A 57,671-nucleotide genomic window follows, 5' to 3' on the forward strand; every position below is an offset into this window, starting at 1 on the left:
GGCGTCTGGCATCTGGGCCCGGTGCCGCTCCGCGCATACGCGCTCTGCATCATCGTGGGCATCATCGCCGCACTGGTGATCGGCGACCGGCGTTGGCAGGCGCGCGGCGGCCAAGCCGGCGTCATCTATGACATTGCTTTGTGGGCAGTGCCTTTCGGCCTGGTAGGTGGCCGGCTGTACCACGTCATGACGGACTGGCCCACATATTTCGGGCCCGGTGGCAAAGGGCTCGGCGCCGCCTTCCAGGTCTGGCAGGGCGGCCTTGGCATCTGGGGCGCGGTGGCACTGGGTGGCGTCGGAGCCTGGATCGGTTGCCGCACGCGTGGCATTCCGCTGCCGGCCTTCGGAGATGCCATCGCACCCGGAATCATCTTGGCGCAGGCCATCGGCCGGCTCGGAAACTACTTCAATCAGGAGCTGTACGGCGGCGACACCACGGTGCCGTGGGGCCTGGAGATCTACAGACGGCTCAACGCTGCCGGCACTCCCGACGACCTCAACGGAGTGTCGACCGGCGAGGTCTTACGCGTGGTCCATCCGACCTTCTTGTACGAATTGCTATGGAACCTCCTGGTATTCGCACTGCTGATCTGGGCCGACCGCAAGTTCAAGCTCGGCCACGGCCGGCTGTTCGCGCTCTACGTGGCCGGTTACTGCGCGGGCCGCTTCATGGTCGAGTTGATGCGCAGCGACCCGGCGACGGAATTCGCCGGTATCCGCGTCAACACCTTCACCTCGACTTTCGTGTTCATCGGTGCCGTCGTTTACATCATGCTGGCGACCAAGGGCCGGGATGATCCGGCGACGTTGGTCGGCAAGAGTGATGAGGACGAGTCGACCGTCGATGAGCTCGGCAAGGAGCTTGTCGGAGCGGCCGCGACCACCGGCGTCGTCGCGGCGGCAGCGGTGGCAGGCCAAGACGATGACGAAGATGCCGACCACATGCATCCGGACGAGGTCGGCGCCAGCGAAGACGACGGAGCCGAGGCCGCCGCGGCGATCGAGCTGAAGGCGATCACCAAGGAGCCTGAGGACGAGGACGCCGAGGTTGTCGAGCCGACTGGCGTCGAAGCCGACGTCACGGAAGAACCGGCCGAAGAGGTTGAGGGCGAGTCCGAGGCCGAGGACGAGTCCACCGTCGCCGAAGGTGAGGTGGAAGCCGAGTCCGAGGGTGCTGCTGACGAATCTGCCGACGAAGCGGGGGCTGAGGAAGCCGAGGCGGACGTCCCTGAAGAAGCGTCAGACGAGGTTGAGGCCGTAGTCGCGGCGGAGCCGGTTGCCGCCGCGGAGGATGACGTCGAAGAGGCGGATGAGCAGGCCGAGTCGGAGGCTGTCGACGAGTCGACCGTCGCCGAAGACGGCGCGGAAGTCGACTCCGAGGGTGCTGCTGACGAATCTGCCGACGAGGCGGAGGCTGAGGAAGCCGAGGCCGACGTCCCTGAAGAAGCGACAGACGGCGTTGACGAGTCCACCGCCGCCGCAGAAGCGTCAGACGAGGTGGAGGCCGTAGTCGAGGCGGAGCCGGTTGACGCCGCTGAGGATGACGTCGAAGAGGCGGATGAGCAGGCCGAGTCGGTGACCGACGACGGGTCCACCGCTGCCGAAGACGGCGCGGAAGTCGACTCCGAGGGTGCTGCTGACGAATCTGTCGACGAGGCGGAGGACGCCGAGGTCGACGTCACGGAAGAGTCGGGCGGCGAGCCTGAGTCTGACGCCGAAGCCGAGGCCGGCGTCACGGAAGAAGCGACAGACGGCGTTGAGGCTGAGGCTGTCGATGAGCCCACCGTCGCCGAAGGTGAGGTGGACGCCGACTCCGAGGATGCTGCCAACGAGGCTGAGGACGCCGAGGCGGACGTCCCTGAAGGTACGTCAGACGGCGTTGAGGCTGTAGCCGAGGCGGAGCCGGTTGACGCCGCTGAGGATGACGTCGAAGAGGCGGATGAGCAGGCCGAGTCCGCGACCGACGACGAGCCCACCGTCGCCGAAGGTGAGGTGGACGCCGACTCCGAGGCGGAGGCTGACGAATCTGCCGACGAGGCGGAGGCTGACGAAGCCGAGGCGGACGCCACCGAGGAAGCGACAGACGAGGCCCAAGCCGAGGCCGACGACGAGTCGATCGAGGTGGAAGACGGGGCGGAAGCCGGCTCCGAGGATGCTGCCGACGAGATCGCCGCTGACCAACCCACCGACGAGGCTGAGGCGGACGAAGACGGCGACACCGTCACCGATACTGCCGACGCCGACGCCGACGCCGACGAGGAGTCTGAGGCTGCTGAGCCGGGCGACACCGATGCCGACAGCGATGACGTGCCAGGTGAATCCGAGGCGGACGAGGCTGAAGCCGACGCCGTTTCAGAGTCGGAGACCGAAACAGCGGAAGACGCCGACGAGGGCGATGCGGTAGACGAGGCAGGAGCCACGCCCCCGGCACCCGCAGAGCAGCCCGAGCAGGCCAAGCGCGGTGGCCGAGTGCGGCGCTGGTTCCGGCGGAACCGTTAATGGCCGGCGCTCTGGCATCCTGGCTGTATGACTGATCCTTCTCAGTCCCCAGATCCGTCCAGCGGCCCGCAGCCGGCCGGCTACCCATCGCCGGGCTACCCGCCGCCTGCGGGGTATCCGCCGCCACCTCCCGGTTACGCGCCGTACCCGTCGCCGTATGGGGATCCGAGTGCGCCGTACGGCCGCCATCCGATCACTGGCGAACCGTTCTCCGACAAGTCCAAGGTGGTCGCAGGTCTGCTGCAGCTGCTCGGGCTTTTCGGTTTGGTCGGAATCGGCCGCATCTACATCGGCCAGACCGGTCTGGGTGTCGCCCAGTTGGTCGTGGGCTTGGTCACCTGCGGTCTGGGCGCCGTCATCTGGGGGATCGTCGACGCCGTCCTGATCCTCACCGACAAAGTCCGCGACCCCTACGGGCGTCCGCTCCGTGATGGAACGTAACGGCTTCATCGACACGACGGCGGGACGGCTCTCGCTGGTGACCACCGGCGGGCTCGGTGCCGGTGTCCTGGCGTACATCGGGTTGGCCGACCCGCACCGCCCGGGCTTTCTGTTCCCGGCATGCCCGTTCAAGACCCTGACCGGATGGAATTGCCCGGCCTGTGGTGGGTTGCGGATGACCCATGACCTGTTGCACGGTGACGTGGGTGCAGCGATCGTCGACAACGTATTCGCCCTGGTCGGCCTGCCGGCACTGGCTGTGTGGATGCTGGTGCGGTGGCGGCTGGGGAAGACACTTTTCCCGTTGCCGGCCGTAGCGACGATCTTGGTGGCGCTGGTGGTCTGGACAGTGGTGCGGAACCTGCCGGGGTTCCCGCTGGTCCCGACGTTAACCGCCCAGTAGTGGCCCATCTCCGCTGATACACTGAAAATTCGGGCCGGTGCAGTCCCGGGACCAGGATGTTCCGGACTTGCGGAGGTGCGATCAAGTGCTGTTTTCGGCATTGCCAGATGCGCAGGGACTCTACGACCCTGCCAATGAGGCCGACTCCTGTGGCGTGGCCATGATCACCGACATCCAGGGCCGCCGCTCCCACGGCATCGTCACTGATGGCCTGACCGCTCTTGAACATCTCGAACACCGCGGTGCTGCCGGGGCCGAACCCAACAGCGGTGACGGCGCCGGCATCCTGCTGCAGCTGCCGGTCGAACTGCTGCGCGACCTGGTCAACTTCGCCCTCCCCGGTCCGGCACCCGACGGCAGCAACACCTTTGCCGCCGGCATCTGTTTTCTGCCGCAGGACGAGGATGCGCGTAGTGTCGCCCGCGCCCGCATCGAGGCTTTGGCCACCGAGGAAGGCCTGGAGGTGCTGGGCTGGCGGGAGGTTCCGGTCGATCCGGACGGCGCGGAGATCGGTAAGACGGCGCTGGGCTGTATGCCGTACATGGCGCAGCTGTTCGTCGCGGCACCGGAGAACGGTGGGGTCCGGGCCGGCGGGATCGAGCTCGACCGCAAGGTATATCCGCTACGCAAGCGGGCCGAACAAGGCACGGGCGTCGATGCGGTCTACTTTGCGTCGCTGTCGAGCCGGACCATCGTGTACAAGGGCATGCTGACGACAATGCAGCTGCCGCAATACTTTCCGGACTTGCGCGACGAGCGCTGCATGAGCGCGATCGCGATTGTGCACAGTCGTTTCTCGACCAACACCTTCCCGTCCTGGCCGCTGGCGCACCCGTTCCGGTTCGTCGCCCACAATGGCGAGATCAATACCGTGCGCGGCAACCGCAACCGCATGCACGCCCGTGAGGCCCTGCTGGCCAGCGCACGGATTCCCGGTGATCTGAGCCGGCTGTCGCCGATCTGCACCCCCGACGCCTCCGACTCGGCGTCCTTCGACGAGGTGCTCGAACTGTTGCATCTGGGCGGGCGCAGCTTGCCGCATGCGGTGCTGATGATGATCCCGGAGGCGTGGGAGAACGCCACCACCATGGATGCCGCAGAGCGTGCGTTCTGGAAGTTCCACGCCTCATTGATGGAGCCGTGGGACGGCCCGGCCTGTGTTACGTTCACCGACGGCACGGTGGTTGGTGCGGTGTTGGACCGCAACGGTTTACGCCCTGGCCGGTGGTGGCGCACGGTCGACGACCGGATCATTCTGGCCAGCGAGAGCGGTGTGCTCGACGTGCCGTCGGGCGAGATCGTCGCCAAGGGCCGGCTGCAGCCCGGGAAGATGTTCCTGGTCGACACGGCAGCTGGGCGAATCATTCCCGATGACGAGATCAAGGAGCAGCTGGCCGCCGCCGAACCCTACGGTGAGTGGCTGCATGCCGGACTTCTCGATCTGGCCACCTTGCCCGAGCGGTCTCGTAGCCAGCCGAATCATGAGTCGGTGGTGCGTCGGCAGATCGCGTTCGGCTACACCGAAGAGGAGCTGCGGATCCTTTTGACACCGATGGCGGCCTCGGGTGGGGAGCCGCTCGGTTCGATGGGCACCGATACCCCGGTTGCGGTGCTCTCCAAGCGCTCACGGCTGCTGTATGACTACTTCGTCGAACTGTTCGCCCAGGTCACCAACCCGCCTTTGGATGCGATTCGCGAAGAGGTGGTCACCTCGATGGCTCGCGTGATGGGCCCCGAGGAGAACCTGCTGGAACCTTCTGCGGCGTCATGTCGCCAGATCGTCCTGCGCTGGCCGGTTCTCGACAACGACGAGCTCAGCAAGATCGTCCACATCAACGATGACGGCGAGCATCCGGGCCTGCGTACCACCGTGTTGCGGGCGCTCTACGATGTCGAGCGGGGTGGGGAAGGGCTGGCCGAAGCGCTCGACGACCTGCAGATGCGGGCGACCGAGGCAATTGCCAAAGGCGCACACACCCTGGTGATCTCGGATCGGGATTCCGACCACACCCGAGCTCCGGTGCCGTCACTGCTTGCCGTTTCGGCGGTGCACCATCACTTGGTCCGCACCAAGGAACGCACCAAGGTGGCGTTGGTGGTGGAAAGCGGCGATGCCCGGGAAGTCCATCACATCGCGATGCTCATCGGATATGGCGCCGCGGCTGTCAATCCCTATCTGGCCTTCGAGTCGATCGAGGATCTGATCCGCGGGGGTGAGCTGACCGGTATCGAAACCGGCGCCGCTGTGCGCAATTACGTCAAGGCGTTGGGCAAGGGCGTGGTCAAGGTGATGAGCAAAATGGGCATCTCGACGGTCGCGTCCTACACCGCCGCCCAGGTTTTCGAGGCGATCGGGCTGAGCCGCGACGTCGTCGACGAGTACTTCACCGGCACCAGCAGCCAGCTCGGTGGAATCGGCCTCGATGTGCTGGCCGAGGAGGTCAAGCTCCGGCATCGGCGGGCCTACCCGGAGAACCCCACCGAGCGGGTACACCGTCGCCTCGAGGTCGGTGGTGAGTATGCGTTCCGCCGCGAGGGTGAGCTGCACCTGTTCACTCCGGAAGTGGTTTTCCTGCTCCAGCATTCGACCCGCACCGGACGTCGGGACATCTTCGCCGAATACTCTGCCGAGGTCGACCGGCTGTCCCGGCAAGGTGGGACGCTGCGCGGCCTGTTCGAGTTCAAGAAGGGGCTGCGGCCTCCGGTTCCGCTGGAGGAGGTCGAGCCCGTCGAGTCGATCGTGACGCGGTTCAACACCGGTGCGATGAGCTACGGGTCCATCTCGGCGGAGGCCCACGAGACCATGGCGATCGCCATGAACAACCTCGGTGGGCGGTCCAACAGCGGTGAGGGCGGGGAGGATGTAGACCGCCTCTACGATCCGCGCCGGCGCAGCGCAGTGAAGCAGGTTGCCTCGGGCCGCTTCGGTGTCACCAGCGACTACCTGGTCAATGCCACCGACATCCAGATCAAGATGGCGCAGGGGGCCAAACCCGGTGAGGGAGGCCAGCTTCCGGGTTACAAGGTGTACCCCAGTATCGCCAAGACCCGGCACTCCACGCCCGGTGTCGGGTTGATATCGCCGCCTCCGCACCACGACATCTATTCGATCGAGGACCTGGCTCAGCTCATCCACGATCTGAAGAACGCCAATGCCGACGCACGGATCCACGTGAAGCTGGTCAGCAGCGTAGGGGTCGGCACGGTTGCGGCGGGGGTGTCCAAGGCGCACGCCGATGTGGTGTTGATCTCCGGGTATGACGGGGGTACCGGCGCGGCGCCGCTGACGTCGCTCAAGCATGCCGGGGCGCCGTGGGAGATCGGGCTGGCCGACACCCAGCAGACCCTGGTGCTCAACGGTTTGCGTGATCGGATCACGGTGCAGTGCGACGGTGGCATGCGCAGTGCGCGTGACGTGATTGTGGCCGCCCTGCTCGGTGCCGAAGAATTCGGGTTCGCCACTGCGCCGCTGGTGGTCTCGGGCTGCATCATGATGCGCGTGTGCCACCTCGATACCTGTCCGGTCGGTGTGGCCACTCAGAACCCGGAATTGCGGGCACGGTTCAACGGCAAGCCAGAATTTGTGGAGAACTTCTTCACGTTCGTCGCCGAGGACATCCGCCGCTACTTGGCCGAGCTGGGTTTCCGCAGCATCGACGAGGCGGTCGGTCACGCTGAGGTGCTCGATACCGATCCCGGTGTGGCGCACTGGAAGAGCCGTGGACTCGATCTCAGCCCCATCTTCACGTTGCCCGCGGGTTCCGAGGGCAGCGAGCTCACCCAGCGGCGTCGCACGCGCGGCCAAGATCACGGGCTCGATCAGGCGCTCGACCAAACCCTGATCCAGCTTGCCGAGGGCGCGCTGGAAGACGCACACCCGGTGCGGCTTGAGCTTCCGGTACGCAATGTCAACCGCACGGTGGGCACCCTGCTGGGGGCAGAGGTCACCCGACGCTACGGTGCGGCGGGGTTGCCCGACAACACGATTCACGTCACTTTGACGGGGTCGGCGGGCCAGTCCATCGGGGCGTTCCTACCTCCTGGTGTGACATTGGAGCTGGTCGGTGACGCCAACGACTATGTGGGTAAGGGGCTTTCGGGCGGCCGGGTGATCGTGCGGCCACCTGAGGATGTGCTGTTCCTACCCGAGGACAACGTCATCGCAGGCAACACCCTGCTCTACGGTGCCACCTCGGGTGAGGTGTTCCTGCGCGGCCGGGTGGGGGAGCGGTTCTGCGCCCGCAATTCCGGGGCTCTGGCCGTCGTCGAGGGCGTGGGCGATCACGCGTGTGAGTACATGACGGGCGGCCGGGTGGTGATCCTGGGTAAGACCGGACGCAACCTCGCCGCCGGCATGTCCGGCGGTGTCGCCTTCGTGCTCGGTCTGGACCCGGCTCGGGTCAACACCGAAATGGTGCAACTGCAGCGACCGGAAGGCGAGGATCTGGCCTGGTTGCACGCGGTGGTGGCCGATCACGCGCGCCACACCGGTAGCACGCTGGCCGGCTCGATCCTGGCTGATTGGCCAAGGCGCAGCGCGCAATTCACCAAAGTAATGCCCACCGACTACGAGCGTGTGCTGCAGGCGACCCGGATGGCCAAGGCCGAGGGCCGTGATGTGGACAGCGCGATCATGGAGGCCAGCCGTGGCTGATCCGACCGGATTTCTTCGGGTTCCGAAGATCGAGGCCGCCAAGCGACCCGTCGATGAGCGGGTGGGGGACTGGCGCGAGGTGTACGAGCGTGAGGATCCCAACGAGCGAGCCGGCGAGGTGTCGCAGCAGGCCCGTCGCTGCATGGATTGCGGGATCCCGTTCTGCCACTCGGGCAAGGCGGGTTGCCCGTTGGGGAACCTGATCCCGGAATGGAATGACCTGGTGCGGCGTGGGCGCTGGGATGCGGCCAGTGATCGCCTGCACGCCACCAACAACTTTCCGGAGTTCACCGGGCGGCTTTGCCCGGCGCCGTGTGAGGCGGCCTGCGTGCTGTCGATCGCCGAGGAGCAGACCGGCGGCAGTGTGACGATCAAACGGATCGAGCAGACCATCGCCGATCATGCCTGGATGAACGGCACCGTCGAACCTGCACCGGCCGCCATCTCGACAGGCAAGAGCGTCGCGGTTGTCGGCTCGGGCCCGGCGGGTTTGGCTGCCGCACAACAACTCACCCGTGCCGGCCACGACGTCACCGTGTACGAGCGGGACGACCGGGTGGGTGGGCTGTTGCGCTACGGCATCCCCGAGTACAAGCTCGAGAAGTCGGTGCTCAATCAGCGTCTGGCCCAGATGCGCGCCGAGGGCACCCGGTTCGTCACCGAATGTGAGGTCGGTGTCGACCTGACGGTCGAGCAGTTACGTGAGCGTCACCAGGCGGTCGTGCTGGCGGTAGGGGCGCTGCGGGGCCGCGACAACGATGTGCCCGGCCGCGAACTCGACGGCGTGCATCTGGCGATGGAGCATCTGGTGCCGGCCAACCGGGAATGCGAGGGTGACGCATCCGCGTCGATCTCGGCGGCGGGCAAGCACGTGGTGATCATCGGTGGGGGTGACACCGGTGCCGACTGCCTGGGTACCGCGCACCGTCAGGGTGCGGCGTCGGTGACTCAGCTCGACTACAACGCCGAGCCGCCGGAGACCCGCGACGACGAACTCTCCCCGTGGCCCACGTGGCCGTTGGTGTTGCGTACCTCCCCCGCGCACGCCGAAGGCGGTGCCCGCCGCTTCGAGGTGGCCGTGCAGAGATTCATCGGCGATGACAACGGCCATGTGCGCGCCATCGAGATCGCCGAGGTCCGGGTGGCCCGGGATGCCGACGGGCGCCGCGAGATCATCCCGGTGGGTGAGTCGTTGCAGATCCCGTGCGACCTCGCGCTACTGGCGATCGGCTTCGAGGGCGTCGAGCACATGGCCCTGCTCGACGGGTTGAACCTCAAGTTGTCCCGGCGCGGCACGGTGTCGTGTGGTTCGGACTGGCAGACCGATGCTCCCGGCGTGTTCGTCTGCGGTGACGCGCATCGGGGCGCCTCGCTGGTCGTGTGGGCCATCGCGGAAGGGCGCAGCGCGGCGCACGCCGTGGACGCCTACCTGATGGGCGAGTCGGATCTGCCCTCGCCGGTGCGGCCCGGCGCACTGCCTCTGAGCGTCGTCTGAATCGATTAACGACTATGCTGACATGACGTGAGCAGACGCGGAAAAATCGTTTGTACGCTTGGTCCCGCTACCAGCACTGATGAGACGGTGCGGGCCCTGGTGGAGGCCGGGATGGATGTCGCCCGGCTGAACTTCAGCCACGGTGATTACACCGACCACGAAGCTTCCTACAAGCACGTGCGGGCGGCATCGGATGCCACGGGTCACGCCGTGGGCGTGCTTGCTGACCTGCAGGGTCCCAAGATCCGGTTGGGCCGGTTCGCCGACGGGCCGACCTACTGGGCCACCGGTGAGTCGGTGCGGATCACAGTCGACGACTGTGAGGGCAATCACGACCGGGTGTCGACCACCTACAAGCGGTTGGCCGAGGACGCCCGGCCGGGGGATCGAGTGCTTGTCGACGACGGCAATGTCGGTCTGAAGGTCGATGTGATCGACGGCAACGACGTGGTCTGCACGGTCACCGAGGGCGGCCCTGTCAGCAACAACAAGGGCATGTCCCTGCCGGGCATGAACGTGACGGCGCCGGCACTGTCCGAAAAGGACATCGAGGATCTCGAGTTCGCGCTGCGACTCGGTGTGGATCTGGTCGCGCTGTCGTTCGTCCGGTCACCCGCCGACGTCGAGTTGGTCCATGAGGTGATGGACCGGGTGGGCCGGCGCGTCCCCGTGATCGCCAAGCTGGAGAAGCCCGAGGCGGTCGAGAACCTCGAGGCCATCGTGCTGGCGTTCGACGCGATCATGGTGGCGCGCGGCGACCTCGGCGTTGAACTGCCGCTCGAAGAGGTGCCGCTCGTGCAGAAGCGCGCCATCCAGATGGCAAGGGAGAACGCCAAACCCGTCATCGTCGCCACCCAGATGCTGGAGTCGATGATCGAAAGCTCCCGGCCTACCCGGGCCGAGGCCTCCGACGTCGCCAATGCGGTGCTCGACGGTGCCGACGCGGTGATGCTGTCCGGCGAGACCTCCGTCGGCAAGTACCCGCTGGAGGCCGTCAAGACGATGGCACGCATCATCAAGGCGGTCGAGGACAACTCGGTGACAGTGCCGCCGCTGACCCACACTCCGCGGACCAAGCGCGGCGTGATCTCGTACGCGGCCCGCGACATCGGCGAGCGGCTGGACGCCAAGGCGCTGGTCGCTTTCACCCAGTCCGGGGACACGGTGCGCCGCCTGGCCCGGTTGCACACACCGCTTCCGGTGCTCGCGTTCACCGCGCTACCCGAGGTGCGCAGCCAGCTGGCGCTCACCTGGGGCACCGAGACGTTCATCGTGCCGCAGATGTCGAACACCGACGACATGATCCGTCAGGTCGACAAATCGCTGCTCGACCTCGGCCGCTACAAGCGTGGCGAGCTGGTGGTCATCGTGGCGGGCGCTCCGCCGGGCACAGTAGGCTCCACGAATCTGATCCATGTGCACCGCATCGGGGAGGACGACGTCTAACGGGAAAGGGTTTCCTTGACACACCCGGATTTCGAGGAGCTGCTGGCTGTTCTCGATCTGAATCGCATTGATGACGATCTGTTCATCGGCTCGCATCCGAGTAAGAACCCGGTGCGCACTTTCGGTGGCCAGATGATCGCGCAGGCGTTCGTCGCCGGCGGCCGCACACTGGCGCACAAACTCTCGCCGAGTGCGTTGAATGCGCACTTCATCGCCGGTGGCGATCCGGAGAAGGATCTGGAGTTCCACGTCGTGCGCCTGCGTGACGAGCGCCGGTTCGCCAACCGCCGCATCGACGTCATGCAGGACGGCAACCTGCTGACAACGGTGATGCTGTCGTACATGAACGCCGGCCGCGGCCTGGAGCACAACGTGCCGGCACCGGAGGTTCCTCACCCGGACACGCTGCCCAAGATCGATGAACTTCTTCGCGGCTACGAGAAGACGGTCCCGTTGTTCGTCGAGGCGCTGCGCCCGATCGAATGGCGATACACCAACGATCCGTCCTGGGTGATGCGGGACAAGGGCGGCAAGCTCGACCACAACCGGGTGTGGCTCAAGACCGAAGGCGTGATGCCCGACGACCCGGTTCTGCACGGTGCGGCGCTGGTGTACTCGTCAGATACCACGGTGCTCGATTCGATCATCACCACGCACGGGTTGTCATGGGGTTTCGATCGCATCTTCGCGGTGACGATGAATCATTCGGTGTGGTTTCACCGGCCCGTCAAGTTCGACGAGTGGGTGCTCTACTCCACCACGTCGCCGGTGGCGGCCGAGTCCCGCGGGCTGGGCACGGGCCACTTCTTCGACGCCTCGGGTCACTTGGTGGCCACAGTGGTGCAAGAGGGCATCGTCAAGTACTTCCCCGGTGCCGCCAAGGCGTGAGCCCGCTCAGCGGTCAGGGGTCGGTGTCACGCCGAAGGAATCCTCGACCCGCCGCTCGAACTCTTTCTCGCAACGCTGCTGGGCCGCGGTGTCGTCGCCGGCCTGCTGTAGGCAATGCATGTAGTCGCGCCCGCCGACCTCATCGAACCAGCGTTGCCCGAAGTGCACCCAGATGCCGATGAACACCAGGGACAACACGCAAGCCACGGCACCGAGTGCGATACCGGTGACAGCGACTCCGCCATTTGTGGCTTCGCCGCGTCGGTAGCGCCCGTGGGCGAGGAATCCGAGGATCACGGCAGTGACGCCGAATATCACCCCGCCGATCACCGACCACGTCAACAGCAGGGCGAAGATCGCGACGACGAGTGCCGCGATGCCCAGACCGTTGGCGGGGGCACGCGGCGGGGTTTGCATCGGGTACCCGCCGTACGGCGCCGTCGGTGGGTAGGGGCCGGGATATGCGCCGGGAGGCGGGCCGTAGGGATATGTCGGCGGCGGGGGAGGTCCGGCCGGCTGGGGCTCGTCAGACCCGGGCGGGGTGGATCGCTCGTCGGTCATGTCTGTGAGGCTACTCGCCGATGGCGGTGCCTGGTTGTGGGCAACGGACGACGGGGCAGTTGAGCGCGTCCGGAAGGTGATGGGTGGCTACGACGACTGCTCGATCTGCGCCGAACCAGTCACCGGGAGTGAGGATTTCGGCGAGTATCCGTCTTCCGTCGCCGGCGTCGAGATTTTCGGTGGGCTCGTCGAGCAGGACGACCGAGAAATCCGACAGCAGTACCCTGGCCAGGAGCAGTCGACGGCGCTGCCCGGCCGACATCGCGGTGTGGCCACCTTCGAGTACCGTTGCCAAACCCGCGGGCAGGCCGGACACCCAATCGGCCAGGCCGACACGGTCAAGCGCGGAGTGCAGTTCGGCATCGGTGGCGCCCCCGCGGACCACGAGGAGATTGTCTCGCAGCGTGGTTTCGAAGATGTGCGCGTCCTCGGCGAAAAATGCTGCACGCCTGGAGTTTCCGTTGAACTTGTCAGCCATGGCCATCAGCAGCGTGGTCTTGCCTGAGCCGCTCGGGCCGATGACGGCGAGGCGTCCGCCGGCGGGAAGGTCGACCGGGGGGACCTGTGGCCGCCGGCGGGCCGCGGGGTCAGGTTGGGTGAGTTCGAGGAGACGACGGGCGGCGATGCGGGACTTGGTGAGTCCGACAGCGGCCTCGGGGAGGGCGGTAGTGGCCTCGAAGGCCGACAACGGCAACAACATCAGGATCGCCAGCGTGGTCGGCGCCGTCGTGGTGGCTGATGCGATGCCGGCGACTACGGCGCCCAGGACACTGGCGCCAATGGCGAGACTGGGCATGGCGGCGGCCAGTGCTGCGGGCGAGGCGGCGTGGTCGGCGGCCTGGCCCCAGTCACGGTGGCGGCGCTGCACGCCGGCGATCACCTCGTCGAGACGTCCGCTCACGCGCAACTCGGGGGCGTACTCCAGTGCCAGCATGGCGGCAGCATCGCGGTCACTACGGTGCTGAACCGCAACCGATTCCGCAGCAGCAACCGCGCGGGCGGTGATCGCCGGGGCCAAGGCCCCGGCGATCACCAGGCAAAGGGCCAGTACCGCCGCGGCGCCCGGTGAGATCAGCGCGATGACGCCGACCGACACAGTGCTGAGCACTACGGCAACGACGATCGGCAACACCGAACGCACCACCACGTCGGCCAGTTCGTCGACCGAGCTGCCGGCCCGGGCCACCAATTCACCGCTGGGCAGCCGCATCGCGTCATCGTCGGGCCCGGCGGCGAGCTTGCGGTACAGGCCGGTGCGGGCATTGGCCGCTGCCCGCAGCGCCGTGTCATGGGCCGCCAGTCGTTGGCAGTACCCGAGGACGCCGCGCGAGATCCCCAGCGCCCGCACCGCGACCACGGCCACCGACAAGTCCAGGATCGGGGGCATCTGCCAGGCCCTGGTGATCAACCACGCCGAGACACCGGCAAGGGCCAACGCGCTGCCGAGCGAAAGGACACCGAGGACGCTGGCCAGGATCAATCGACCCAACCGCGGTCGCAGCAGGTCCACTGTCAGGCGCAGCAGAGGATCACGTCGAAACATGTGCAGCGCCAATCGTGATCACCCGATCGCCAATGGACAGGACCGGATCCCGGTGCCCGACCACCACCACCGTGGCACCGGCGCGGGCGCGGGCGACCACAGCTCGCAGCACTCGCTGCTCCAGCGCGGCGTCGAGGTGGGCGGTGGGTTCGTCGAGCAGAAGCAGCCGTGCGGACGACCCGAGGGCCCGGGTGAGACCGAGCCGTTGTCGTTGCCCCAGGGACAAGCCGACGCCGGTACGGCTGATCCGGGTGTTGAGACCGTCGGGCAGATCGCCGACAACCTCGTCGAATCCGGTGTCGCGGCAGGCCTGCTCCAAATCATCCAGTGGTCCTAGCAGTTCCAGGTTCTCCAGGACGGTCCCGGGAATGAGGACTGGACGGTGGGGAAGCCAGGCGATGTGCCGCCACCACGCGGGCAGATCCAGGTCACCGACATCGACACCGTCGACGCGCACCGGGCCGGACGGCAGCGTCGTCAATCCGAGTACAGCTTGCAACGCAGTGGATTTCCCGGTCCCGTTGGCACCGGTGAGAACGGTGACGCGTCCGGGTTCGATTGCCGGTTCCAGACCGCTCAACTCGATCGTCGGTGCGCAATTGGGCACCTGCGCGCCGCCTTCGGTCGGTGTGTGCGTATCGCACAGCCGGAACGCCTGCTCGGCGGCGGTCTTGCCATCCTGTGCGGCATGGAAGGCCGCACCCACCCGGCGCAGCGGCCAGAAGACCTCGGGCGCCAACAGAAGGACGGTCAACCCGGCCGCCAGCGTCACCTCGCCGTATACCAAGCGCACACCCACGCTCACCGCCACCAAGGCCACACCCAGGGTGGCCAGCAGCTCCAGAACCAGCGAGGACAGGAACGCGATCCGTAACGTTGCCATCGCTGAACGGCGTTGGGCGGCAGCCAGTTCGGAGATCCGCTGGGTTGATCCGGCGGCGCGGCCGACAGCCCGCAGTGTCGGGATCCCCGCCACGAGATCGAGCAAACGGGCCTGCAGTGTGGTCATCGAGGCCAGCGCGGCCGCCGAACGCTCGGCGGTGACCATCCCGATGAGCACCATGAAGATCGGGATCAACGGCAGAGCGATCACGACGATCGCCGCGGCCTGCAGGTCATAGCAGGCCATCACGATCACCGCCACCGGCGTGAGGACCGCGGCCTGCACCACCGCTGGCACATAGCCGGTGAAGTACGGACGCAGGCCGTCCAGGCCGCGCGTCACCACTGCCGCGGCAGCATCACGGTCGGCGGCCAATCTCCTTGGCGGCAACGAGGTCACCGAGCACAGAACCTGGGTGGTGAGCTCACCGATCACCGCAGTCGCGCCCCGCTGCGACAATCGACCCTGGAGCCACTGTGCGGCCGCACGCAACACCCACAGCACGCTCAGGGCGACGATGGCTGCACCGTGGCTGCTCGCCGAACCCGGGTCGGTGATGATGGCGGCAACGATGTGGGCCAGCACCACGGCCGCGGCAATGGTGCTGGCGCTGATGGTTACGCCGCAGGCCACCGTCGCCAGGAGATGGCGTCGCAGCGCCGACGTCGACCCGGTGGCGCCGCGGACGCCGAGTGCGCGCCAGAGGTTCAGACCGACCGCCGTGACAATCCGATGGGCGCCGGGATGCGATCCGCGGAAATGCGCTTTCGGAACACCCAGTAGGTCCAGCCCTGATAGACCAGAACCAGCGGCAGCAGCGTCAACGACGCCCACGTCATGATCTTCAACGTGTACGGGGTCGACGAGCCGTTGTAGATCGTGACGCCCCACTCCGGATTGAGTGTGGACGGCAGCAGGTGGGGGTACATCGACCCGAACAGCAGCGCGACGACGGCTGCCACGACGATCACGGTGGCGACGAACGCCCAGCCCTCTCGGGACCGCGACCACATGAGTGCCACCGAGATCAGAAGTGCGACGACCGCGACTGCCAGCGGCGCCCACGTCCACGGCTTGCCGTATGCCAGCTGCGTCCACAGGCCGAAGCCGCCGGCCAGCAGGATCACCGGCAGAGTCAGCATCCTGGCGAACCGGAATGCGTCGTCGCGTATCGGCCCGGCGGTTTTCAGGGCGATGAACACCGAACCGTAGAACGCGAACAGCGAGGCGGTCGCGAGCCCGCCGAGCAGAGTGTAGGCGTTGAGCACGTCGCCGATCCCGGCATGAACCCGATGGTCGGCATCAATAGGCAAGCCGCGCACCAGGATTGCGAAGGCGACACCCCACAGTATGGCTGGCAACCACGACCCCACGGCGATACCGAGATCGGCATACTTGCGCCACTTGGTGTCATCGATCTTGCCGCGCCACTCGATGCCCACGATGCGCAGGATCATTCCGAACAGAATCGCCAGCAGCGGAAGGTACAACGCCGAGAACAGAGTGGCGTACCAGTTCGGGAAGGCCGCGAACATGGCCGCACCCGCGGTGATCAGCCACACCTCGTTGGCGTCCCACACCGGGCCGATGGTGTTCAGGACAGCTCGCCTGCGGCTTTCCGGATCGCCCTCACCTGCTCGGCCCAGCGGCGCCATCAGCATGCCGACGCCGAAGTCAAAGCCTTCCAGTACCACGAATCCGAGGAACAGGACGGCGATCAGGATGAACCAAAGTTCTTGGAGTCCCATCTGAGATCAGTCCTCTCAGTACGCGAAAGACAAGGGGGCGGATTCGTCCTCGTCGGGAGGTGTGGGCGGCGCCGGCTCGGAATCGTGTTCCAGAGGCCCTTCGGTCACATAGCGCCGCATCAGCCAGAACCAGACGACTGCGAGGACCCCGTAGAGCAGGGTGAACACCGCGAGGGAGAAGAACACTGTGCCGGCCGAATGATCCGACACGCCTTGTTGCACGGTCAGCCGGACCATCTGGTCACCGGTCGGATTCGGTACCACCACCCAGGGTTGACGACCCATTTCGGTGAACACCCACCCGGCGGAGTTGGCCAGGAACGGTGTGGGCAGGGTGATCAGTGCGAAGGTACCGAACCACCGCTGATCGGGCAGCCGTCGTCCGCGCGTCATCCACAGCGTCAGCAACGCAAACGCCAGTGGTATCAGCATCAGACCGATCATGGCTCGAAACGACCAGTAGGTGACGAACAGGTTCGGCCGGTAGTCGCCGGGGCCGAACCGCGACTCGTATTCCTGCTGCAGGTCGTTGACGCCCTCCAGGGTGACGTCGCTGAACTTGCCTTCGGCCAGGAAGGGCAGCACGTAGGGAACCTCGATCACGTGGGTCACGCTGGCGCAGTTGTTGTGCGTGCCGACGGTCAGGACCGAGAAGTCCGGATCGGTCTCTGTATCGCAAAGTGATTCAGCCGAGGCCATTTTCATGGGTTGCTGGACGAACATCAGCTTGCCCTGAACATCACCGGTGAAGAACAACACCGCCACAGCGGCCAAGGCCACGACGCTGCCCAGAATCGTTGCCGGCCGATACATCCCGGCGGATTCGCCTCCGGCGTCGGCGGGCGACGTGTCCAGTGACTCGCCGCGAGCCTCCCGGCGCCGGTCTCGCACCATCAGCCAGGCGCTGACCGCCGCGACGAACGTACCGGCGGTGAGCAATGATCCGGCAACTACATGCAGGAATGCCCAGATCGCGGTGTTGTTGGTCAGGAGCGCACCAAAATCGATCAGTTCCGCGCGTCCGCTCTCCGGGTTGTACTTCGCTCCGACCGGATGCTGCATGAACGAGTTGGCCGCGATGATGAAGAAGGCGGACGCGTTGACGGCGAAGGCCACCATCCAGATGCAGAACAGATGGATGGCCCGGGGCAGCCGTGTCCAGCCGAAGATCCACAATCCGATGAACGTGGACTCGACGAAGAACGCGACCAGGCCTTCGAACGCGAGCGGGGCGCCGAATATGTCGCCGACGAATCGCGAATATTCGCTCCAGTTCATCCCGAACTGGAATTCCTGCACGATGCCGGTCGCCACGCCGATCGCGAAGTTGATGAGGAACAACTTGCCGAAGAATCGGGTCAGGCGATACCAGCTGTCGTTGCCGGTGACCACCCACATCGTCTGCATGACGGCGATCAGCGGCGCCAAACCGATGGTGAGCGGAACGAATATGAAGTGGTAGACGGTGGTGATGCCGAACTGCCACCGCGATACGTCCAAAGCGTCCATCTGGCCCTACTTCCGAGGTCTCAGACCAATCTACGACGAAGTGTAGTAGATGCTGGGGAGCCAGCCACTGGTCTTCACCGGTGTGTTACGTCACGCCGGCCCCTGCGATGAGACGGCGGCGAGTTTCTTGGCGTCGCTGCGGATTCCGAAGGCCGAGATCACCTCGAACACCCCGACCACGATCAGGATGATGCCGGTGACCTGAGTAAGGGCCACCAAACCCTCCAACGGGGCGACGAACATGATGATGCCGGCGATGACGCTGACGATGCCGAGGATGATCTCCCAGATACGCCCCGGCAGTGAGGGATCTCCGATTGCAGACATCGCCGTCGCGACACCGCGGAAGATGAACCCGACGCCGATCCAGATTGCCAGCAGGTCGATCGAATTCTGGAGATTGATGAAGCACAGCACCGCAAGTACGAGAGCTGCCGCGCCGCCGATGAACAGCAACACCCGTCCGCCGACCGACGAACGGATGCTGAACGCCAGAACGAGCTGCGAGATACCGGTGATCAACAGATAGGCGCCGAAAAAGATGGCGGTGACGAAGATTGCTGCTCCGGGACGGATGAAAACGAGGATGCCCAGGAGGATCGCGAGGATGCCGCCGACCAATGCAGACTTCCACAGGTGCGGCAACAGGCTTGGGGCAGCGGTGCTTTCCATGGTCGCAGTGTGGCATACACAGCGGCCCTGAACACGGATTTTACGGTACGGCTGTGGCGTCGAAGCATGCTCGTTAAGGTTCCGTTACCGGCGCTGCACCCCTGGCCGGGGGCCGTTAACGTCTCCGATCTGGGATAGCCCGACCACAGCCGCAGACGAAAGAGAAGAGGCAACCGTGACTGTTGGATGTCGTCCCCGACGAAGCAAGTTGTGGCGTTTCGCGGTGGTCGTCGCCGCAAGCGGTGCGCTCGCCATGTCGGGCTGTGCGAACAATACCGAATCCGGCGGTTCCGAAACCAAGGCGACCAACCCGGCAAAGGTTGAGAAGGTCGATGCGATCGCCAACACCGTGCCCGAACCGATCAAGTCGAGCGGCAAGCTCATCGTCGGCACCGACCCGTCGTACCCGCCCAACGAATTCAAGGACCCCGCCGGCCAGATCATCGGCTTCGACGTCGATCTGATGAATGCGATCGCTGCCACCCTCGGCCTCACACCGGAGTACCGGGCGTCGTTGTTCGACAAAATCATCCCGTCGGTCCAAGGCGGTAACTACAACCTCGGCATGTCCTCGTTCACCGATTCGAAGAAGCGTGAAGAACAGGTTGACTTCGTGACCTACTTCAATGCGGGCTCGGCCTGGGCGCAGAAGGTCGGTGCGGGGATCAACCCCGAGGACGCGTGCGGCAAGAAGATCGCCGTCCAGACGGCCACAGTGCAGGACACCGAAGAACTCCCCGCGCGCAACGAGAAGTGCATCAAGGACGGCAAACCCGCGATCCAGGTGGTCAAGTTCGACGACCAGACGGCCGCCACCAGTGCCGTCATGCTCGGGCAGGCCGACGCCATGTCGGCGGATTCCCCGGTGACGGCGTACGCGATCAAGCAGAGCAACGGAAAGCTGGAGGCGGCAGGGGACATCTTCGATTCCGCCCCGTACGGCTGGGCCGTGCAGAAGGGATCGCCGCTTACCGCGTCACTGCAGCAAGCACTTCAGCACCTGATCGACAACGGTGTGTACAAACAGGTCGCCGCCAATTGGGGTGCAGAGAACGGGATGATCGACAAGCCGGTCGTCAATGGTGCGATCAACTGAGCCGCCGATGAGTGATGCATCGCCGCCACCCGCCATCGACGCTGTTCCACTGCGACATCCGTGGCGGTGGGTGGCGGCGATCGTCATACTCGTCCTGCTCGGGTTGTTCGTTTATGGCGCAGCGACCAACGAGGCGTACGGATGGGACACGTACGCCAAGTACCTCTTCGACCAACGCATTTCGGAAGCAGCCTGGAACACGCTGCAGCTGACCATCTACTCGATGATCCTGGCGCTGGTCCTCGGCGTGCTGCTCGCGGTGATGCGGCTGTCGCCGAACCCGGTCCTCAAGGCCGTTTCGTGGACCTATCTGTGGATATTCCGCGGTACGCCGATCTATGTGCAATTGGTGCTCTGGGGGCTCGTCCCGGTCATCTACAACAACATTCAGATCGGCGTACCCTTCGGTCCGCGGTTGTTCGAGTTCAGCCTGTCCGATCCGAATGTGTTCTGGCTGGCGGTCCTCGGCCTCGGCCTCAACGAGGCCGCCTACATGGCCGAGATCATCCGCGGCGGTCTGATCTCGGTGCCCGAAGGTCAGACCGAGGCCTCCACCGCGCTAGGCATGTCCTGGGGAATGACCATGCGCCGCACGGTTCTGCCCCAGGCGATGCGCGTCATCATCCCGCCCACCGGCAACGAATTCATCAGCATGCTGAAGACCACGTCGCTGGTCACCGCGGTCCCGTACAGCTTCGAATTATATGGGCGCTCAAAAGATATCGGCGTGGCGCTGTTCGAACCGGTGCCCCTGCTATTGGTGGCCTCCACCTGGTATCTCGCGATCACCAGCGTGCTCATGGTCGGGCAGTACTACCTCGAGCGGCACTTCTCGCGGGGTGCCTCACGCAAACTCACCACCAAACAACTCGAGGCATTGGCCAAAGCGCAGATGGGAGAACCACATCCATGACCGCCGCCGCCGAACCGATGGTGCGGGCCGAAAGTGTGTGCAAGAACTTCGGCGCCCTGCACGTGCTCAAGGGTGTCACCCTGGACGTCAGCCGGGGTGAGGTGCTGTGCATGGTCGGGCCGTCGGGTTCGGGAAAGTCGACGTTCTTGCGGTGCATCAACCATCTCGAGCAGGTCAATGCCGGCCGGCTCTACGTCGACGGCGAGCTGATCGGCTATCGCGAGCGCGGCGGCAAGCTGCATGAGATGCCCCCGCGAGAGGCCGCCCGGCAACGCCGCGACATCGGCATGGTGTTCCAGCATTTCAACCTGTTCCCGCACCGTACGGCGCTGGAGAACATCATCGAGGCACCCATCCGGGTCAAGAAGGTGAAGAAGGACGCCGCGGTGGCCCGGGCCAGAGATCTCCTCGATCAGGTGGGGTTGGCCGCCAAGGCGGACGCCTATCCGGCCCAGCTGTCGGGCGGGCAGCAGCAGCGGGTGGCCATCGCCCGGGCCCTGGCGATGAACCCCAAGCTGATGCTGTTCGACGAGCCGACCTCGGCACTGGACCCCGAGTTGGTCGGAGAGGTGCTGGCGGTGATCAAGAAGCTCGCCGGCGAGGGCATGACCATGGTGGTGGTCACCCACGAAATGGGCTTCGCCCGTGAGGTCGCCGACAAGATGGTGTTCATGGACGGCGGGGTAATCGTGGAGAGCGGCCCTCCGCGCGAGGTGATGGCCAACCCGAAACATGAACGTACAAAGGAGTTTCTGTCGAAGGTGATGTAGCGTCGGATACGTGGTTTCGGCACGAGATGACGTATTTGTCACGGTCGCTGAGCTCCGTGACCGCATCGCCTCGGGCGCCCCGGTCACCGTGCTGGACGTGCGATGGTCATTGGCCGAGCCCGACGGTCAACAGGCTTATCTCAACGGTCACCTGCCCGGTGCCGTCTACGTGTCCCTCGACGATGAACTGGCCGATCACCGCATCACCGGCCGAGGCCGTCATCCGCTGCCCTCGGGAGCCGATCTGCAGTCCTCGGCGCGTCGTTGGGGGGTGCGCGCGGGTGTACCGGTCGTGGTTTACGACGACTGGAACCGAGCCGGGTCGGCCCGGGCCTGGTGGGTGCTCACCGCGGCCGGGATCGACGGTGTACGCATTCTCGACGGCGGTTTGGCCGCCTGGTCGGCGGCGGGTGAACCGCTGCAATCCGGCCCGGTCACGCCCGAATCCGGCGACGTCGACGTCGTTCACCACGACCTGTACCACGGCGCGCTGCGCACCCTGACCGCCGAACAGGCGCAGTCCGGGGTTGGAGTGCTGTTGGATGCGCGGGCCCCGGAACGCTTCCGTGGTGACGTGGAACCGCTGGATCCGGTGGCCGGCCACATCCCTGGCGCGGTCAATCTGCCCAGCACCCAGCTGCTCGCCGCGGACGGCACGTTGGCTGCGGACGCCGGGCTCCACGCGTTGCTCGCCGATCGAGGCGTGGCCGGGGGTGCAGAGGTGGGTGCCTATTGCGGGTCGGGCGTGACTGCAGCGCTCGCCGTGGCCGGCCTGGCTGCTGCCGGGGTGGATGCGGCGCTCTATCCGGGGTCGTGGTCGGAATGGGCGTCGGATCCGGACCGTCCCGTGGCCCGGGGTGACCGGTAGGCCCGACGCGCGAAATCGCTGCACCCGGTCGCCGGCCGGCCACTTTATGCTGGGCAAATGCAGCGCCGCCCGGACCCGGTCACCCCGTTGTGGCGTGCCGCGCAGATATTTCGGCTGCTGAGCTGTCTGTACGCGCTGGGCTTTCAGATCGCGATCAACGACGACCTGTCGCGTCCGGTACCGGCAGCCGCGCTGTGCGCCGTGCTGATCGCCTGGAGCATCGCGTGTGCCGTCGCATACCTTCAGGGTTTCGGCCGCCGTCCCTCATGGGTGATCGCCGAGATCGTGGTGGTCCTGGCCCTCATGCTCTCCACCGAATGGGTGGCGTCCGATCAGTGGATCGCCGACAACCAGTCCTGGCCCACCACCTTGTGGGCGACCAATGCCACCATTTCGGCAGCACTGCAGTTCGGCCCCGTCGGCGGAATGACGGCCGGGCTGGCAGTGATGGCTGCCGCGGCTGCGCTCAAGGGCTATGTCAGCGTCAACCTGGGCCGTAACGCCACCCTCGTCATCGAATTGGCCGTCGGTTTGGCGGTGGGCATGGCCGCACAGACCGCACGTCGTGCCCATGCGGAGTTGGAGCGTGCGGTACGGCTGGCGGCCTCGTTGGAGGAGCGGGAGCGCTTGTCGCGCCGGGTACACGACGGAGCCATCCAAGTGCTGGCGCTGGTGTCGCGGCGGGGACGCGAGATCGGCGGTGAGGCAGCCCAATTGGCTGAACTGGCCGGTGAGCAGGAGCGCGCCCTGCGCCGACTGGTCAGCGCACCCGACCCGGAATTGCACACCGGTGGAGCCACCGACATCGGGGCGTTGCTGCGGGCCCGGGCCTCGGACCGGGTATCGGTCAGCATTCCGGCAGAGCCGGTGCTGCTGGATTCCGAAACCGCCCACGAGCTGCTCGCCGCGGCCGGCAACGCACTCGACAACGCGGCTGCGCACGCCGGGCCAGACGCCCGGGTTTTTGTGCTGCTGGAAGACCTGGGGGATTCGGTGACGGTGAGTATCCGCGACGACGGTGTGGGCATTGCCGAGGGAAGGCTGGACGAGGCGGTCCGCGAAGGTCATGTGGGGGTGACGAAATCGATTGTGGGCCGCATGGATTGGCTGGGCGGACGGGCGCAGCTGCACACCGCGCCGGGATGCGGGACGGAATGGGAGCTGACGCTACCTCGCCCGGCCCGTGCCGCGAGCGAGAAGGGACAGGCATGACCGAGACAGCACTGCGGGTGATGGTCGTCGATGATCATCCGATCTGGCGGGACGCGGTGGCACGTGACCTAGGCGATGAGGGATTCGACGTCGTGGCCACCGCCGACGGGGTGGGATCGGCGCGTCGGCGCGCCGGTGTGGTCCAGCCAGACGTGGTGGTGATGGACATGAGTTTGTCCGACGGCAGTGGTTCCACGGCCACCGCGGAAGTGCTGACGGTGTCACCGTCGTCGCGAGTGTTGGTGCTGTCGGCCTCCGACGAACGCGACGACGTCCTGGAAGCGGTGAAGGCCGGAGCCACGGGGTATCTGGTCAAGAGCGCGTCGAAAGCTGATCTGACCGCAGCGGTGCGGGCCACCGCCGAGGGGCGGGCGGTGTTCACCCCCGGGCTGGCCGGCCTCGTGCTGGGTGAGTACCGGCGCATCGCCCAACAGCCCGCCGACGGCCCGGCTACTCCGAGCCTGACCGAGCGGGAGACCGAGGTGTTGAGGTACGTGGCTAAAGGGTTGACCGCCAAACAGATCGCCACCCGCCTGTCGTTGAGCCACCGCACGGTGGAAAATCACGTCCAGGCGACGTTCCGCAAACTGCAGGTCGCCAACCGGGTCGAATTGGCCCGCTACGCCATCGAACACGGCCTCGACGAGTAGTCCTACTCATCACGGCAGCCGAATTTGTTGCCACGCTGAGCGCATGAGCGAACCTCATCGCGTTGTGATCGCCAGGATGTCGTCGGATCTGGCTGCGATATCGGCGTATATGAACCGGGTGTCGGCAGATCTGGGTGCCTTGGGCCGCATGCTCGATCAGCCACCGGCACCCGTGCCCACGCCGTGGGCCCCACCCGCTGCGCCGTCACTGTCCCCGGCGCCGACCACACCGGTTCCGCCGCCTGTGCCCGCGGTTCGCCCGCAGCGATCGGAAGGCTGGATCGGCAAGGCGCTCGCGGTGGCCGGGGTGACCGTGACGCTCACAGGTGTGGTGTTGCTGCTGGTGCTGGCCGCGCAGGCAGGAATCTTGCGCCCCGAGTTCCGGGTTGCCGCGGGCGCTGCCCTGGCTGCGGGCTTGGTGGGTGCCGGATGGTGGCTTTATCGCCGGCCGGGCGGGCGGGCCGGCGCGATTTCGTTGGCTGCGACCGGTGTCGCCGCCGCATACATGGACGTGATTGCCGTGACGACGATCTACGGCTGGGTGTCGGCACCGTTCGGTCTGGCCTTGGCCGCGGTGATCGGTGGCGGCGGCCTGATGCTGGCGCGCCGGTGGAACTCAGAACAGCTGGGCTTGCTGGTGCTGGTGCCGCTCGTCGCCCTGGCACCCGTCGTGACCGATGGGGTGACGCTGTTGCTGATCGGTTTCATGCTCGCCTTGTCGGCTGCCGCACTGCCGCTGCAGTTCGGCCGGGACTGGCTCTGGTTGTATGCGGCGCGTATGGCCGCGCCCACGTTGCCACTGTTGATCGCGGTGGCGGCGGCGTCGATCGATGGCCGGGACGACCTGGTGCTCGCGATGACTTGCGGGCTCGCGGCCGTACTGGCGTTGGCGGGCGGGGTGCTCGTGTTGCGTTGGACCACCAGACCGGCGGCGACGGCGGTGTTGACAGCGGGCGGCGTTCTCCCGGTGCTGGGTGTGGGCGGAGCGGTCGATCGCGTCATTGCAGCGCTGCTGGCAGCGGCGCTGGCAGCAACATTGGTGGCGATCGTGGCCCTCGGTGACCGTCTGCCCGGCGTGGGCATCGTGGTGCGCCAGGTGTGGTCGGTACTGGCGGCGGTCGCCGCGCTGATCGCGGTCCTGGTCGCCTTCGACGGGCCAGTGGCCGGGCCGGTGGTGTTGGCGATGTCCGCGGTGGTCGCCGTGGCCGGGCGCCACCAGGATGTTGCGCGGTCCATCGCTGTCGGCCTGGCAGTGGTGGGCGGCGTGATCTACCTCGACTCCGCTGCTCCGGACATCCTGCTCAGCGCCACCAAAATGTCTGCAGGCCTTACGGTTTCGGTGCTGATCGGTAGTGTTCTGGCGATCGCCGCGGCCGCTGCCATCTCGTGGTCGGTCGCCGGTGAAGGAGATCAGGAAGTGGCCCGGTTGGTGTGGATGGTCGCGGCCGCGGCGGCGGGATATGCGGTCACGGTGTTCAGCGTCACCGCCGGTGTTCTCATCGGCGGTACCGGGGCCGGCTTCTTCGGCGGCCACATGGCAGCGACCATCTGCTGGATCGCGGTGGCCGCCGGGTTGCTCGGCTACGCGGCACGGCGCCCCAGAGCGCAGCGATCGCTGCCGATCGGCGGCGGAATGGCACTCGTGGCGGCAGCCATGGCGAAACTGTTCCTGTTCGATCTGGGAACCCTCGACGGGATGTTCCGCGTCGCGGTGTTCATCGTTGTCGGGTTGGCGCTGCTGGGCATGGGCGCCGGCTACGCACGCTTGCTCAGTCAGCAGGACCAGGTGACTGGTGAGCAGCCGTTGTGAGCGTGGCCACAGATTCATTAATCTGGATTGATTCCAGATTATGCATCGTTGTGAATGGCATGAGTACACGTCGAAACGAATCCGACATCGAAGGTTTCCAAGCCACCCCGGAGTTGGGCGGCCATCTGCAGCAGGTGCTCGTCGACCTGATCGAGCTGGGGGTTCAGGGCAAGCAGGCCCACTGGAACGTCGTCGGCACCAACTTCCGGGATCTGCACCTGCAACTGGACGAGGTGGTCGATTTCGCCAGGGAGGGCAGCGACACGATCGCCGAGCGGATGCGCGCTTTGGACGCCGTCCCGGACGGACGCTCGGACACCGTCGTGGCGAGCACGACGCTTCCTCAGTTTCCCGCCTATGAGCGCAGCACCGGCGAGGTGGTCGACCTCATCGCCACCCGGATCTACGCGACTGTGGACACCTTGCGAAGCGTCCACGACTCGGTGGATGCGCACGATCCCACCACGGCAGACATCCTGCACCAGCTGATCGACGGTCTGGAGAAGCTGGGCTGGCTGATCAAATCGGAGAACCGCAAGGTCTAACCGTCTAACCGCCGGCCGGCGGCACGACCGGGGCGGTGTTCACCGGGCTCGCATCCTCGAGCCGGATGCGTACCGCCTCGTCGCGGCGCCCGACCAGGTACCAGGTGTGCATCAGCCCCTTGCCCTTGACCTCGACATCACCACGTTCCTCCAACACGAAGGCATGGCTGATTCGGTCATAGACGTTCTGCGGCACCTGAATTCGGCCGGCGATGTCTGTGGTCTCCATTCGCGATGCCACGTTGACCGCGTCGCCCCAGACGTCATAGAAGAACTTGCGGGCCCCGACCACGCCGGCCACCACGGGCCCGGCTGCCAGCCCGATCCGCAGCGGCACTGCGCGGCCTCGTGGATCCTTGAGGTCTGCGACGGCAGCGGCGAGGTCCAGGGCCAGGCAGGCCAGTGCCTCGATGTGATCGGCCCGCGGCCTGGGCACCCCCGAGACCACCATGTAGGAGTCGCCGCTGGTCTTGACCTTCTCCAAGCCGTGCCGGTCCACCAGAGCATCGAGGTCGGTGTAGAGCCGGTCCAGAAAGCGCACGAGCTCTGTGGGGGTGATATCGCTGGACCGTTCGGTGTAACCGGCGATGTCGGCGAACAGGATCGAAGCGTCGTCGTACTTGTCGGCGATGATCGTGCGTGACGGTTCCTTGAGTCGCTGGGCGATCGTGGCCGGCAGGATATTGGCCAGCAGTTGTTCGGATCGTTGATATTCGGCTTCCATCGCCTGCTCGGCGCGCGCGATCTCGCGTAACGACATCCAGACGGTGGCAAACACCATTACCGCCGCAGAAACCGTGGAGACCACGAAGCCGGCGGTCAGGGCCCATGGTGGCCCGAGACCACGATCCTCTGGAACGACGATCTGCAGCGCGATGGTGGCGGCGACGGCAAAGGCTGCCAACGTGGCCGCCAGCACGATGCGCTCGATCCCCAGCACCAGCACCGCCAGCGATACCGCCACCACGAAATAGAACTGCAAACCCGAGCCGGTACCGATCGCGAAGCACATCACGGACACGGACACGTACGCGATCAGGAAGAACGCCAGCGGCGCGATGAGTTCGCCGAAGCGGTACAGAAGTGGCACCAGAACGAACAGACCTGCAGAAACGAGGTTGACGAAGCCGAGCCGCCACATCGGTCCGTCAAGAGCCAGCTGGAAGATTCCGAAACCGGCCGACACCGTGGCGGCGATCCACGTCGCGATCGTCAACACCCGCAGTCGGCTCGACACGCTCTGCGCATAGTGTCGAGTGCGCGCCGACACGCGGTTGTTCAGCGCCATCTCGGGCATACACACCGAGCGGCGGAACTCGCTGACCACCACGGACAAAGGGTATCGCCGTCAGCCGCTCCGTTGGCCGACATTGACGCGGCCGCTATTTCGAATCATGGTCCAGCAAATCCGACGGAACGTCGGTATGCCACAATGGGAACCTGTTCCAGTGCGCGCGGATATTCCGCGAAATCTTCTGGGGGGCTCATTCGTGGACCGGTCATGGGTGCGTAACACCGCAGCTGGCTGTGCAATCGCTTGTGGGGCCATGGTCGCTGGGCCGGGCATGCTCGGCACCGGGGTGGCTTCAGCGCATTTGTTCGGTGTCGATATACACGACCTCTTCGACCACAAGAAGAAGAACAAAAAGTCCCACGCCGTGGCCAATGTGGGCCCGCAGCGTGGCGGTGGAGTCAAGAATTCCGGTGGCGGCCTCTCAGGGCCGAACGCGGCCCAGAGCACCAAGCCCGAAGCGAAGATCGGGACCACGAGGACCACCAAGATCTCGACCGGTCAGACCGCCACCAGCGTGGGCGGCGCCGAGGCTCCAGGGGCCGCGGCGCGCACGGGAACGTTCGCCGAATCACCGCAGTCGTCCAGCGCCGGCACCAGCGTGGGACCGGCTCCGTCGGCGGTCCTGTCGGGCAGCGCCGGTCAGGTATCCACGGGAGTCATGGCCGGCGGCGGCGGAGGCGGGGCCGCGGGCGCCCCGACCAACGGAAACCTCGGCCGGGCCCCGAACCTCGCGCCCGTGCCAACGGCCCCGAGCAGCCGCACGATCGTCATCCGGTCGACCCCGCCCAAGGCTCCCGTCACGCCGGCTGCTCCGATCGCGCCGGCGCCGGCCCCCGTGGCGGTCCCTCCCGCCCCGGTCGTCTCCGTCCCGGTGCCCGTGGCCCCGCCGGTGGCGGCACCGCCTGCGGCTCCCGGCCCGGGCCGGCCCGAGCCGTCGGAACCCCCAGCAGCGCAGCCACATTCGATGCCTGCGGTGCCAGAGTCGTTCCGACTGGGATACGCCGATTATCTGCGCACCGCCAGCACGAGCGACCTGTTGTTCGCCGTGCTCCCCGGACTCGCCGGCATGCTCTTGATGACGGCGGCCGGTGGAGCGGTCGGCGTCCGGCAGGCGCGTGCCGCCCAGACACTGCCGTCACCTCAGATCGCCCGGTTCTTGCCATAGCGGCACGGTGATGACGCGCGGGGAGCATGACCGCAGACGTTCTGCTGCCTCGGTCTATCGGATGAGTCCGCTGGTTTGGGCGTTCGTCGCTGCGGCCATCGTGTCGATGGCCGGGGGAGTGCTGTTGATCGCTGGTTGGGGTCGCGGAGAATTGTCGGGCTCGCTCTGGGGGCCGGTGACGGCTCCGTTGCTTCTGGCGACAGGTTTCGGGCTCGTCGCATATCAGGAAGCCAAGGCGGTGAAGCCCGAACGCGAAGCGCCAGAGCCGGCCGGCGCCGTTGCCGAGGTGCACAATCCGCTGGGCATCGTGTTCTGGTTGTCCGCCGCGCTGGCGCTGGTCGTCGTTGCCGTGGTGGCCTCGAGCGTGACGAGATTCGTGCGCAGGGCGATCCGTGCCGGTGGTATCGACAAGCTCGATACCACCGGACTCGCTGCGATCGGTATGACGGTGTTGACTGCGATGGCCTTGCTGGCCACCGTGCTGGCGGCTGTCGCAATGCCCGTTCGAATCATCCGCTCGTACGGGCGCACCCACCTTTGGCTGTCGCACGAAGGGATCGGCTACTCGCCTTCGGCTGCCGACGACCCGGGCTTCCGGCCGTGGGACAGCGTCACGGCTGTCACTCATTCTTCCCGAGACTTCCGCGGCGTCGTCTACAGCCACGCGTGGACGATCCGCACCGGCAACCCGGGTTGGCAAACCACCGTGGTGTACCCCGCAGGGGCGGTGCCCCGGCCTCGGGCGATTCGTCAGGCGATAGCCGACCTCGCCCCGGCCACCGTTGAGGTGGTCTGACCACGGTAGTGGGTAGCCACGAGTGGGTTTACAACCGCTTGATCGGATGGATTCATCGTGGCATGCTGCGTCCTGCCGGCCGTCCGCAGCAATGGCGCACTCCATGGTCCTTTCATAGCGGGTCCACATCCAGTTCCTACATTTCGGCGGTGTGAGGAAGGTTCGGCAGTACCGGATCGGGGCTGCCATCGGCGGTGATGGTTGGTGTGCCAGCGCAAGCGCCCTTGCGGTGATTGTCAAGGCGTCTAACCGATTCCGATGAACTACGTCGTTTGCGACAAATTGACGGACGGGCATGGTTTACTCTTCGGGATCGGGTGCGCTCCTTGCGGCCATCGCACGTTTGCGGGGCTTCGCGGACGGTCAAACCCGGAGTGCGGCCCGTGGGCCGGGCTCGTTTGGCCGCACCCGATCACAAATGCATGTTTGCGCACCACGCAAGGTGTCGGCACGGAGACAGTCGGAGGAGCTCGCGATTTTCAGGATCCTGAAGCGGCTGTGGATTCCGCTTGTACTGGTGATGGTGGGAGTCGCGGGCGGGTTCACCGTGTCGCGACTGCACGGTGTCTTCGGCAGTCAGAGTCGCCCCGCCTATACGAGTGCAGAACGTGAGGAGAAGCGGCCTCACGACCCCAAGCACCTGGTGTACGAGGTGTTCGGTCCGCCGGGGACAGTCGCGACGATCAGCTATTTCGATGCCGATGCTGAGCCACAACTGGTCAAGGATGCGACACTGCCATGGTCGGTGGAGTTCCCGATTTCCGAGGCGACGGCGATGGGAAACGTCACGGCGCAGGGCAACACCGACAGCATCGGGTGCCGCATCCTGGTCGGCGATGAAGTCAAAGACGAGAAGGTTCGGCAAGGGGTCAGCGCCTTTACCTTCTGCGTGCTGAAGGCCGCATGAGTACCGACAGCGAACCCGCCACGGAGCCGTTGCCGGTGAGCGCACCACCGCCGTTCGTCGCGCGGATGGTCCGTCGACTGTCGGTGCCGATCATTCTTGCGTGGTTGGCCATCACCGTCCTGTTGAGCGTGGCCGTTCCCTCGCTCGAGCAGGTGGAGAAAGACCATGCGGTCGCGATGGATCCCACCGCTGCTCCCTCGTTCGAGGCGATGCAGCGGATGGGTGAGCTGTTCGGCGAGTCAGGTTCCAACGCCGTCGCGATGATCGTGCTGGAGGGCGACCAACCCCTCGGTGACGAGGCACACGGCTATTACGACGACATAGTTCGTCAGTTGGAGGCCGACCCAACCCATGTGCAGCACGTCCAAGATTTCTGGGGCGATCCGCTGACTCAGGGTGCGGCCCAGAGCGTCGACGGCAAGGCCACCTATGCGCAAGTGACCCTGACTGCAAACAAAGAGATCTCGGCGATCAAATCGCTGGAGGCGATGCGAGCGATCGTCGAGCGGGTACCAGCGCCTCCGGGAATCAACGCCTACGTCACCGGACCGGCAGCGTTCGCAGCGGATCTCGGCCCCGCCGGCAACAGAACGGTCGCGCTGGTCACCTCATTGAGCCTCACAGTGATCTTCGTGATGCTGTTGCTCGTCTATCGGTCGATCATCTCTGTCGTTCTCATGCTGGTGGTCGTCGGCATCGAATTGACGGTGGCCCGAGGGGTGGTCGCGTTCCTTGGCAGTCTCGGAGTCATCGGAATCACGACGTTCGTCGTCAACCTGCTGGTAGCACTGGCGATCGCGGCAGGCACGGATTACGGAATCTTCTTCACCGGTCGGTATCAGGAGGCGAGGCAGGCCGGGGAGGACAAGGAAGCGGCTTTCTACACGACTTTCCGCAGTGTCTCAAAGGTGGTCGTAGGGTCCGGTTTGACGATTGCCGGGGCGATTCTGTGTTTGCATTTCACCCGGCTACCGGTATACCAAACTCTCGGCGTTCCAACCGCTGTGGGCATGGTCGCCGCAGTCGCGGTTGCGGTCACGCTCGTTCCCGCGGTCATCGCGGCAGGCAGCCGCTTCGGATTGTTCGAACCCAAGCGGAAGATCGCGGTACGTCGATGGCGGAAGGTCGGCACCGCGGTCGTGCGATGGCCCGGGCCCATACTCGTTGCCACATGCGCGGTTTCGCTGATCGGATTGTTGGCGCTTCCCGCCTACAAGCCCAGTTACAACGACCAGAAGTACATTCCGCAAGACATTCCGGCCAATGTGGGTTACGCGGCGGCCACCCGACATTTCCCGCAGTCGTTGATGATGGCGCCTGACATTCTGTTGGTCGAGGCCGACCACGACATGCGGAATCCGGTCGACTTTCTGGTGCTGAACAAGCTGGCCAAGGGAGTGCTGTCGGTCCCCGGCGTCTCGACGGTCCAGGCGCCGACTCGCCCCGGCGGTGAGCCGCTCAAGCACTCGACGATCCCGTACATGCTGAGCATGAGCAACGCGTCTCAAACGCATCTGATGCCGTTCCAGAAGAATCGCATGGACGATCTGCTGGTCCAGGCCGAGGACATGCAGAAAACGATCGCCATCGTGAAGCGCATGCAGGCCTTGACCGAAGAGATGGTCAGCACCACGCACCGGATGGTCGCCGATACGCACGAGCTGCAGGAGACAACCAATCTACTGCGCGATCACGTCGCGAACTTCGACGATTTCTTCAGACCGATCCGCAACTATTTCTATTGGGAGCCGCACTGTTACACGATTCCGATCTGTTCGTCCATCAGGTCGGTGTTCGACACCCTCGACGGCATTGACCAGATCACGGTCAAAATGGTTGACCTGGTTGCCAATCTGGATCGACTCGACGCGATCCTGCCGCAACTGGCGGAGCAGTTTCCGGTGATGATCTCGACCATGGAATCCACCCGGACCATGATGCTGACGATGCACAGCACCATGTCCGGGATCATGGAGCAAATGGAGGAGACCTCCGACAACGCTACCGCGATGGGCAAGGCATTCGACGCCGCCCAGAACGACGACTCCTTCTATCTCGCTCCAGAAGTATTCGAGAACAAGGACTTTCAACGCGTCATGGACATCTTCCTGTCTCCGGATGGGAAGGCCGCCCGCATGCTCATCTCGCAACGGGGCGACCCGGCGACCACCGAGGGGATGTCGCTGGTCGGCCCGATTGAAACCGCCGCCGAAGAAGCGCTCAAAGGCACACCTCTGCAGAATGCCAAGATCTCTCTCACGGGTACCGCGGCGTCTGTCAAAGACCTGGTCGAAGCGTCCACCTACGATCTCCTGATCGCTGCGGTCGCGGCCCTGTGCCTGATTTTCGGCATCATGCTGATCGTCACGCGGAGTTTGATCGCCGCGATGGTGATCGTTGGCACGGTGGCACTTTCGTTGGGGGCAGCGTTCGGGCTCTCGGTGCTCATCTGGCAGCACATCCTCGGCATGCCATTGAACTGGGTAGTTCTGGCGATGTCCGTGATCGTTCTGTTGGCTGTCGGTTCTGACTACAACCTGCTGTTGGTGTCGCGGATGAAGGAGGAGATCGGGGCCGGGATCAATACGGGCATCATCCGGGCGATGGGCGGCAGTGGCAAGGTGGTTACCGCTGCCGGCCTGGTGTTCGCGTTCACCATGCTCGCCATGGTGGTCAGCGACCTCGTCACCATCGGTCAGCTGGGCGCCACCATCGGTGTCGGGTTGCTGTTCGACACGCTGGTGGTACGTGCCTTCATGACGCCGGCGATCGCCGCTCTGCTCGGGCGGTGGTTCTGGTGGCCACAGCAGGTGCATCCACGCCCTCTCAGTGCCTCACGTCGGACGGCCGGACGCGCCCAGCTTGTCCGCTCCATCCTGCAGAGGGAAGAGCGCTGACCGGCATGAAAACGTCTTCCTTTCGTGCGGTGAAGGCCGTATGAGCAGTCGGCAGCCAGACGGCCGACCAGCGTTGATCGCTCGGGTGATCTATCGGCTGGCGGTGCCGATCATTCTCGGCTGGCTGATGATCACCGCCGTAGTCAGCTTCGCAGTTCCTTCGCTGGAACAAGTCGGGCGCGAAAGCTCTGTATCGCTTGTCCCCAAAGACGCGCCGTCGTTTCGGGCCATGCAGCGAATGGGCCAGGTGTTCAAGGAATCCGATTCCGACAGCGTCGCGATGATCGTCTTGGAGGGCGAGCAACCTCTCGGCGAAGACACACACGGCTATTACGACGCGCTGATCCGCAAGTTGCGAGCCGACACCACACATGTGCAGCACGTCCAGGATTACTGGGGAGACTCACTGACCGCGGCTGGCGTCGAAAGTGCCGACGCTCTGAGTACCTATGTCCAGGTGAATCTCGCAGGTAACCAAGGCCAAGCCCTGGCGAACGAATCCGTCGAGGCTGTCCGCGACATCGTGGAAGGCACGCCTGCGCCGCCTGGGGTCAGTGCGTACGTCACTGGTCCGGCACCGCTGATGACGGATATGAACCACGCCGGTGATACGTCGATCATCAGAATCACTCTGGTCACCCTGGTGGTGATCTTCACGATGCTGCTGTTCGTGTACCGCTCGATCATCACTGTCGTTCTCTTGCTGATCATGGTCGGCATCCAGGTGCAGGCAGCCAGGGGAGTAGTCGCGTTCCTGGGAGACCAGGATTTCATCGGGCTGTCGACCTTCGCGGTCAATCTGCTGGTGTCGCTGGGGATCGCGGTCGGAACGGACTACGGAATATTCTTCGTCGGGCGCTACCACGAGGCACGCCAGGCCGGTGAGGATCGCCAAACCGCGTTCTACACCACCTATGGCAGCGTAGCCAAAGTCGTTGTGGCATCGGGTTTGACCATTGCCGGAGCCCTCTACTGTCTGAGCTTCACTCGCTTGCCGTATTTCGAGACGATGGGCATACCATCGGCCGTCGGTATGGCGGTCGCGGTCGCCGTGGCCGTCACGCTGGTCCCGGCTGTCATCGCCGTCGGCGGCAGGTTCGGGCTTTTCGAACCCAAGCGGAAGCTGATGGTCCGTAGGTGGCGTGGTGTGGGCACCGCGGTGGTCCGATGGCCGGTGCCGATTCTGGCGGCGGCGTGTGCGGTGGCGTTCGTCGGGCTGCTGGCTCTGCCCGGATACCAGACCAGCTACGACGACCGACTGTATGTCCCCCAAGACATTCCGGCCAATCTCGGCTACACGGCCGCGGAGCGACATTTTCCCGAGTCGCGAATGACGCCCGACATCTTGATGCTCGAGGCAGACCACGACATGCGCAATCCGACGGACTTTCTGGTACTCCACAAACTGGCCAAGAATGTCTTCGCCGTACCGGGAATTGCCACGGTCCAGAGCATCACCCGTCCCGAGGGGAGCCCGATCGAGCGTACGTCGATCCCCTTTCAGATCAGCCTGCAGAGCGCAGGCCTGCTCCAGATCGTGCCGTTCGCCAAAGCCCGCATGGATGACATGTTGAAGCAGGCCGACGACATGCAGAAGATGATCACGCAGATGCAGGGGACCTACAACCTGATGAAGCTGATCGGCTCGATCACTCACAACACAGTGCTGTTGACGGGCGAAACAGCTGAACTCACCGACCAGTTGATGGCGACCGTCGCGAGCTTCGACGACTTCTACCGGCCGCTCCGCAACTACCTGTACTGGGAACCACACTGCTACGACATTCCGGTCTGCTTCGCCATCCGATCGGTATTCGATGCGCTCGACGGAACGGACAAGCTCAGCCTCCAGTTGCACAAACTGCTCGACAACCTGGTGCGGGTCGACGGGTTACAGGCGCAACTCGTCACGCAACTGCCGCCGATGATCGACATCATGAAGTCGATGCGGACCATGATGCTGACGATGCACAGCACCATGTCCGGGATGATCGCGATCATGGACGAGACGACCTCGAACGCTACCGCGCTGGGCCAGATCTACGACGGCGCCCAGAATGACGACTCGTTCTATCTGCCTCCGGAAGTGTTCGAGAACAAGGACTTCCAACGTGCGATGAGCCTGTTTTTCTCACCGGATGGCAAGGCAGTGCGGCTGATTCTGACCCACCGGGGTGATCCCGGAACACCTGAGGGCATCGCGCGGGTCGATGCCGTGCGGACGGCCGCCGAAGAAGCGATCAAGGTGACCCCGCTGGAGAACGCATCGATCCACCTGGCAGGCACCGCGGCGACATACAAAGATCTGCGTGACGGGTCCAAATTCGACCTCTTGATCGCGGGCGTCGCCGCGCTGTGCCTGATTTTCGGCATCATGCTGATCGTGACGCGGAGTCTGATCGCCGCGTTGGTGATCGTTGGCACGGTGGCACTTTCGTTGGGGGCGGCGTTCGGACTCTCGGTGCTCCTCTGGCAGCACATCCTCGGCATCGAATTGCACTGGCTCGTTCTGGCGATGTCCGTGATCGTTCTGCTGGCCGTCGGTTCTGACTACAACCTGCTGTTGGTGTCGCGGATGAAGGAGGAGGTCGGGGCCGGGATCAATACGGGCATCATCCGGGCGATGGGCGGCACCGGCAAGGTGGTGACGTCTGCCGGCCTGGTGTTCGCGTTCACCATGTTGTCGATGGTGGTCAGTGACTTACGCATCATCGGGCAAGTCGGGTCCACCATTGGGCTGGGGTTGCTCTTCGACACTCTGGTGGTACGTGCATTCATGACGCCGGCGATCGCGGCACTGCTCGGGCGGTGGTTCTGGTGGCCGCTGAGGGTCCGACAGCGGCCGTCCAGTGCGGTTCTGGGGCCTGCGACACTGCCGGCCGGCCCACTGGTCAAGCAGGACGTGTGATTTCGTGTCATGGCCGACCTGTGAAATTTATGGATGTAATCCGGCCGGGCCGATTACAGTCGGAATGGTCGGGAGCAATGGTAGGGAGGAAGTTTGCATATGTTCCGTCCGTCCTTGACCGGGTTGGCCGTCGGAGTGGGAGGGCTGGCCGTGTCGCTGACCGCTGGGGTCGGTATCGCATCCGCAGGGCCCAACCTGGATTCCGCGATCAACACGACGTGTACGTACCCGCAGTTGGTATCGGCGCTCGATGCGCAGGATCCCCAAGTCCGCATGGCATTCGACCAATCGCCGATATTGCAACGCGGCTTACGTCAATTCCTTGCTGACACACCGGATAAGCGCGCTCGGACGGCCCAGGATGTCGCGAATGCTCCGCTGTTCCAGCCGTACCTCGGCTCGATTGAGCAAGCCTTCAATACCTGTAACAACTTCTGATCCTGGAGGCGCCGAGTGGTAGCCGGGTTTCGCCCGATAGGGATGCGCTAGTGTCGAGAGTATCTGCGGTGAAGTGCGATTCGCAGCAATCGCAACCCGACGGATACGTAGCTGACGTAAGCCGCCCAATTTCGGACCCACCGTTGGCGGAGTGGTGCTTGTGAACCGAGCCTCAAGCGGCGAGGTTGCTGCTCGCCCGGTCGCGCTGTTCGTGTTGGGTGTGCCCCGATCTGGAACGTCGGCGGTTACCCGAGTTCTTTCCCTGTGCGGAGCGCGGCTCCCCGCCGGGCTGTCGGGTGCCGATCCGCGAAACCCCCGTGGATACTGGGAGCCACGTGCGTCGCTGCATCTCAACAACACGATTCTGCGCAGCCACGGCAGTGCCGTGTTCGACGCCTCACTGCGCTTGCAGGAGGAAGAGGGGTTTGATGCAGACGAGAAGGCAGCCTGCATCAACAAAATCGGGCAGTTTCTCGCTACGTTGCCGTCCGCGCCTCTTGTACTCATCAAAGATCTTCAGATAACGCTGCTGTCCAGTTTGTGGTTCGAGGCCGCGCGGATGGCGGGCTTTGACATCGCTGTGGTGAACATGGTGCGTCCGCCGCAGGAAGTCATCGCCTCCGGTGCGGCGGACTTCCTGACGTTGCCGGAGCTCGGAAGCGCACTTTGGCTGAAGTTCAATCTGTTGGCCGAGAGGGACACACGCGGTCTGCCGCGCGTGTTCGTCGAATACGCAAACCTTCTCGATGATTGGCGTCGAGAGGTGAAGCGGATCTCCGTAGCCCTTGGTATCGATCTGGATACGCGCGATGAGGCGGCGATCGAGGAGTTTCTGACACCGGATCTACATCGTCAGCGCCAGAGTGAGCCGGTGCAGGAAACGTTCGGCACGGACTGGATTTCTGTCGTCTATGAGACGCTCCACGCGGCTGCGCTCGACGAATCTTGGGACCAGAGCGCGCTGGACCGCGTCTATGCCGAATACCGGGCGAGCGAACAAGGTTTTCGAAAGGTCTTCGAGAATTCCTTCCGCTTGCACAAACTCAATCGATTCATCCGGCCATCCCTGCTGAAGTTGCGTTACGAGGTCGTTGCGATGGCTCACCGGCGCCGGGGGACTTGGGCCTGATGAGAACCCGCGGCGCGTCCAAACGGTCTGCATCACTGGATAATCGGCTCGCATTGGCAGACGAGGCACTACTGGCGGAACATCACGCCGCCGGGATGAACGTCGTCATACAGGTCACGTGGTTGTATGAGGGGCCTGTCGATCTCGAAGGGTTGCGGCGGTTTCACCACTTTCTCGGTCGTGGACTGTTGGGCCGCCGCATCGAGCGTCCTGCGCTGCCGGTTGCCCGGCACCGGTGGGTGCTGGATCGTGGACCGTCAGACCTTGACGTCGCCGAGTCGAGCTGTCCGCGAAGTGAATTGAGTCACTGGGTCGCTGAACGTTCGCAAATCACCGTCAATGCGGAGTTGGGTCCGAGCTGGAACCTCGGTGTGGTCACCCTCGACGACGGCTCGACGGCGGTCAGCCTGGTACTTTCGCACAACTTGATCGATGGCCTCGGGTTGGCGCTCGTCATCATCGAAGGGGTCCTGGGCAGAACTCGGGATCTCGGATACCCGCAACCGCAGTCGCGCACACGACTGCGCGCGTTGGGGCAGGATATTCGGCAAACATCCCGGGATGTGCCCAACGTGGCGCGGGCCCTGGTCGCGGCGATCAAATCGGCCCGGAAACAGACTCGCACTGCAGTTGACGATCGCCGTCGACCGGCGCCGCAGCCCGTTCCCGCCAAGGCATTCGGTGCCGATGACGTTGTCCTGGTGCCGGCACTGACGATATTCGTCGATCTGGATGACTGGGATGCCCGAGCAGAAGCTCTCGGCGGAGGGAGCCACACGCTGGCCGCGGCGTTCGCGGCCAAATTCGGGGAAGGTATCGGGCGGGTACGCGCGAAAGATGGCGTCGTCACTCTCCAGATCCCGATCAGCGACCGTACTTCCGAGGACGACACCCGCGCCATGGCGTTGTCGTATGCGCGGGTTGCCGTCGATCCGGCACAGGCCACCACGGATCTGCGCGACATTCGAGCTGCCGTCAAACAGACGCTGAGGAGCTTGAAAGAGTCCCAGGACGAGTCCGAGCAATTGCTGTGGCTGCCTTCGTTCGTGCCGAACCGGATGCTCAGGCAGATGGTGGCCCGCGCACCGGCGGATCCCGACCAGCCTGTGTTCGCTTCGTATCTCGGCGATCTGAGCCCATTGATCAGTCAGGCCGATGGAACCACAGCCGCCTTCGCCAACGCACGCACGACGGGGCAACGGGAATCGCGGCAGTTCCTCGAACGAACAGGCGGCCGCGCCGTCATTCTCTCCGGACGCATCAGCGGCAAGATCTTCATCAGTGTCGGTGCCTATCAGCCCGGAGCGGAGAACACCGTCTGCGCGTTGCGTGAACTGGCAGAAAAAACCCTGACCGAGTTTGGCCTAACTGGGGAAATCCACTGACGCGCGCGTTAACGCATGGGTAGCCTTGGCGTTTCGACCCCCGGACATTCAGTGCTTCAGCGTTGTTCGCAAACCGGTCGACCGGAGATCTCTGTCGAAAGATGCGCTATGAAATTGGTGCTCGCGAGCTATGGAACTCGTGGCGACGTGGAACCGTGCGTCGCGGTCGGTTGCGAGCTGTTGCGTCGGGGGCACGACGTGCGTTTGGCGGTGTCACCGGACCTGGTGGACTTCGCCGAGGCAGCAGGCCTGCCGACGGTCCCGTATGGGCCGGATACTGCGGTGTGGTCGGATGCGCACCGAGACTTCTGGATTCGATTCTTCGGCAACTTCTGGAAGGTGCGCGAACTTGCCGGACTGTGGCGTGAGATGCGGGAGATCGGAGAGTCTGTAGTCGGTTTCTGGGAAGAAATCTCTACCACGCTGAAGTCGCTGGCCGACGGGGCGGACTTGCTGATCACTTTTCTGAATTTCGAGCCGCCCGCCGTGAATGTTGCTGAATATTACCGCATTCCGTTGGCGACTGTTCACGTATCACCGGTGCGGCCCAATGGCCGGATGCTCGGATTCCTGCCGCCTGTGTTGGGGCGGGGTGTGCTGATGGTCTACGAGTGGGTGAACTGGCGTGGGGTGAAGAAGTTCGACGATGCTCAACGCCGTCAGCTGGGTCTGCCGAAGGCCGCTGTCTCCTCGCCGCGGCGGATCGCTGAACGTGGATCACTCGAGATCCAAGCCTACGATCAGGTCTGCTTTCCCGGATTGGCCGGCGAATGGGCGAAATGGAATGGTCAACGGCCCTTCGTCGGAGCATTGACGATGGAACTGACAACGGTGGGCGACCACGACGTGGCCGCCTGGATTGCGGCCGGAACACCGCCCATCTTCTTCAGCTTTGGCAGCACACCGGTCAAATCGCCCTCGGACACGCTCGCCATGATCGATACGGCCTGTAGGGAGCTGGGGGAGCGGGCGTTGGTGTGTGCCGGCTCGAGCGAGTTCGGCCCGACCTCTGACTCGGGCCGGGTCAAGGTCGTGGACACGGTGAATTTTGCGGCCGTCTTCCCAGCTTGCCGGGCGCTGGTGCACCACGGCGGTATGGGCACGATGTCAGCGGGGCTGCGGGCCGGAGTGCCGATGCTGGTGTATTGGACCGCGCTCGATCAGGGACTCTGGGCAGCTCGGGTAAAGCAGTTGAAAGTTGGTTTGGGCCGGCGTATCTCGACAGTTACCAGCGACTCGCTGGTCGCAGACCTGCGCACGATTCTCGATCCGAAATATGCCGCTCGGGCCGGCGAGGTCGCTACGCAGATGACCACACCTGACGAAAGCGTCGCCAGCACCGCAGATCTTCTGGAACGGTTTGCCGTCCAAGGCTACTTGACTGACGCAGGATAGCCGTGCGGGTCCCATATCGGAACCGCTGGGCATCCGATCCGTTCGAATGGCCGACCACCACCTCAGATGACGCCCAAGCCCCTCACTATCTGTAGTAGGCCGATCATCACAAATATGCCGATCATTATCTGGCGGCGGTTTGCCAGCGCCCAGTCGTGCACTGGTTGCAGCACCGCCTGGGTCCGTACCGGTGCGACCAAATGGCTCACCACGGCAACTTCGAAAACCGCGAACATCGCGACAACGAACAGGATGACGGCGATGATCTGGGTTCCCGTCGAGGCCCCGGAGGAGACCACGGTCGTCGCCACGAACAGGACCAACGGGAATCCAGGCAAGAATCCCATTCCGCAGACCAACGCGACCCATAAAGCGCCACTGTCCCAGGCTCTTTGAAGACGTCCGAACAGCCGTCGAATGGCTGATCCGCCCTCGGCCGTCTCTTCGATACCGGCGAACGGTGACGAGATCGGGGCCGGCCTCTCCGATTCCAGCACCTGGCTGGCGCCGCTGCCGCTCAGTGCTTGCGCGTGTGCTCGGCGGCGCACCCAGAAGCGCACCGCGATCAGCGCAGCAACCGACAATACGAGAACGCCCATGCCGAGTTGTATGTGCCGGGTCGCGGTCCCCGCGCCCGGAGCCTGAGGACTGAACATAGGCGCGCGGTGCAGCATCATCACTGGGATCACCAGTGCCGGAATATTGGTCGTGAGACAGCCGATCCAACAGACGAGCAGGTTTTGCACCGGACGTGGGCGGGAGATCACCAGGAGGATGAGGGCGAGCAGAGCGGGATTGACCGCCATCAGAACCGCCATCCCGAGTAGTGAGCCCCACACGGCCCGGGACACTACCCGCTGGTTGTTTGCATTTTGCAGCTTTCGCAACTCTGGTGATCTTGATCTGACTTCTTCGTGCGTGCACGCCGTGGGTGCTCGGGTTGCACCGCCACTGTTCGTTGCTGAGAGTGGTTGCTGTCATTGCAGTTTGATCTTCGAACCGAGTGGCCTGGCGATGTTGCCGACCGGCCGGCCGGGACGCATCCTCGGACAATTCGGAGCGGCCGGACGTCCTCCACGGGCCTGGAGACGGTGCGCGTGCACGGCTGATGGATGTATTTCGGCTCGCCGTCAGACCTTGCGCACGTTCCTCGTGATCCGCCTGCACGGTTTTGGACCGGAACCGGCGGGGGATCGGGATAATGACCGATGTCTCTGGGCGTCCATGGGCGCGACGATCGAAAGGCGCGAGGTCTCCGCGATGAAATTTGTACTGGCTTTCTACGGGACTCGCGGTGACGTCGAGCCGGGTGTCGCGGTCGGCCGCGAATTGCTGCGCCGGGGACACGAGGTACGGATGGCCGTCTCGCCTGATCTGGTTGAGTTCGTCGAGGCGGCCGGGCCGGCAGCCATACCCTGCGGGCCGGACGTGCGCGTGTGGCAAGACCTGAACCGTGACTTCTGGGCTCGCTTCCTGCGCAAGTTCTGGAAGAACTTCTGGAGGGTCAGGGATCTGGCCGGCCTGTTGCGCGAGGAATGGCATCTGTTTGACCAGTACTGGCAGGAGGTGAGCAAGACGCTGATGTCATTGGCGGACGGCGCCGATCTACTTTTCACCGGCGTGATCGGCGAGGAGGCAGCCGGTAATGTCGCGGAGGCTCTCGACATCCCGTTCGCCATGCTGCACGTGTTCCCGCTGCGGCCCAACGGTCAGCTCGTCCCGTCCTTACCGCCCCGGTTGGCTCGCGCGATGATGAGAGCGTCAGAGTGGCTCAGTTGGCCCATGATGAAACGGCTTGAGGATCCCCAGCGTAGAGAGCTGGGCCTGCCGAAGGCCAGCGGCCCCTCCGCATGGAGAGTGGCCGAGCGGGGGTCGCTGGAAATCCAAGCCTACGACGAGATTTACTTTCCCGGGCTGGCTGCCGAATGGTCTGAGTGGGACGGCCAGCGGCCCTTTGTCGGTGCGTTGACAATGGAGTTGCCGACCGATACCGATGACGAGATCGCTTCTTGGATCGCCGCCGGATCACCACCGATCTGCTTCGGGTTTGGCAGCATGCCGGTCGATTCGGCCGCTGACACGCTCGAGATGGTCAGTGCTGCCACCGCGGAGTTGGGTGAACGAGCACTGATCTGTGCCGGCGCGAGCGACTTCAGCGGTGTCGCACATCCCGACCATGTCAAAGTGGTGAACACCATGAATTATTCGGCCGCGTTCCCCGCCTGCCGCGCCGTCGTGCACCACGGTGGTGCAGGTACCACCGCTGCGGGCCTCCGCGCCGGCGTCCCTACCCTGGTCCTCTCGACGGATCTGGACCAGACGCTGTGGGGAGCTCGCATCAAACGGCTGAAAGTCGGTACCACCCGGCGCCTTTCGGCCACTACACGAAAGTCGTTGGTGTCCGACCTGCGGACGATTCTCGAACCGCAATTTGCGGCTCGTGCCCGCGAAGTAGCAGTTCAGATGACCAATCCCGCCGAAAGTGTTGCGGCGACCGCGGACTTGCTGGAGAAGTTCGCCCATCTCAGGCGAGTGGGCTGATCACCTACTCCGATGAGTTTGCGACTTCGGGTCGGATCACGACCGTGATGATCCATGATGGTCCACGTGGCTAGCAGAACCTGCGACATTGCGGAAATGCCCCGGGGCGGACCAGACGCTTCCTGGCTGGATCGGCGATTGCAGACCGATCGGCTGGAGTATCTGGATCGCGACGACGTCGACGACCTGAAACGCAAGGTCATGGATTCACTCGACCGCGCCGGTCGGCGTCGGCGAATTGGCATCCACGACAAGTGCGCACGGATGGCGCTTCGTGAGGTGGCGGACGTGCCCTCGCCGAGGATCCTCGAACTCGGTGCCGGCCTCGGTGGCTTGTCGCGCAAGTTACTGGCCAAGCATCCGACCGCGCAGGTGACAGTCACCGATATCGAGCCCGCCTTTGTCGCGGGTATGGAAGCGGGCGACCTCGGCAACCACCCGCGCGCGACGGTACGGGAAATGGATGCCACCGAAATCGACGCGCCGGAAGGCTATTACGACTTGGCGGTGTTCGCGTTGTCCTTGCACCACCTTCCTCCTGAGCTAGCTGCCCGTGTGTTCGCTGCAGGTACCCGGGCCGCCAAGAAGCTGCTGATCGTCGACCTGCCCAGGCCGCCGGCACCCCTGCACGTTGCGTTGTTGGCAGCGGTGTTGCCGTTCGTCGGAATCTCTCCGCTGCAACACGATGGATTCATAAGTTCGCTTCGTGCGTACAGTCCGTCGGCTCTGCGTGCGCTTGGCCGACATGCCGATCCGGCCATCACTGTCGAGTTCCGGACCCGGCGCGGACTCGGCCCCACGGTGGCGGTCGCCAGTCGCGCCTGACCCGGTGAGGACCGGGCGAGTCGGCGACTGCCTGCCGGTCAGATGCTGTTCACACCCTTGGCGATGAGCATTGCGCCGGCCAGGACGCACATGGCCACCAGAATCTTTCGATGGTGTGCCCAGGCCCAGTCGTGTAGCCGCTGCACGACTGCCTCGGTTTTCGCAGGCGCGGCCAGGTAGCTGATCAGAACGACCTCGACCACGGCGAGCATACCGACGACGAACGCAATGGTCGCGGTGATCTGCGTGCCGACCGCAGCTCCCGAGACGACGACGATCGCAAGCAGGAACAGGGCAACGTCGGGGGGCGCCCCGGCAAATGAAAAGCCGATGACATAGGAGACCCATAGGGAGCCGTCTTCCCACGCGTCGTGGCCGCGCCGCAACAACCGCCGGAAAATCGACCCGCCCTCTGCAGGCGTCTCCCGAGCTCGGGCAAGGAGTCGCGAGACCGGCGTCGACGTATCCGGGTCCGACACCAGGGTCGACATGCCGGTCTTCGGAGTCGTCACCTCCGCCCGTCGGCGCACCCAGAAGTGCACGGTCAGCATCGTGGCGGTCATCAGCGCGACCGAGCCCATGACTATTTGAATGTAACCGCCCGTGGAACTCCGGGCCCAGGATTCCGCGGTGGACTTGAACATGGGTGTGAGGTGCAGCAGTGTCAGCGGGAACACCAATGTGGGTATGCATGCCGTGACGCATCCGGCGCCGAACATCAGGAGGTTCTGCACGGGGCGTGGCCGTGAGATCACGAGCAAGGTGATGCCAAGGCGCATGGGGTCGAGGCCTACCAGAATCCCTAGCGCAAGCACCGAACCCCACACCGCCGAAACACTACTAGCTTGCTCCGGTCTGTCAGCTCTTTTGGGGCTCCAGTTGCCGCGCGAGCTCTCGCGTACCAAAGTCGGCGTGCCAGAGCTAACTTCGTCCACGTGCCGATTCCGCTGCCATCACGTTTTCGGCCCGCCTGGCCTCCGCAAACGCTATGCTTCGCCGGTGGTGTTGAGGTTGGACGAGTGAACACGGTCACCAGAGATTGCCGACTATGTGGCTCGATCGGTCCTCATCAGGCGATTGAAGTCCGCGAGATGATGTTCGGCACTCGTGAAGCTTTCGAGTATTTCGTTTGCACTGCATGTGACACGCTGCAGATCCTCGACGCGCTGGAGGGCGAAGACCTCATGCGCCATTACCCGCCCACCTACTACTCGCACAGTGCGTCGGCTCCACCCAGCGCGTTCCGATGGCTGGTGGGCCAACATGATTCGAATAAGCTGCATGGCGGCGGTAACCGAATGCTCAGTGCCCTCATCGGGACACGGCTGTCCGAAGGCGTCTTCCGTGTTCTTCTCGGCGGAGACGTCGTCAGCATGCTGGCTCAACTTGAGGTTGAGCGTGACGCACGAATCTTGGATGTAGGGTGTGGCACCGGTGCACTGCTTGATCGCCTGAGCAGGATTGGATTCAACAATCTGCTCGGTGCCGATCCGTTCATCGAGGCCGACGGCCGGTCTTGCGAGGGCGTGTCCTTGATGAAGCGGGATCTGAGCGCCGTCGACGGCACATTCGACTTGCTGATGTTCAACCATTCCCTCGAACATGTTCCAGACCCGGTCGCGACGCTGAAGGTCGCCTACGAAAAGCTCGCGGTCGGAGGAATGTGCCTGGCGCGGGTGCCTACGACCTCGTCGGAAGCTTGGACCACCTACGGAGCCGATTGGGTACAGGCCGACGCGCCCCGGCACATGGTCATACCGTCACGTCGGGGGATGGCGACGGCCGCACGGCGGGCCGGATTACAAGTGGTCAGGATGTTCGACGATTCGAATTTGGGTCAGTTCCTCGGCAGCGAAGCCTATCGACGTGACGTGGCGGTCACCGACCCCAAGATTCTCCGCATGTTCGGACCCAAGCAGCTGTGGGAGTGGGAGAAACGCGCGTTATCACTCAACAGCCAACAGCGCGGCGACCAGACCGGGTTTGTCCTGCGGGCGATGTGATGCATCAGATGCCTGGAATTGGCTCTGCCACAATCAATCTGATTGCTTGCACAAAGTGAACCGGCCAGCTGGGCCCCCTCAACTGTTGGCCGTAACCCATCATGGACCTTGGTGCACGGAGCGAGCAGCACGAGGCGAGTCAACTATTGAATCTGAATCGACCAACCAGCCCGAGTCCATGCCTGTTCGAGGCTAGAGTCATCGAAACTGTCTGGACTACACGCCTTGGGGGGCCCGTTTCACGTGACCGACCTCGATGTTCGATCTCTGTACCTCGACCTGATGCGGGGCAACCTCACCAGGTACGGGATGCACGAGCGACTGCCTGCGCAGTGGACACTGCGGCGCCGCCTCTATTTCAAGACACTCAATCGCATGATGGTCCGCGGCGGAGCACATCGGCTCGCACGCGCCACTCCGAACGAGAATCGCAGCACGGTCGCTAAACACAAGCGGGACTTGGGGATCGATTGGCCGGCCGAGGCCGAGACGATGATCGGAATGCAGAGACTCACGAGTCTTCAACATTGCGTCGAGACTGTGTTGGCTGAGGACATACCCGGCGACCTCATCGAATGTGGAGTGTGGCGGGGCGGGGCCTGCATCCTGATGCGTGCCGTACTGGCAGCCTATGGCGATGAGACGCGAAGTGTCTGGGTGGCGGATTCGTTCGAGGGCCTGCCACCTGCGGATCCCGCGAACTACAAGGCGGACAAAGGACTCAAGACCCAGAGCCTTGCCGGAATCCTCGGAGTGCCCGAAACGGAGGTCAGAGCCAACTTCCAGCGCTACGGACTGCTAGATGATCAGGTCCGTTTTCTGCCTGGTTGGTTCAAGGACACCCTGCATGATGCGCCGATCGAGCGTATCGCCGTGCTGCGGATCGATGGCGATCTGTATGAATCCACCATCCAAGCGCTCGAGGCGCTCTACCCGCGATTGTCCCCCGGGGGCTTCTGCATCATCGATGACTACCACGACCTCAAGCCGTGCCGGGAAGCCGTGACCGACTACCGCACGGAACATCAGATCTCCGCCGAGATCGTCGACATAGACGGGACTGCTGTGCTGTGGCGCAAGTAGCGCCGGCCCAGCTCTCGCTGTCCGGCAGGAGTCGCGGAAGCACATCGAAACAGGATCTGCCATGAAATTCGTCCTGGCCAGCTATGGGACCCGCGGTGACATCGAGCCCTGCGTCGCCGTCGGCCGCGAGCTCCTGCATCGCGGACACGAGGTACACATGGCCGTCCCGCCCGATCTGGTTTCCTTCGCCGAGGCCGCCGGCCCGACTGCGATCCCCTATGGCCCCGACCTGCAGGACGTATTGGATGCGCACCGCAACTTCTGGACACACCTGTCCCGCAACTTCTGGAAGGTCCGGGAACTGATCGAGTTACGGCGCGAGTTGGTGGAGCCGTTCCTGCAGTGCTGGAAGGACATCGTCGCCACGCTGACGACATTGTCCGAGGGCGCTGATCTGCTCTTCACCGGCGTGAACTTCGAGGATGCCGCCGGCAACGTCGCTGAGTACTACGACATTCCGTTGGCCACGTTGCATCTGTTTCCGTTGCGGGCCAATGGGCAGTTCGTGCCGTTCCTGCCCGCACCGCTCGGCAGGTCCGCGATGAAGGCCGGCGAGTGGGTCGCGTGGCGCAAAGCCAGGCGGGTCGAGGGCGTACAACGCGGTGAGCTGGCGTTGCCGCAGGCCACGTCACCGTCCCCGTGGCGACTCACCGAGCGCGGGACGCTGGAGATTCAAGGTTACGACCCAGTGGTCTTCCCAGGGCTCGCCGCCGAATGGGCGCAATGGTCCGCTCAACGGCCCTTTGTCGGTGCCCTGACGATGGACCTACCCGGTGAGGCCGACGCTGAGGTCGCGTCGTGGATCGCTGCCGGAACCCCACCGATCTTCTTCGGCTTCGGCAGCCTGCCGTTGGCGTCGGCCACCGAGACCCTCGCCATGATCGGCTCGGCGTGCGCGCAACTGGGGGAGCGGGCGCTGGTGTGTGCTGCGGGGACCGGCTTGAGTCACGTTCCGCAGGCGGAGCATGTCAAGATAGTCGGCTCGATGAATTACACGACCGCGTTTCCCGCCTGCCGTGCTGTCGTGCACCACGGCGGACTGGGCACCACTGCGGCGGGCTTGCGTGCCGGAGTTCCCACGTTGATCCTTGCGACCGATCTCGATCAGACGCTGTGGGGATCTAGGGTCAAGCGAATGAAAGTGGGTACTTCCAGGCGCTTTTCGGCTATGACCGAGAAATCCTTGGTCGCCGACCTGCGTACGATTCTCGAACCCGAATATGCCGTGCGCGCCCGCGAACTCGCCACCCGGATGACCCGATCGGCCGAAAGTGTGATCGCCACCGCCGACCTCGTAGAAAAGTTCGCCGGCCTCGGTCGACAGTAACGACTGATCAGCGTCGGGGGTGCGACTCCGGCGAGTTCGGCGATCGCTGAAGGTTGGCTGGGCACTGAGGAGCCATCGACTCGGTTGAGAGCGGTGTGGCATTCCTGATCGCGCGAACATGGATCATCCCGCCTCGATGCGGCACGAAGGTGACGTGCTTCGCTCGCTGCTTCTCGTCTGCTGCGTCAGTGGTACCCAACTCGACGCGGCGCAGGATCTCGCGAAGCACGAGGCGAATCTCGACCATCGCGAAGGTGGCACCGAGACAGCGTCGATTCCCCCCGCCGAATGGCAGCCAGGTCGTCGGGCTCAAAGCGGCCCCGCCCATTCGATCGGGGTCGAAGCGCTCCGGGTCCCGGTAAACCTCGGCGCTCGCGTGTACCAGCCCGATCGCCGGGTCGACCATGATGTCGGATGGCAGCTGATATCCGCCGATCTCGGTCGACTCTTTGAGCACCCGGCCGGAACTGAAAAGCACCGGACGGATACGCAGGGTTTCCTTGATCACCGCATCGAGGTACTCGTCTCCGGCCGGATCCCCGGCGGCGCTGGCATCGGCGGCCTGCACGGCCTTGGCCAGTGCGACGGGATGGCGGGTGAGCCGCTCCAACGCCCACGACAGCGCCGTCGCCGTCGTCTCGTGGCCGGCTGCGATCGCCGTCAGCAGTTGGTCGCGCAGTTCGCTGTCGGACATCGACCGGCCGTCGTCGTCGGTGGCGCGGACCAGCATGGCCAGCACGTCGGTTCGCTCGGCCAGATTCGGGTCGGCACGGCGGTCGGCGATTTCTGCGTAGAGCAAGGTGTCTGCTTCCGCGAATCGTCGGCCCACCTTTCGCCACGGTCGGTGGCGACGGAGGCTCGGCTTCGTAATCGCCGGTGTTTCCCAAGGTTTCATGTACAGCAATCTCGGCACGACCTTGCGTAACGCCGCCAGTCGCGCCGGGTCGCTGGCACCGATGACGGTCCGCAGGATCACTTCGAGCGTGATCTCCGTAGTCTTCGGCGCCACCGGGAAGCTCTTGCCGACCTGCCAACCGGCGATGTTCGCTGCGGCGATCTCGGTCATCTGCGCAGCCTGTTGCGCCACCGCGTCGCGGTGAAAAGCCGGCATTGTCAGGCGGCGTAGCGCGTGGTGGGCGTCCTCGTCGAGCACGAAGAGCGAGCTTTCGCCGAGCAGCCCACGAAAGAACCAATGCGCCTCGCCGGAGTGAAAGATGCGGGGGTCGCCCGCGTACACCGTCTTGATGTCGGCAGGGTCGGCGAGATAGACGACCCTGCCGGACAAGGGAATACGAAGCGTGAACATCTTGCCGTAACGGCGCTGGCACCAACTCAGGAAGCGAAGACCGAAGCCGGCCATCAACGCGGACTGCACCACCATGGGAAGCGGAGGTCCAGGCGGCAGTGTGGTTTTGGCGGTATCGCTCACTTCTTCGTGATCCCTAGCTACTAGACGGTACGGATTCCGACATGACGACCTCGGGCTGTCACCGACGCTGGTCGACGGTCGCCGGGGCGCATGTGTCCGCGTCGATCCAGGATCGCAGCTCTGAGCTCTACGGTATTTCCCAACCGTACGTCGTCCAGTTGGGTGCGGGGGACTTTCGGCGGATACCGCTGCCGCCGTGGCGACTTCGCTGAGTGGTCTGCAGGTTGTGCCGCTGCCGAGGTCGAAAGCAGCGCGGTTTGACCTTTGCTCAGGTGAGATTCTGAGCGAATGCATAGCATTCTCTGATCGATTGAATTCGTTCTTCCAGGCGGTCCTGTGGCCGTGCGGCCGAAACCAGGGTCGCTGCGGCGGCAAGTCGTGCACCGGTCAGCAAAATTCTGGCAAACCATGACAGCATCGCCGAAAGAGCTGGTGCTGGCTGCGATGGTGGGCGATGCGCAGCGCTTCTATCAATGTTCTGTGGCAAATTCGCCATGCTAACGGTTCACGCACGCGGCGGAGTCGTGCCGGACTGGGGGCGCCAGATAGCAGACAGCAAATATTGACGATTTCCCCGAAAATCCCTGGCGATCGAGCCGTCTGCGTTAGGTTTAGAACGTGTTCCATTTAACCCGCCCCGATGGTTTGGAGTGCCGGTGAGTATCAATCCATTCGATGATGACAACGGCAGCTTCTTCGTGTTGATCAACGACGAGGAGCAACACAGCTTGTGGCCGGCCTTCGCGGATGTTCCGGCCGGGTGGCGTGTGGTCTACGGCGAGGCCGACCGGACGGCCTGCCTGGACTACATCGAGCAACATTGGCCCGACATCCGGCCACGGAGTCTCCGCGAGAGGTTGGCACAGGGTCAGACTGTTGATCGGTAAGCCGCCCGCTGGAACGACTGGAAGTGAGCAAGCGGCGCTCCCGCTTACGCGGGGGCAACTGGACATTTGGCTTGCGGAGGAGACAGGCCGCGCCGGTGTCAAATGGCAGCTGGGCATGCTCGCGCGGATCGACGGATCCATCGAGCACGACATGCTCGGGCGAGCGATTCGTCACGTGGTGCGCGAGGCCGAACCTCTCCGAGCTACCTTCTTCGAAGAAGGCGGCCAAGTTTTCCAGAGGATCGTCGACGAGCCCGATGTCAAGCTTGTTCGTCATGACCTGACGGGGTCAAAGGATCCGGTACAGGACGCCTACCGAGCGGCTTCGTCGATCCGGCAGACGCCGATGCCGCTCAGCGGTCCGCTGTTCAAGTTCGCGCTGCTGCAGACACGAGCCGACGAGTTCTACTTTTTTGTGTGCTGCCATCACATCGCGATCGACGGAATCGGGATGGGGCTGGTCTGCCATCGAATTGCCGCGGTATACACAGCAATCGCTGGTGGCACGCCGATTCCACCCACAATCTTCGGCTCACTGCAGACACTCATCGACTGCGAGTCCGAGTACGAGGCTACCGACGATTACTCCGGTGATCAGGCGTATTGGTCCGACAATGTGCCACCCGACGGTGAACCTCGCCATGGGCTGGCTCCAGCGATCGCAAACGAAGCCGACCAGTATGAACCGTCCGCCCCAGTTCAACTGGACAGTGCGGTGGTCGCGAGGGCCCGCGACCTCTCGAGGGCCCTGGGGGTGCGCCGTGCGTCGGTGATCACCGCTGCCTATGCACTGCTGGTGCAGGGGGAGATCGGTGGGTGTGAAGTCGTCCTTGACTTTCCGGTCAGTCGCAGGGTGCGCCCTGAAGTGCTCATGTTGCCCGCAATGGTCTCGGGTGTCGTGCCTTTGACGTTGCAGACGTCGCCGGGGGCCACGGTCGCCGCTCTGTGCGAACATGTCGACAACCGGATCCAAGGAGCCCTGCGACATCAACGATTTCCCTTGCGGGCCATCGAGAGTCAAGCGCGATTCCAGGGTGCCGGTCGGCCATCGACCCGGCCTGCGATCAATTTCATTCCGACCATCCCGACGGCCGATTTCGCCGGTGCTCCAGGATCGGGCACCGTCACCCATACCGGCCTGGTCGACCAGTTCGGCCTGGTCTTTCTCCAGAAGGATGAGGAGCTCTATCTCAGCCTGACCGGCGTCGGGCACTTGTTCGCCGGTTGCGACGCCCAAGATCTGGCGGCCCGATTCGAGCGGGTTCTGTCCTCGATGACTCTGGACCCACATCGCCCGCTTTCCACGATCGACGTCCGCGAACCGCTCGCGGAGCTGGACGAATGGGGCAACCGGTCCGCGTTGACCGGGGCGGCGCCGGTGTCGACGTCGATTCCGGAGTTGTTCGCCGAGCAGGTGGCGCGCCAACCAGAAGCGGTGGCCGTCAGCTGCGGTGACAGTTCGATGTCTTACCGCGGGCTGGACGCGGCCGCTAACCGGTTGGCACATTTGCTTGTCGAGCGTGGTGTGGGTCCGGGGCAGCGGGTGGCATTGCTGCTTTCCCGGTCGGTTGAGGCGATCGTGGCCATGATGGGGGTGCTCAAGACCGGTGCGGCGTATGTGCCGATCGACCCGGTGGTGCCCGATTCGCGGTTGAAGTTCGTGTTGGCCGACGCGCATACGTCGATCGCGGTGACCACCGCCGATCTGATGGATCGGTTGGATGGCCTCGGCCTGGCTGTGATCGATGTTCACGATCGTGCCGTCTACGGCCGGCCGAGCACGCCGCTGCCGGTGGTGCCTGCGCCGGATGATGTCGCGTATTTGATCTACACCTCGGGTACCACAGGTGTGCCCAAGGGGGTGGCGATTCCACATCGCAACGTCATACGTCTGCTTCAGGCATTGGATGCCGAGGTGGCGTTGTCGACGGGTCAAGTATGGACGCAATGTCATTCGTTGGCGTTCGATTTTTCGGTGTGGGAGATATTCGGCGCCCTGGTGCACGGTGGTCGGCTACTGGTGGTGCCGGAATCGGTGACCCGCTCGGCTGAAGAGTTCCATGCCTTGCTCGTCGACGAACACGTGAGTGTGTTGAGTCAGACGCCGTCGGCGTTCTACGCGTTGCAAGCGGTCGATGTGACTCGGCCCGAGAACCGGTTGGCGCTCGAGGTCGTGGTGTTCGGTGGTGAGGCACTGGAACCGGCGCGTCTGAGTCCGTGGTTGGCAGAACATCCGCGCCTGCCGCGGTTGATCAATATGTATGGGATTACCGAGACGACGGTGCATGCGTCGTTCCGTGAGATCACTGCCGCCGATGTGAACGGCGGTGTGAGTCCGATCGGTGGGCCGCTGGCGGATCTGGCGTTTTATGTTCTGGATGACTGGCTGCGACCGGTGCCGATCGGCGCGGTGGGTGAACTGTATGTGGCGGGTGCAGGTTTGGGCTATGGCTACGCCGGCCGCGCCTCACTGACCGCCACGCGTTTTGTGGCGTGTCCGTTCGGTGGTGCGGGCGTGCCCGCAACTCGCATGTATCGCACCGGCGATCTGGTGTCGTGGCGCCCCGACGGCGAACTGCAGTATCTGGGACGCAGCGATGAACAGGTCAAGATTCGCGGCTATCGTATCGAGTTGGGGGAGATCCAATCGGCGTTGACGGCGTCGGACGGGGTCGAGCAGGCGGTGGTGATCGCCCGGGAGGACCGCCCGGGGGACAGACGTCTGGTCGGGTATGTCACCGGCAGCGCCGATCCGGCGCAGTTGCGGGCGGCGTTGGGGAACAAATTGCCGCCCTACATGGTGCCGGCGGCCATCGTCGCCATCGACGCGCTGCCGCTGACCGTCAACGGCAAACTCGACAAAAAGGCCTTGCCCGCACCGGAATACCAGCAGGTCGACGACTACCGTGGGCCCTCGACACCGACCGAGGAGACTCTGGCCGCAATCTACGCCGAGATCCTCGGCCTGGATCGCGTCGGAGTCGACGCATCGTTCTTCGAGTTGGGTGGCGACAGCATCCTGTCGATGCAGGTGGCTGCGCGCGCTCGTGCGGCAGGTCTGAAATGTCGCCCGCGTGACATCTTCGTCCAGCAGACGGTGACCCGGCTGGCCCAGGTGGTCGAGGCGTCCGGTGTCATCGATCAGCCGGCCGACGAAGGTCTGGGCTCGGTGACGGCGACTCCGATCATGCGGTGGCTGAAGAGCCTGGGAGACGCCGGCGGTCCCATCGACGAGTTCAATCAGGCGGTACTGCTGCAGGCACCGGCCGGAGCCACCGAGGCAGACGTCGCAATCATGTTGCAGGCCTTGCTCGACCGACACGGCATGCTCCGATTGCGTGCCGCGGACGACGGTGCAGGTGGCTGGACGTTGGCGGTGCCCGAGCCGGGATCGGTCGATGCCGCTGAATGTATGCGCTCGGTGGATGTGCTGTCCGATGAGGCGGTGGCGTCGGCGAGATCGGCACTGAATCCGGCCGCGGGCACAATGCTCAGCGCGGTGTGGGTGACGTCGACGAGCCAGCTGATGCTGATCGTTCACCATCTCGCCGTCGACGGCGTGTCCTGGCGAATCATGTTGGAAGATCTCAACATCGCCTGGGCGCAGCACGGCAACGGACGGCCGGTGACCCTGGTGACCGCCGGCACGTCGTTCACCCGATGGGCAGACCTGCTCGCCCAGTTCGCACTTGATCCGAAGGTGACAGACCAGGCGCCCGTGTGGCGGGACTGTGCGGCCGTATCGCCGGTGTTCCCCGCACCGCGGCCCGAAGCCGATACCTACGAGACCGCCGGGCAGCTGTCGATGACACTCGACGTCGACACCACCCACCTGCTCCTCGGTGAAGTACCGGCAGCCTTTCATGCCGGCATCCAGGACATCTTGCTCATCGCGTTCGGATTGGCGGCAGCCGAGTTCTCGTGCAGCGGCACGCCGATCGCCATCGACGTGGAGGGACACGGTCGCCACGAGGAGTTGGGTGGACCAGCCGATCGGGATGTCGATCTGTCGCACACCGTCGGATGGTTCACCACCAAATACCCGGTGTCGTTCGATTTCGGGCGCCGCGCCACCACGCTGCCCTGGACGCAGGTGGCGGCCGGCGAGGCCGCGCTCGGTGCGGTGGTCAAAGACGCGAAAGAGCAGCTTCGTGCGCTACCTGACGGCGCGACCTACGGTCTGCTGCGCTACTTGAACCCCGATGTGGACCTGGCGCAAGCGGATCCGACGATCGCGTTCAACTATCTGGGCCGGCTGGGCGGCGCGCGCGACGCGTCCAGTGATGGATGGCGGATGTGCTCGGACGGCTTGTCGTTGGCCCGTCTGGCCGCAGCGGTGCCCACACCACTGGGCCACACCGTCGAGCTCAACGCAGCCACCATCGAAACCGAGGCGGGCACGCAGTTGAACGCCGACTGGACCTGGGCACGCTCTGTCCTGGATGAGTCGCAACTCGATCAGCTCGGCCGACTGTGGTTCGACGCGCTGGCGGGCATCTGTGCGTACGTCCGGCGCGGTGGCGGCGGCTTGACACCGTCCGATGTCGCTGCCGAGCTGAGCCAGCACCAGATCGACGAGCTCAGCCATCAGCACCGGATTGCCGATGTCCTGCCGCTGACACCCTTGCAGCAGGGACTCCTGTTCCATGCCGGGACCGCAGTGGGCGCTGACGATGTCTATGCGATGCAGCTGGATATCACGTTGAGCGGCCCAGTCGATCACGATCGGCTCCGCGCGGCGGTGCAAGCGGTCGCCGGCCGGCATCCCCACCTGGTGGCCCGTTTCTGCGAGCGGTTCGAGCAGCCGGTGCAGGTCATCCCCGTAGACCCGACCGTGCCCTGGCGGCGTATCGACCTTGACACCAACGGCATTGGCGTCGACGAGGACATTCGGGACATCTGCGCCGCCGAGCGCACCGCAGTCTGCGATCTGGCCAATCAGCCCGCGTTCCGGGCCTGCCTGCTGCGCGTTGCCGCCGACCGGCACCGGTTCGTGCTCACGGCGCACCACATCGTGCTCGACGGTTGGTCGATGCCGATCCTGCTACAGGAGATCTTCGCGGCCTTCCGAGGACTACGGCTGCCGGCCCCCACCCCGTACCGTGACTTCGTCACCTGGCTTTCAGAACGGGATCTCGTGGGCGCCCACCGGGCGTGGCGCGAGCAGTTGAGCGGATTGGACGCCCCTACGCTGGTGGCGCCGTCGGGCCGAAACCACCTGGGGCAGCGCGGTGTCGAAACATTCCGGCTTTCCGCAGAAGCCGCCCGGGCCCTCGGTGAGCTGGCACGTGCCCATCGCAGCACCGCCAACATCGTGTTACAAGGGGCCTGGGCGCTGCTGCTCACCTCACTGACCGGCCGGCATGACGTCGCATTCGGCACGACGGTGTCGGGACGTCCGGCCGAGCTCGAGGGCGCGGATTCGATGGTCGGTCTGCTGATCAACACGGTGCCGGTGCGGGCAACCGTGAGACCGGGCACCACGACCTCAGATCTGTTGCACCAGTTACAGACCGCCCACAACGACACAATCGAGCACCAACATGTGGCGCTCAGCGACATCCATCGAATCACCGGGCATGACCAGCTGTTCGACACCCTGCTGGTTTTCGAGAACTACCCGATCGACGTCACGACGTCCTCGGACCCCGACGGCATGGCGATCACCGGATTCGACTTCCGCGAGTCCAACCATTACCCACTTGCGGTTCAAGCGTTGCCGGGCCGAGATCAGGGTTCCCGGGCCGAACGTGAGATGCAGCTTCGCGTCGAGTTCGACACCGCGGTCTTCGACCTCGCCACCGTCGAGGCCTTGATCCAAAGACTGGAATCGGCTCTGGCGGCCATGATCGCCGACCCGCTGCAGCCGCTGTCTTCCATCGACCTACTCGACGGGGTTGTGCGCCGTCGCCTCGAGGAGTGGAGCAATCAGCGGACATTGTCCGAACCGGGGGTCGCGGAGTCGATTCCGGCGTTGTTCTCCCGTCAGGTGGCCCGCACGCCCGATGCCGCGGCGGTGACGTTCGAGGGTCGGTCGATGACGTACCGGGAACTCGATGAGGCCGCGACCCGGTTCGCACACGTGTTGTCGGCCTACGGTGCGGGGCCGGGCGAGGTTGTGGCGCTGCTGTTCTCCCGGTCGGCCGAGGCCATCGTGGCGATTTTGGCCGTGTTGAAGACCGGAGCGGCTTATGTGCCGGTCGATCCGGCGCTACCCGACGCGCGTATCGAATTCATGATGGGCGACGCCGCGCCGGTCGTCGCAGTCACCACGGCAGCGCAGCGCCCGCGCCTGAGCTGGTGCGATGTGCCCGTCCTAGATGTCGACGACGACGGGACCCACGTCGGCCCCGCTGTGTCCGTTCCGTACCGCACGGCAATGTCCGGTCCGGATCCGTCCGACATCGCGTACATCATCTACACCTCGGGCACCACAGGTGTGCCCAAAGGTGTTGCCATCCCACATCGCAACGTGCCCGGGCTGTTCGGCGTTCTCGGCGCCAACGTGTCGTCGGGACCGGGACAGGTGTGGACGCAGTGGCACTCGTACAGCTTCGACGTCTCGGTGTGGGAGATCTTCGGTGCGTTGCTCCACGGTGCGCGCCTGGTGGTGGTTCCGGAAGCGGTCGCCGCATCGCCCGACCACCTTCATGAAC

General features: G+C 64.6%; 42 protein-coding genes (2 of these 42 running past the window's edge). 32 read left to right on the forward strand and 10 right to left on the reverse strand.

Translation table 11 applies throughout. From position 1 onward, the window contains the following. The 7 genes from lgt to E0T84_RS03300 all read left to right on the forward strand — a co-directional run. Positions 1 to 2,499 carry the 3' portion of a prolipoprotein diacylglyceryl transferase gene (gene lgt, locus E0T84_RS03270; protein ID WP_138743743.1) on the forward strand. 42 nt of this gene lie to the left of the window's left edge, so 2,499 of the gene's 2,541 nt are visible here — the last part of the coding sequence; its start codon lies off the left edge, out of view; the stop codon is at positions 2,497 to 2,499. 27 nt (positions 2,500 to 2,526) lie between these two features. Beyond that, positions 2,527 to 2,940, forward strand: coding sequence for an NINE protein (locus E0T84_RS03275; RefSeq protein ID WP_070943723.1), 414 nt, complete (start codon positions 2,527 to 2,529; stop codon positions 2,938 to 2,940). Further along, complete coding sequence (locus tag E0T84_RS03280; RefSeq protein ID WP_138743852.1) at positions 2,930 to 3,343, forward strand: DUF2752 domain-containing protein; 414 nt, start codon at positions 2,930 to 2,932, stop codon at positions 3,341 to 3,343. Before E0T84_RS03275 ends, E0T84_RS03280 begins: the two co-directional genes overlap by 11 nt. Before the next feature lie 85 nt (positions 3,344 to 3,428). Next, a complete protein-coding gene (gltB, locus tag E0T84_RS03285; RefSeq protein ID WP_138743744.1) occupies positions 3,429 to 7,997 on the forward strand; it encodes a glutamate synthase large subunit in 4,569 nt (1,522 codons plus the stop codon). Beyond that, on the forward strand, positions 7,990 to 9,492 hold the full coding sequence (locus E0T84_RS03290) for a glutamate synthase subunit beta (RefSeq protein WP_138743745.1): 1,503 nt from the start codon (positions 7,990 to 7,992) through the stop codon (positions 9,490 to 9,492). The genes gltB and E0T84_RS03290 overlap by 8 nt, the downstream gene beginning before the upstream one ends. A 27-nt stretch (positions 9,493 to 9,519) precedes the next feature. Further along, complete coding sequence (pyk, locus tag E0T84_RS03295) at positions 9,520 to 10,938, forward strand: pyruvate kinase (RefSeq protein ID WP_070185072.1); 1,419 nt, start codon at positions 9,520 to 9,522, stop codon at positions 10,936 to 10,938. A gap of 15 nt (positions 10,939 to 10,953) precedes the next feature. Beyond that, a complete protein-coding gene (locus E0T84_RS03300; protein ID WP_070185071.1) occupies positions 10,954 to 11,826 on the forward strand; it encodes an acyl-CoA thioesterase II in 873 nt (290 codons plus the stop codon). A gap of 6 nt (positions 11,827 to 11,832) precedes the next feature. Here E0T84_RS03300 and E0T84_RS03305 read toward each other — a convergent pair whose 3' ends face one another. The 6 genes from E0T84_RS03305 to E0T84_RS03330 all read right to left on the reverse strand — a co-directional run bounded on the left by E0T84_RS03305 (position 11,833) and on the right by E0T84_RS03330 (position 18,742). Beyond that, a complete protein-coding gene (locus E0T84_RS03305; protein WP_138743746.1) occupies positions 11,833 to 12,387 on the reverse strand; it encodes a DUF4190 domain-containing protein in 555 nt (184 codons plus the stop codon). A gap of 10 nt (positions 12,388 to 12,397) precedes the next feature. Continuing rightward, positions 12,398 to 13,930, reverse strand: a complete 1,533-nt coding sequence (locus E0T84_RS03310) for an ATP-binding cassette domain-containing protein (protein WP_138743747.1) — start codon at positions 13,928 to 13,930, stop codon at positions 12,398 to 12,400. Beyond that, entirely contained in the window at positions 13,917 to 15,470 is a 1,554-nt protein-coding gene (cydD, locus tag E0T84_RS03315) for a thiol reductant ABC exporter subunit CydD (protein ID WP_171054906.1), read from the reverse strand. Before cydD ends, E0T84_RS03310 begins: the two co-directional genes overlap by 14 nt. Positions 15,471 to 15,520: 50 nt before the next feature. After that, positions 15,521 to 16,561 (reverse strand): cytochrome d ubiquinol oxidase subunit II, encoded by a 1,041-nt coding sequence (cydB, locus tag E0T84_RS03320; RefSeq protein ID WP_070184886.1) that lies wholly within the window; start codon positions 16,559 to 16,561, stop codon positions 15,521 to 15,523. 15 nt (positions 16,562 to 16,576) lie between these two features. Next, positions 16,577 to 18,070 (reverse strand): cytochrome ubiquinol oxidase subunit I, encoded by a 1,494-nt coding sequence (locus E0T84_RS03325; protein WP_070184887.1) that lies wholly within the window; start codon positions 18,068 to 18,070, stop codon positions 16,577 to 16,579. Positions 18,071 to 18,160: 90 nt separating this feature from the next. Continuing rightward, a complete protein-coding gene (locus E0T84_RS03330) occupies positions 18,161 to 18,742 on the reverse strand; it encodes an HdeD family acid-resistance protein (protein ID WP_070184888.1) in 582 nt (193 codons plus the stop codon). A gap of 208 nt (positions 18,743 to 18,950) precedes the next feature. Between E0T84_RS03330 and E0T84_RS03335 the strand changes: the two genes are divergently transcribed. Genes E0T84_RS03335 through E0T84_RS03370 form a run of 8 tightly spaced genes read left to right on the forward strand, consistent with a single transcriptional unit; the run spans position 18,951 to position 26,606 of the window. Then, a complete protein-coding gene (locus E0T84_RS03335; protein WP_070947238.1) occupies positions 18,951 to 19,838 on the forward strand; it encodes an ABC transporter substrate-binding protein in 888 nt (295 codons plus the stop codon). Positions 19,839 to 19,845: 7 nt separating this feature from the next. Further along, the gene (locus E0T84_RS03340; RefSeq protein ID WP_070184890.1) at positions 19,846 to 20,751 is read left to right on the forward strand and encodes an amino acid ABC transporter permease; all 906 of its coding nucleotides are present in this window, start codon (positions 19,846 to 19,848) and stop codon (positions 20,749 to 20,751) included. 17 nt (positions 20,752 to 20,768) lie between these two features. Then, positions 20,769 to 21,521: an amino acid ABC transporter ATP-binding protein gene (locus E0T84_RS03345; protein WP_070184897.1), complete on the forward strand. Its 753-nt coding sequence runs from the start codon at positions 20,769 to 20,771 to the stop codon at positions 21,519 to 21,521. A gap of 10 nt (positions 21,522 to 21,531) precedes the next feature. Continuing rightward, on the forward strand, positions 21,532 to 22,389 hold the full coding sequence (locus tag E0T84_RS03350; protein ID WP_070184891.1) for a sulfurtransferase: 858 nt from the start codon (positions 21,532 to 21,534) through the stop codon (positions 22,387 to 22,389). Between the two features lie 57 nt (positions 22,390 to 22,446). After that, positions 22,447 to 23,601 (forward strand): MacS family sensor histidine kinase, encoded by a 1,155-nt coding sequence (macS, locus tag E0T84_RS03355; protein WP_070184892.1) that lies wholly within the window; start codon positions 22,447 to 22,449, stop codon positions 23,599 to 23,601. Continuing rightward, complete coding sequence (locus E0T84_RS03360) at positions 23,598 to 24,251, forward strand: response regulator transcription factor (protein WP_138743748.1); 654 nt, start codon at positions 23,598 to 23,600, stop codon at positions 24,249 to 24,251. Before macS ends, E0T84_RS03360 begins: the two co-directional genes overlap by 4 nt. 43 nt (positions 24,252 to 24,294) lie before the next feature. Continuing rightward, on the forward strand, positions 24,295 to 26,061 hold the full coding sequence (locus tag E0T84_RS03365; protein ID WP_070184894.1) for a DUF2339 domain-containing protein: 1,767 nt from the start codon (positions 24,295 to 24,297) through the stop codon (positions 26,059 to 26,061). A 59-nt stretch (positions 26,062 to 26,120) separates the two neighbouring features. Further along, positions 26,121 to 26,606 carry a Dps family protein gene (locus E0T84_RS03370; RefSeq protein WP_138743749.1) on the forward strand — a complete coding sequence of 162 codons (486 nt, stop codon included), beginning with the start codon at positions 26,121 to 26,123 and terminating at the stop codon, positions 26,604 to 26,606. 4 nt (positions 26,607 to 26,610) lie between these two features. Here the strand turns inward: E0T84_RS03370 and E0T84_RS03375 are convergent, their stop codons facing one another. After that, entirely contained in the window at positions 26,611 to 27,903 is a 1,293-nt protein-coding gene (locus E0T84_RS03375) for an adenylate/guanylate cyclase domain-containing protein (RefSeq protein WP_070184898.1), read from the reverse strand. A 250-nt stretch (positions 27,904 to 28,153) separates the two neighbouring features. Here E0T84_RS03375 and E0T84_RS03380 point away from each other — a divergent pair, with 250 nt between their 5' ends. The 9 genes from E0T84_RS03380 (at position 28,154) to E0T84_RS03420 (ending at position 40,920) form a co-directional block, all read left to right on the forward strand. Continuing rightward, positions 28,154 to 29,065: a hypothetical protein gene (locus E0T84_RS03380; protein WP_138743750.1), complete on the forward strand. Its 912-nt coding sequence runs from the start codon at positions 28,154 to 28,156 to the stop codon at positions 29,063 to 29,065. A 61-nt stretch (positions 29,066 to 29,126) separates the two neighbouring features. Further along, on the forward strand, positions 29,127 to 29,861 hold the full coding sequence (locus tag E0T84_RS03385) for a hypothetical protein (protein WP_138743751.1): 735 nt from the start codon (positions 29,127 to 29,129) through the stop codon (positions 29,859 to 29,861). Between the two features lie 496 nt (positions 29,862 to 30,357). Then, positions 30,358 to 30,768, forward strand: a complete 411-nt coding sequence (locus tag E0T84_RS03390) for an MmpS family transport accessory protein (protein ID WP_138743854.1) — start codon at positions 30,358 to 30,360, stop codon at positions 30,766 to 30,768. Continuing rightward, positions 30,765 to 33,665, forward strand: a complete 2,901-nt coding sequence (locus tag E0T84_RS03395) for an RND family transporter (RefSeq protein ID WP_070189404.1) — start codon at positions 30,765 to 30,767, stop codon at positions 33,663 to 33,665. Before E0T84_RS03390 ends, E0T84_RS03395 begins: the two co-directional genes overlap by 4 nt. Before the next feature lie 40 nt (positions 33,666 to 33,705). After that, positions 33,706 to 36,573, forward strand: a complete 2,868-nt coding sequence (locus E0T84_RS03400; protein WP_138743752.1) for an RND family transporter — start codon at positions 33,706 to 33,708, stop codon at positions 36,571 to 36,573. 99 nt (positions 36,574 to 36,672) lie between these two features. Beyond that, the gene (locus E0T84_RS03405) at positions 36,673 to 37,011 is read left to right on the forward strand and encodes a hemophore-related protein (RefSeq protein WP_070189406.1); all 339 of its coding nucleotides are present in this window, start codon (positions 36,673 to 36,675) and stop codon (positions 37,009 to 37,011) included. A 151-nt stretch (positions 37,012 to 37,162) separates the two neighbouring features. Next, complete coding sequence (locus tag E0T84_RS03410) at positions 37,163 to 38,140, forward strand: sulfotransferase family protein (protein WP_371725689.1); 978 nt, start codon at positions 37,163 to 37,165, stop codon at positions 38,138 to 38,140. Continuing rightward, on the forward strand, positions 38,140 to 39,525 hold the full coding sequence (locus tag E0T84_RS03415) for a hypothetical protein (protein ID WP_138743856.1): 1,386 nt from the start codon (positions 38,140 to 38,142) through the stop codon (positions 39,523 to 39,525). The genes E0T84_RS03410 and E0T84_RS03415 overlap by 1 nt, the downstream gene beginning before the upstream one ends. A 108-nt stretch (positions 39,526 to 39,633) precedes the next feature. Beyond that, positions 39,634 to 40,920, forward strand: a complete 1,287-nt coding sequence (locus tag E0T84_RS03420; protein WP_138743753.1) for a glycosyltransferase — start codon at positions 39,634 to 39,636, stop codon at positions 40,918 to 40,920. A 62-nt stretch (positions 40,921 to 40,982) separates the two neighbouring features. Here E0T84_RS03420 and E0T84_RS03425 read toward each other — a convergent pair whose 3' ends face one another. Continuing rightward, entirely contained in the window at positions 40,983 to 41,738 is a 756-nt protein-coding gene (locus tag E0T84_RS03425) for a GAP family protein (RefSeq protein ID WP_083284554.1), read from the reverse strand. Positions 41,739 to 42,180: 442 nt separating this feature from the next. Here E0T84_RS03425 and E0T84_RS03430 point away from each other — a divergent pair, with 442 nt between their 5' ends. Then, positions 42,181 to 43,461, forward strand: coding sequence for a glycosyltransferase (locus E0T84_RS03430; protein ID WP_070189469.1), 1,281 nt, complete (start codon positions 42,181 to 42,183; stop codon positions 43,459 to 43,461). A 57-nt stretch (positions 43,462 to 43,518) separates the two neighbouring features. Beyond that, positions 43,519 to 44,286 carry a class I SAM-dependent methyltransferase gene (locus E0T84_RS03435; RefSeq protein ID WP_070189470.1) on the forward strand — a complete coding sequence of 256 codons (768 nt, stop codon included), beginning with the start codon at positions 43,519 to 43,521 and terminating at the stop codon, positions 44,284 to 44,286. Between the two features lie 38 nt (positions 44,287 to 44,324). Here the strand turns inward: E0T84_RS03435 and E0T84_RS03440 are convergent, their stop codons facing one another. Next, complete coding sequence (locus E0T84_RS03440; protein ID WP_138743754.1) at positions 44,325 to 45,113, reverse strand: GAP family protein; 789 nt, start codon at positions 45,111 to 45,113, stop codon at positions 44,325 to 44,327. 264 nt (positions 45,114 to 45,377) lie between these two features. Between E0T84_RS03440 and E0T84_RS03445 the strand changes: the two genes are divergently transcribed. From E0T84_RS03445 to E0T84_RS03455, 3 genes are all read left to right on the forward strand, one after another. Then, on the forward strand, positions 45,378 to 46,289 hold the full coding sequence (locus tag E0T84_RS03445) for a class I SAM-dependent methyltransferase (RefSeq protein WP_138743857.1): 912 nt from the start codon (positions 45,378 to 45,380) through the stop codon (positions 46,287 to 46,289). Positions 46,290 to 46,532: 243 nt separating this feature from the next. Beyond that, entirely contained in the window at positions 46,533 to 47,372 is an 840-nt protein-coding gene (locus tag E0T84_RS03450; RefSeq protein WP_070189411.1) for a TylF/MycF/NovP-related O-methyltransferase, read from the forward strand. A 61-nt stretch (positions 47,373 to 47,433) separates the two neighbouring features. Continuing rightward, positions 47,434 to 48,699, forward strand: coding sequence for a glycosyltransferase (locus E0T84_RS03455; protein WP_138743755.1), 1,266 nt, complete (start codon positions 47,434 to 47,436; stop codon positions 48,697 to 48,699). Positions 48,700 to 48,706: 7 nt separating this feature from the next. Here the strand turns inward: E0T84_RS03455 and E0T84_RS03460 are convergent, their stop codons facing one another. Then, the gene (locus tag E0T84_RS03460) at positions 48,707 to 50,128 is read right to left on the reverse strand and encodes a cytochrome P450 (RefSeq protein WP_138743756.1); all 1,422 of its coding nucleotides are present in this window, start codon (positions 50,126 to 50,128) and stop codon (positions 48,707 to 48,709) included. Positions 50,129 to 50,169: 41 nt separating this feature from the next. Between E0T84_RS03460 and E0T84_RS31770 the strand changes: the two genes are divergently transcribed. The 3 genes from E0T84_RS31770 to E0T84_RS03470 all read left to right on the forward strand — a co-directional run. Then, complete coding sequence (locus E0T84_RS31770) at positions 50,170 to 50,340, forward strand: hypothetical protein (RefSeq protein WP_171054889.1); 171 nt, start codon at positions 50,170 to 50,172, stop codon at positions 50,338 to 50,340. Between the two features lie 444 nt (positions 50,341 to 50,784). Beyond that, positions 50,785 to 51,015, forward strand: a complete 231-nt coding sequence (locus E0T84_RS03465; protein WP_070189414.1) for an MbtH family protein — start codon at positions 50,785 to 50,787, stop codon at positions 51,013 to 51,015. Beyond that, on the forward strand, positions 51,005 to 57,671 hold the 5' portion of the coding sequence (locus E0T84_RS03470; protein ID WP_249383560.1) for a non-ribosomal peptide synthase/polyketide synthase. It continues 17,789 nt past the right edge of the window; the window shows 6,667 of its 24,456 coding nt (coding positions 1-6,667); it begins with the start codon at positions 51,005 to 51,007; its stop codon lies off the right edge, out of view. Before E0T84_RS03465 ends, E0T84_RS03470 begins: the two co-directional genes overlap by 11 nt.

Origin of the sequence: Mycobacterium sp. DBP42 (genome assembly GCF_005924235.1) — a bacterium.
In the GTDB taxonomy this organism is placed as follows: domain Bacteria; phylum Actinomycetota; class Actinomycetes; order Mycobacteriales; family Mycobacteriaceae; genus Mycobacterium; species Mycobacterium syngnathidarum.

Coding starts and splice junctions, on each gene's coding strand:
- E0T84_RS03305 (WP_138743746.1), bottom strand. CDS start 12,387: ATGACCGACGAGCGATCCACCCCGCCCGGGTCTGACGAGCCCCAGCCG.
- E0T84_RS03310 (WP_138743747.1), bottom strand. CDS start 13,930: ATGTTTCGACGTGATCCTCTGCTGCGCCTGACAGTGGACCTGCTGCGA.
- E0T84_RS03385 (WP_138743751.1), top strand. CDS start 29,127: ATGAGTCCGCTGGTTTGGGCGTTCGTCGCTGCGGCCATCGTGTCGATG.
- E0T84_RS03430 (WP_070189469.1), top strand. CDS start 42,181: ATGAAATTTGTACTGGCTTTCTACGGGACTCGCGGTGACGTCGAGCCG.
- E0T84_RS03365 (WP_070184894.1), top strand. CDS start 24,295: ATGAGCGAACCTCATCGCGTTGTGATCGCCAGGATGTCGTCGGATCTG.
- E0T84_RS03375 (WP_070184898.1), bottom strand. CDS start 27,903: ATGCCCGAGATGGCGCTGAACAACCGCGTGTCGGCGCGCACTCGACAC.
- E0T84_RS03275 (WP_070943723.1), top strand. CDS start 2,527: ATGACTGATCCTTCTCAGTCCCCAGATCCGTCCAGCGGCCCGCAGCCG.
- E0T84_RS03425 (WP_083284554.1), bottom strand. CDS start 41,738: ATGGCGGTTCTGATGGCGGTCAATCCCGCTCTGCTCGCCCTCATCCTC.
- E0T84_RS03325 (WP_070184887.1), bottom strand. CDS start 18,070: ATGGACGCTTTGGACGTATCGCGGTGGCAGTTCGGCATCACCACCGTC.
- E0T84_RS03345 (WP_070184897.1), top strand. CDS start 20,769: ATGGTGCGGGCCGAAAGTGTGTGCAAGAACTTCGGCGCCCTGCACGTG.
- macS (WP_070184892.1), top strand. CDS start 22,447: ATGCAGCGCCGCCCGGACCCGGTCACCCCGTTGTGGCGTGCCGCGCAG.
- E0T84_RS03400 (WP_138743752.1), top strand. CDS start 33,706: ATGAGCAGTCGGCAGCCAGACGGCCGACCAGCGTTGATCGCTCGGGTG.
- cydB (WP_070184886.1), bottom strand. CDS start 16,561: ATGGGACTCCAAGAACTTTGGTTCATCCTGATCGCCGTCCTGTTCCTC.
- E0T84_RS03280 (WP_138743852.1), top strand. CDS start 2,930: ATGGAACGTAACGGCTTCATCGACACGACGGCGGGACGGCTCTCGCTG.
- E0T84_RS03380 (WP_138743750.1), top strand. CDS start 28,154: ATGGTCGCTGGGCCGGGCATGCTCGGCACCGGGGTGGCTTCAGCGCAT.
- E0T84_RS31770 (WP_171054889.1), top strand. CDS start 50,170: ATGACGACCTCGGGCTGTCACCGACGCTGGTCGACGGTCGCCGGGGCG.
- E0T84_RS03370 (WP_138743749.1), top strand. CDS start 26,121: ATGAGTACACGTCGAAACGAATCCGACATCGAAGGTTTCCAAGCCACC.
- E0T84_RS03420 (WP_138743753.1), top strand. CDS start 39,634: ATGAAATTGGTGCTCGCGAGCTATGGAACTCGTGGCGACGTGGAACCG.
- E0T84_RS03445 (WP_138743857.1), top strand. CDS start 45,378: ATGATGTTCGGCACTCGTGAAGCTTTCGAGTATTTCGTTTGCACTGCA.
- E0T84_RS03405 (WP_070189406.1), top strand. CDS start 36,673: ATGTTCCGTCCGTCCTTGACCGGGTTGGCCGTCGGAGTGGGAGGGCTG.
- E0T84_RS03415 (WP_138743856.1), top strand. CDS start 38,140: ATGAGAACCCGCGGCGCGTCCAAACGGTCTGCATCACTGGATAATCGG.
- E0T84_RS03340 (WP_070184890.1), top strand. CDS start 19,846: ATGAGTGATGCATCGCCGCCACCCGCCATCGACGCTGTTCCACTGCGA.
- E0T84_RS03395 (WP_070189404.1), top strand. CDS start 30,765: ATGAGTACCGACAGCGAACCCGCCACGGAGCCGTTGCCGGTGAGCGCA.
- E0T84_RS03455 (WP_138743755.1), top strand. CDS start 47,434: ATGAAATTCGTCCTGGCCAGCTATGGGACCCGCGGTGACATCGAGCCC.
- E0T84_RS03435 (WP_070189470.1), top strand. CDS start 43,519: ATGGTCCACGTGGCTAGCAGAACCTGCGACATTGCGGAAATGCCCCGG.
- E0T84_RS03360 (WP_138743748.1), top strand. CDS start 23,598: ATGACCGAGACAGCACTGCGGGTGATGGTCGTCGATGATCATCCGATC.
- E0T84_RS03330 (WP_070184888.1), bottom strand. CDS start 18,742: ATGGAAAGCACCGCTGCCCCAAGCCTGTTGCCGCACCTGTGGAAGTCT.